The organism is Desulfosporosinus hippei DSM 8344, assembly GCF_900100785.1.
Lineage (GTDB): Bacteria > Bacillota > Desulfitobacteriia > Desulfitobacteriales > Desulfitobacteriaceae > Desulfosporosinus > Desulfosporosinus hippei.
The window spans coordinates 1-57,671 of the sequence record NZ_FNCP01000003.1; the positions used below are offsets into that span (position 1 = coordinate 1).

The window sequence follows — 57,671 nt, forward strand, 5'->3', positions numbered from 1 at the left end:
TTGATGGATAGTTGGTTTACTCATGCCCCGCTTCTACAAAAACTGATGGATAAGAAGCTTCACATTATTGGGATGGTAAAGGAGCTAAAACAACGCTATTGTTTTGAAGGGAACGCATTAAGTCTAAGTGAGCTCTATGCCAAAATCCCTAAAAATCCAAAAGCAGAAATTCTGGGCTCAATTCGAGTTCAAACTCTTGCAGGTTTATCTCTTAAGATTGTCTTCGTCCAAAATCGGAACAACCGTAGAGATTGGTTGGCGATTCTAACGACAGATCTTTCATTAGATAATGCTGAAATCATAAGGATTTATGGGATGCGTTGGGGTATCGAGACCTTTTTCAAAGTGGCTAAATCACACTTAAAACTGGGCACCGAATTCCAAGGACGGTCATTCGATATGATGATCAGCCACACAACGATAGTCTTTACTCGTTATCTCATCCTTGAGCAGGAACGTAGACAAAATAACGATGAACGCTCACTGGGAGGATTGTTTTACCTTTTTGCAGATGAGGTAAGGGACTTAGACTTGAAAACAGCCTTGCGCCAATTGATGGCATTTGTACTCGATCTACTACCGAACAAACCGAAGAATTACGAATCACTTAGTCAACTACATAACTGGATCAGTGCATTGCCCAGTTATATCAAGGCTTTATTCGCACAACTGCGGTGCGAAAGTTGAGTTAATTATATCTGCTAAGTTCACACGAGATATTAATTCATCACCGCATACATTCACAATATTACTTTGTATCGACTCCCATCTTTCCATCAGAACCTTTACTGTTTGTAGCAAGTCTGCTAAGCAGATCACATTTCTGTAGAGTGGATGGAAAATTTGAGCCTTTTCCCTGTTTTTTAAACAGGAGAGATAATATTGGGTAAATTTATCGTAATAAGAGAAAACATAAGATAAACGAAGAGCTTTGAAATTTTTTTCATTACCAAAAGACATCTCTACTAAGTTTTTCATCTTCCCATAGTTGGAGATAGGATTTGTTGGTGTATTCTCGGTAAATGGAATGCCAATATCATCACCATATACTGCATCGCTGGAAAAGAATATAACCTTACATTTTCTTTTTAATGCTTCATGAATCAAAAAGCTTGTACCCTGAACATTGATTTTATAACAGAGTTCAAACTGATTCTCACACTTATCAGGTGAAGATATGGCTGCTGCAACAATAACGTAATCCATTTCGTTGAGACAATCAAGATTTATACTTTCACTTTTGGCTAAATCAATAAACTGATCTGTATACTCACTTTTGCTTTTAGAAAGCCCAGTTACTTCATATCCATTGAACTTTAAAAATGGTGTGAGCTGCATACCTATAAAACTATTACAACCTACTATTGCGACTTTGTTCATCATTGGTTAATCCCTTGCTTTTCGAAGATAATCTCAAATAATTCTATTGCACTTTGTTTAGAGAAACGCTGATGTACAAAATTTATATTACTTTTAGCTTGCTGAATGATCTGATCCTCGTCCTGATATAATTTAATTACTTCCTCAGCAAATTCTTCCGCAGAATCTTTAGAACGAATACAATTTTCTATTCCATCTAACCCTTCTAACCCTATCAAAGTTGAGACAATTGCAACTTGGTGATACATAGCTTCTATTGTCTTCCCCTTTACGCCAGCACCGAATCTTAGGGGTATAACACAAACTCTGGATTCTTTATATAACCTCTCTAGTTCTCTATCCGAGACAAAACCATGTAATACAATCCCATCATGAGCCATGTTTTTAATTTCATTCGGGATGTTAGAACCAACTATATGAAATTTTATTTCAGGAATCTTTAATTGTATCACTGGAAAAATATCTTTTAAAAACCACTTGACACCATCCACATTTGGTGCATGTCGAAATCCACCTACAAAAATTAAATCTCTTTTTTCTTTCGGTTTTATTAAAACTTCTTCAAAAGAATCATAAATAAAAATAGGGCAAATTATTGCTTTAGTTTGATTAAAATGTTTGTTAATAATATCTCTTTCTTGATTACTTAAAGTAAAAACCACATCTGCTTTTTTCATAATTTCGTATTCTACTTTTTGCCATTTTTTAGAGGATTCTAGAAAACGTATATCGTTAGTAATTTCATACTGACGTCTTTCTCTTAAAAAGTGTAAATCACAAACATTGTAAATAACTTTTGAATTTGTATTTTCTTTAATATAATCTATGTATTTTTTAGAAATATGCGGTCGATTCATAAAAACAGTTTCAAACCAAGGCCCATTTTCTTTTACCCAATCCTTCCAATGATTTGCATAGTGAGGGCCATATAGAACTTCTATACCCATCTGCTCCAGTTCAGTTGCATAGGGCTCAGACTTATAAAAATTATCTCCAATAAATTTTACGTTATATCCCATATCAACAACAAGTTTTAAATATTGAAAAATTGTTCTGCTTCCTGCATCCTTGTCATAGGTAGGTACGTAATGGTCGATGAATAATAAACTTTTTTTTGCCCGATTTCTATCTCTAGCCAAAAAAACATTTTTTCCATTTGAGAAGTGTTCTCTTTCTAGTATATCTTTCCACTTTTCGTAGAATTTCTTTTGATTAATTAATTGATATGCCTTTTGTCCGTTAGAGGTATCTGTTCCATTAGAAATTCCCTCAAAATGTACCACAACAGATTTAGGCTGATATAGTACCTTATATCCACGTTTTCTTACCTCAAAGGCAAGGTCACTATCCTCATAATAGGCGGGTGCAAAAGTTTCGTCAAAGCCACCGATTTCTTTCCATAGTTGTGTCCGAATCATAATACTTGCTCCAGAAATATAATCTACTTCTTTAACATAGTTGTATTCTGGCCTTTCCGGATCATCTAAGTGACCATAATTCCATCCGCTAGCATCCTTCCAAATTATTCCTCCGGCTTCTTGTAGCTTACCATCCGCATAGACAAGCTTTGAACCAACCATACCAATTTTATCGTCAGTTTGAATTAACTCGACTAATGGCTTTAACCAATTATTTTGTACGTTAGTATCATTATTTAAAAATAGGATATATTGACCTTTGGCATATTGTGAAGCATGATTACAGTTCAATAGAAATCCTAAATTTTGTTCATTCCTAATGTGCAAAAAATTTTCAACGTAGGAGGATATTTCTTTCGTATTATCGCTAGATAAATCATCTGCGATAATGATTTCATATTTAATTTGACTTGTATTTTCTAAGATTGCTTTGAGGCAAGAATATGTATATTGCCATTGATTAAACACAGGTATTATAATCGAGACCAGAGGATCTGTAACCTCTTCAAATACTAATGTCTCAAAAGTCTCTAACTCAAAAATTTCCAATTCCCTTTTAGCATTCTTTTCAAACCTTCCAATATAATGATCAACTCGATCTCCTAATAAAGTGGCATCATCAGTCTTAAGGTACTTAATCAACTTCGTGATGTTTTCAAGACTCAAATGCCTTATAAATGATTTGGGATCCTTAGCAAACTTAAAAATCATTTTAGTTAGCAGTAATCTTTTCGAATTTTTCGGAATCAAACCGTCTCTAAGTTTATAATATCTGATTAACCATTTCCAACCATCCGACTGGTAGATGTTATTTAAGATTCGTTCCTGCTTTTGAAGACTCTCAATTTGAACGTTTAAGCTTTCAACTTGCATATCTTTTTCAGTAAATTCTTCATCTTTACTCACTGCTAATTGTTCCAACGCTGAGATTTGATTTGTGAGTACCTCCACTTTCTCCCTAAGATCCACGACCTGTTGATTAAGCTCTTTAATTGTACAATACATGCGTTTGATTTCTTCATCCTGAGACAAACCCCATAGAGACAACTCTTCAATCCGATTATTCTGTTCTTTAATAATTTGATTTCTGTTGTCTATAAATTCGTCCAAGTTTTTTATATGTTTATTTCTTTCTTCCACTTCATCTTGTAATTGTAGAATACGCTTAATTTGATTCTCGTATTGGTTTGTAACATCTTTAATGACAGAACAAATTTCAGAATCGGCAGACTGTTTATTATCACTACAGACAGCTACAATGTACTTACAATTTGGTTCATTTTCTTTGTCGAAGGAAATAACCTCAACGTTATCTGCACCATTATCTATGAACGATGCGGTTTGAAATCGCTGGTAATAGAACTTGATATACTTAAAGTGCATAGAAAGAAAATCAAAAAACTCCTGTTTGTAGAATTCTTTGATATGAAACTTATTAGTATGATTTGACATGTCCGAATAAACTTCTTTATTAGGAGTAGAGATTATCAATACTCCCGTCTTTTTAAGGACTCTTTTTAATTCTTTAAGAAACACTCGCTGAGTCGCTTCATCAATATGTTCAATTGTTTCAAATGAAACAACCACATCAACTGAGTTGTCTTCTAAAGGAATCGATTCTATAGAAGCTTTGATAAAGTGTAGATTTTCCTGCGTGTATTTTTGTTTAGCCTGCATGACTGCTTCATCACTGATGTCAATCCCGTAGACTGTAGTAGCCCAATGTGCTAAAATGTCTGATCCATAACCTTCACCAGAAGCAGCATCAACAACAATCTTATCTTTTACAAGATTAGTTATTGAATAGTATCTTTGAAGATGTTCAAGTTCCAATTCCGAGTCGTGTACGGAATCCGGAATATATCGTTCCCCAGTAAACTCCATAACCCACTACCCCTTTTATTGAAGAATAGAGAATTCAACCTCGTCAAGAGCAATAAATCCTGGCAGGTGATATTTCTTTTGACTTACAACCTGAAAAACTAAAGCATCATGTACCCATGAGTGCTGAATGTGATCCTCCTGTGAACCTGATGCCAAAGCAGGGGATATAGTATAAGAACCAATATTCAAGTTCGGTACCGCAAATTCAAAAGCCACATTAACTATCTCCCCCACATTCCCATATATTACCGACTTGTTCAGTACATAACTATTAGTTTGAGTTACAATATTGTTAAGCTGATCCTTAATAGAAAAACCATAAATAGGATTTTCAATAGCTGAGTTAAATTTCACCCTAATATAGAGTCTCACAGCTTGACCTATAGTAACAATAGCTACTTTCTTATTATTTAATACATCATACAATCCTATCCCAATAATTTGAGCTTTATTATCCCCTAAAACGTCTAAACTGATATCATTTAGATTAATGTTATCATTAGATACCAAGACCTCTCCCTTATCTGACTCGTCATATTTTGTTAGCTTAGAGTCTAACATGAAGGCTTGATATCTTTTTGATACTTCAAACGGTTTTCCGTCCTCAACGACCACACCTTCATTAAGCCATATCGTGCGATCACAAAATTTGTTTACCGCTATTAAATCATGGGATACAAAAAGCACTGTCTTATCACGTTTAAATTCTTCAATTTTCCGGTAACATTTCTGTTGAAATTTAATATCACCTACGCTTAAAGCTTCATCAATAATAAGCACCTCTGGATCAACATTTATAGCTACGGCAAAAGCCAATCTCACAAACATTCCACTCGAATATGTTTTTACGGGTTGGTAAATAAAATCCCCGATATCAGCAAACGAAATAATATTTTCTAGCTTGGCATTCATTTCCTCTTTGCTGTAACCCATTATGGTTCCGCTCAAATAAATATTCTCAATACCTGTATATTCTGGATTAAACCCTGTCCCCAACTCAAGTAGAGCAGATACACGACCAACAACTGACAAGTTACCCGCCGTTGGCGTCAGAACACCAGTAAGAATTTTCAGGAGGGTGGATTTACCTGAACCATTCTTACCGATAATACCAACTGTTTCTCCTCTCCTGATCTCAAAACTAATCTCTTCAAGAGCACAGAAGTCCTTATGATGTTTTTTTCTGCTGCCAAAAGACACAGCTTCCTTAAGCCTATCTATCGGTTTATTATACAAACGATAAACCTTAGTAAGTTTATCAGCATTGATTACGATCTCGTCCATATCAGGACCTCCATAACTCACTTGATCTTCTATTACAACACATCTGCAAAATGCGGTCTTAACTTCTTAAATAGAAATACGCCCATCAGCAAACAAGACCCCGTTATACCCCAAAAGTTGAGCGTTAAATTATAATGTTCCCAAAACCATTCATGGTAGATAAACGTGTCTCTATACCCTTCTACGATATAGTAAAAAGGATTTAATTTTACTAAAAAGTGGTACTTTATCGGCAATATCTTAGTAGTCCAAAAAATTGGGGTTAACCAGAAACCAATTTGTAAGATCATCGATACCAACTGTCCCAAGTCCTTAAAGAAAATAACAAGAGACGAAGTGATCCATGACAATCCCAGGACTAAACTGAACATCGCAAAAAGATAGTAGAATACTTGTAAATTATATATACTAGGCTTGTATCCATAAATAAAGAACATAATGAATAGAAAAGCAATAAAGAACAAATGAATGAATAAAGCAGATAGAATTCTTATTATTGGCAAAATACTAACCCTAAAAACAACTTTTTTGACCAAATAACTGTTATCTAAAATGGAATTTGTTGCTCCCATTAGACTATCGGAGAAAAAATTCCAAGGAATAATGCCTGGCATTAACCATAAAATAAAGGGGAAATTATCAACTGGATTTGATTTAAAACCTACCTGAAATACAAACCAAAATATCAATATGTTTATTGTTGGTAAAATAAATGCCCATAGTATTCCTAAATACGATCCCAGATACCTTGTCTTTAGATCACTTTTAGCTAGTTCAACAACTAACTTTCTACTTTGCATTATATCTTTTAATAAATTAATAGTAGAAATGAAAAAGTTCATGAAATTACGGTCTCCTTTGTTAAAGACAATCAATGTGACTAACGATTGTTATACATATCAGAGTAATATGATTGATATTCACCTGATATAATCTCACGCCACCATCGTTCATTATTCAGATACCATTGAACAGTTTTTCCGATTCCATCCCAAAAGTTAGTATTTGGAACCCAATTTAAATGCCGCTTGATTTTTGACGAGTCAATCGCATATCGACGGTCATGTCCAGGGCGGTCGGTTACGAACTGGATTAAACTATCACTTTTGTTTAATATCCTAAGGACTTCCTTAACTATCTCCAAATTAGTCCTTTCGTTATTTCCTCCTACGTTATAAACCTCTCCAGCCTGACCTTGTCGAAGCACAGTGTCTATTGCCCGGCAATGGTCATCTACATAGAGCCAATCTCTTATGTTTAAACCGTCTCCGTACAAAGGTAGGGGCATATTTTCTATTGCACGCCAAATCATTAAAGGAATTAACTTCTCAGGAAACTGGTAAGGGCCATAATTATTAGAACACCGTGTAATAGAAGCATTCAATCCATACGTTTCCACTGCCGCCCGTACAAAACAATCTGCAGACGCTTTACTTGCCGAATACGGACTATTTGGCATCAGTGGCGTGTTCTCTGTGAAAAGTCCTTCTCGACCTAGTGAGCCATAAACTTCATCAGTTGAGACTTGAACATAGCGAGAAACACCATACCTACATGCATAATTAATCAAATTGATAGTCCCAAGAACATTCGTTTCCGCAAATATCAGTGGATTTTCTATACTTCTATCAACGTGTGATTCTGCAGCAAAATGAATTATTGCATCGGGTTTTTCCTTTTGAAAAATTGCCTCTAACGCCGCTGAGTCACAGATATCAACCTTGTAAAAAATATAGTTTAATCGATCTTCCAATGATATTAGATTCTTAAGGTTTCCAGCGTAAGTGAGCGAGTCAACATTAATAAAGCAATCCCCAGGATATTTATCCGCCATCATTAATAAGTAATTTGACCCGATAAATCCTGCGCCACCTGTAACTAATATTCTCAAGAGAAACCCCCCGACTATTTATTTGCTGTAGTCCAATCAAATCCGATTTTCGGATCATTCCACTCAATACGTAATTCATCGGGATTTTCTTTTTGATATGATTCTGTCGTAAAATACACGATGGTTGCTGGTGTATTACCTAAAACCCGGTAACCATGAGCTACTCCCTTGGGAATCATTAAAAGTCCTGGGTTATCCTCGCCTAGGTAATAGACATCTGTTTGTCCTACAGTCTTCGACCCCACTCTCAAATCGTATAGTACGACTTGGGCATTACCATTTGGGAAAAACCACAGATCATCTTGTCTTTCGTGATAGTGAAAAGCTTTGATTACTCCCGGGTAAGACTTAGATAGTGAAGCTTGTCCAAATCGACTGAGTAAACCATCGTCATCTCGCAAAATTTCCATAAAAAATCCGCGATCATCGCTATGGCGAATAAGTTTCTTAAGATAGACACCTTCAATCATAAGTTAGTAGCACTCCTTTTTATCTTTGATATTTAAGAATGTTTTAATCGAAAGACGTGCGTTCTAATCATGATTTCCTAAAACCTTTATAGCACGCATGTCTAAGTCACTTTCAATAGCAAGTCGATTTGCCAAAGCTAAAGACTCAAATGTCCCTGCATCAGTCCACCAAGACGAAAGGATATTATAAGTCATTTTTCCTTGGGAAATATAGTTATTATTCACGTCTGTTATTTCCAACTCGCCTCGGCCTGATGGCTTAAGTATCTTGATCATATCAAAAACATCTGCATCATAAAAATAAATCCCCGTGACGCAGTAATTGCTTTTTGGTGCTTTCGGTTTCTCTTCAACACTGATTATTTTCCCATCAGCGATTTCAGCAACTCCATAGCGCTGTGGATCAGAAACTTCACGGATTAAGATCTTTGCCCCTTTTCCCTGAGCTCGAAATTCCTCAACAAAAGGAACAATTGAATCCTCAAAAATATTGTCGCCGAGTAAAACTACGCACAAATCGCTACCGATAAACTGTTCGGCTAAACCCAAGGCTTGAGCAATCCCTCCAGCTTCATCTTGAACCTTAAATGTGAATTTCACCCCGTAATCCTTGCCACTACCTAGTAAGTTTACGACCGCTCCCATATGATCTTTCCCTGTAACTACTAATATATCATTAATATTCGCTTCTTTCAGCTTGGCAACCAAGTGGAAAATCATAGGATTCTGACCAACTGGCAAGAGATGTTTGTTAGTAACCTTTGTCAGAGGATAGAGTCGCGATCCAGTTCCACCTGCTAAAATTACACCTTTCATTTTTAACCTCATTCTTTAAAATTGTTTAAACCTTACGTTAACCGCCAAAAACCTTTGTTTTGGCTTAATTTACGCCTTAGTGCACTGTTCAGTAATGCATTTTTCCTTCCTAACGAATAACCAATAACCTTGCCCACCACACTCAATACTAGACTGACAAATTCCGAAGGTTTATTTCTTATAATATATCTAACCTCATTTATCACTAATTTCGTACCTTTGCCGCTAACATTATTGAATGGAATTTCACTGTTCCATTCAGTGTGCATAACTCCAGTGTCAAAATAACGTTTTACAGTATCCGTAAATGACAACTTGTGTGAATGCCTAATAGTCGCCTCCGCACAATATCCAGTCTTATACCCAGCGAGTAACAACTTATTTGCTATTACAATATCCTCAGCTGTGATAATCTTTTTCGGAAACCCTCCAACACAATTAAGGGCATCTATCCGAAATAACGAACATACATCACTTAATAAAACGTCATCTATGACACGAGGTACACCTGAATTGATTCTCGAAACTGACGGATAAGTTAGGCTACGCTCGATTACTTCAAGCTCTGTTGCTCCTTCCCTGGGTAACTGCCTTGCGGAGACTCCAGAAAGACTATTTGCATTTAAAAAGCAAACCAACTTTTCAACACAATCATTGGACATTATCCCATCCTGTGTCAGGAAGAGAACAGCATCTTCATCAGTCAATTTAGAAACTCCTAGGTTCCTTGTCTTCCCGTGGTCGAATTCTTCAGGGGATATACGCATGTACAACTTATTGAGACAGCCACAATTATCCTCGACTATTTTCTGGTAGTTTCGATCATCTATGTTTGGGCTAGAGTCTATCACGATGACCTTCGAGACTAGATATGTTTGGCTTCCGAGCGCCTTTAATACAGAAACGAATTCTTTAGATGGGTTATATATAGGAATCACTGCTCCAAGCTTTTGTACAGGCCCTTCCATTTAACATGATACCTCCAAATTCTACATCAATCTGTTAAAATGTCCTATATTGCCCCTCTTCCTTGAATAACAGCTGGAATGGTCTGCAGAATTATCTTGAAATCATTCGTAAGCGACCAATTATGAATGTAATAAAGATCCAGTTGGATCCGCTCCTCATAACTCACATCGTTCCGTCCATTAACTTGCCATAGTCCAGTAAGACCTGGTTTCACTCTGAGGATCATATTCCCATGGGCTCCATACCGTTTTATTTCTTCAGGAACTATCGGGCGCGGCCCCACAAAACTTAGGTCACCTTTCAAAATATTTATCAATTGAGGCAACTCATCTAAGCTCAACTTTCTTAAGTACCTACCTAAGGGAGTGATTCGCGGATCATTTTCTATCTTATAGTTATCATAATAATCTTTATTAATCTCTTCATTTTCTAGTAGCGCCATAAGTTGCCGCTCCGAGTCTACGACCATTGTCCTAAACTTATAAATGCGCACTCGTTTGCCATCTAATCCTAATCGTTCTTGGGCAAAAATAGCTGGGCCTGATGAATTAAGTTTAACTATCATCCAAATAATTCCCAACAACCAAGAGGTAAGAATTAGACCCATTATAGCCAAGATTACATCCATAACTCTTTTTAAGCGTTTTGAGACTCCATCTACAATCAAGTCTTGAGGTCCAAAAATAAGGATTCCTTGATAATTAATTGTCTTTAAGGGAATCGATAATAGCCTACTTACAGACGGAATAATATATAGCGGAATATAATTTAGCTCACAGTAGGAAATAAGTGGTTCTAGTGTCCCTACTTGCTCTTCATAAACTAACATTCCCAAATCTCTCTGCGCCTGTAAACCCAATATATTTGCTTGCTCGAGATGCCGATGAACAATATCTTCTACGTCTGTCGTTAGCGGGGTATAAGCGACAATCCTAAGTTTCATCTCCTGTACTAATTTATCATGGAGACTATCGTTTCCCGTCTTAAAACCAATAGCCACTAGAGGGAGTTTAGCCTCATCTCCGAGCTTTGATGCATAAGACCTCACTATTATAAACCTTACTAGAATAGCCAATACAAAATTAACACTGAAGAATACAGTGAAATAAATACGCGAATAACTTACACTTCGCAAATAAAAGGATAGAACGTAAAAAAAGGCAGCACTATAAATTAGAGATCGAAAATAAATTTGCGGTCTAACCTGTAATAGCTCAGATGTTTCATAATTCCCTGATAGATATAACAAGCCCAAAAAAACAATTCCAATCATACATAACATTATCAAATAAGCGCTTATACTGATGACTGACAAATCGCTCAGGAACTTTATACACCCTACTGAAAAGCTACTTATTACATAAACCATAAAATCAAATAAAAAAAACTTTACTCCTAGCTGGGATACTCTTCCTGAGTATAGCAAACTTATTTACCCCCAATGTTAATGTCCATAAATTTACACCAATAATAATACCATTCGACAAACTTCTCCCATCTCCTCCTTTGGTATTATTTTTGTTCAGCGCAGCATAATTGCGACTTCAATCAATGTATCCATTGATTTTATAGGCCGCAATTATTCTCAATTCATTTATTTATCATCAATATTATTTAACTTACTCTCAATGAAGATATATTCTACTATAAGTTAATAGATTTTAAATATGTAATTTCAATAATATTCACCGAATTATGCCGTAAGTTTATACATTATTATACTAAGTATCGTATAATCTCTCGGAAATTACAAAATGAATTCAAACTTACGCACAGAATTTTATTTCTATCGCATAATCATCTAGTATACCTTACATAGAATAGCCCCAAACCTTTTACCGATTTGAGGCTTTGGGCCTAGTGCTTAGGTATATCTTGACATCCACCTTGGGATTCGACCTAAGAACATTTTCCAATTTTAGCAGTTCTTTAATTAATTAATTAATATATACGTTGATATTTTCAGGATGCATCAAAACACACTTGACAATCTGCAGGAATATCTTTAACGTAAATATTATTTGAAAGAAAGCGGGCAACACAGGCTTTTGCCGACCCACCAACTATTTCGCCAATAGTTGCCCCGTCAAACGTTTGTCTGGCCAAAACCCGACGGTCTGAATCTATTAATACTAAAGACGCATTAATACACTTAATATTCTTTTTAAGCCCGTTGCTTATAAAAAATCCAACTAACAAGTCTCCATTTGCAGGTGATGCGCCGGTAAACTGAATTGTTACTTTTCCTTCGTCTACGCGCAGTTCATCCAAATGTTCTTCTGTATCATTCTGCTCCAATAGATTTTCCGCAACGATATCCTGCTCCCAGTTCTCAGATTCTTGTTTTCTATTCTTTAAAATTTTGGGGAAATTAAACATAATTAATCCTCCTGTATGCTAACTACGTTCTATTGTCTCATACCTTTGGTAGTTTTGCTACTGGAAATAAACTTCAACTAACATCACTCTAGAACTAATTATAGCACTCATATACTTGGAGTTTGCGTGCTTTATTTCTCCACCTTATAGAATTTCAAAAGAGTCTTTCGCCTGATTAAAGACGAAAGACTCTTTTCTTAAGTGCTAGAACAGATTAAGCCGAAGTGAGGTTCAACTATAGATCATCTGATCTGATAACTAGTTCTTAGTCAGTAATAACGAAGAACTTAGCAAAGGATCCAGTTGTAGCATCTAGAACTACAGTAACTCTTTCGCCAGCTTCAAGATCATCAAGGTCAGATACTGATTCCTTAGAGATGTCACTGGTATCTGTAGCATCAAGTACTAAACCTTTACCAGCAAGTGTATAGGTTCTACCATTTGATAATTCGACTGTTTTGTTACCAACATCAACACCAGTCACAGTCAATCCAGCCGTTACACGATCAGACCATTGATCAGCGTATTCAGCTTCACTGCCATCGTTGTTTTCAGTCAGAATGTCTATTACCAAGGCATCATCATCTTCGTCAAATACGAGTATTACTACATCACCTTTGACAAGATCGTCGCTGTCGTCACTAGAATCAGTATTTTCTAATCCTGCAACATCATCTACTTCAAAAGTCTTAAGCTCGCCACCTACGTATGCAGTGATACTATTTACTTCGTCATCTGTATTTCGAAGAACTTTAGTAACAACAGCCTCTTGATAAACAGGGTCGGAACCTGAAGTATCCTCGAACCAAATAGCTTCTACTTCTTGATCTTCATTGTAGACAAACTGTGCACCAGCTTTAATATCTGCACCAGTGTAGTCGCCAAACTTCGTTACTACATAATCAGATGCATCGGTACCATCAGTTGCATCAAACAGAAGTGTATTATCGGTTAACTGATAACCCTTAGTATACGTATCACCAGCTTCAATGTCGCTACCAGTGGTTTCTAGACCCACTGTGTGTGTAGTGCCAGTAAAGAATTCTAGTTCTTCAAGATCGCCATCATCAGTCAGGTGTAACTTGACTAGGCTTCCTTGATCAGCATCGGTAGCGAAAGAGATCAACTCTTTTTGATCGTCGTTGTCGGCGCCGTCACTATTGACTAATATTTCGATACCAGTATAGTTACCAGAAGTTCCGACTAATTTCGCCTCGAAATCCGAATCTGCATCGGAGTCGTTATCAATGTCGTACTCTTCACCATCTACGGTAATTGTATCAAGACTTTCTAAACTAATATCAAAGGAAAGTTCTTCCTCTTCTTCAGTTACTGCTTCAATCTCTACTTTATCTCGAGCTGATGAATAACCTAACATATCTTCAGTCAAAGCTGCAAATTTTGCATTACTGGTAACTTCGCCGAGATCTCCGCTGATATAGATTAGGTTTCCAGCATAGTCGGTGTAAAGTGCTACGTCACCAGCAGCTTGAAGTGATTCTGCCGCATCCGAGTCTACTGAGTCAATCTCACCGTCATCATTGATGTAAAGTGATGAGCCTTGCTCATAATCGAAGTCAGTTACTACATCATCCTCAAAAATAAAGTTGTAATTTTCTCCATCAACTTCGATTGAGTCAGAATATACGTCTTCAATTTCGCCGGTTGCTGCAGTCTTATTTAAGACTTCAGCATAACCGTCTTCATCGTCAGCATCTGCGCTAAAGAATAATAAGTCACCTTCTTTTAAGTCGGAAGTAGCAATGACTTTTCCATCTTTTACGATAGTAGCGTCTGAAGCATCAAACTCACCACTTGAATCTCCATCAACTCCGATGACTATGTCGTCTTCGTCAACAGACTCAACCACCAAAACGTCTTTTAAGCTATAAGCGCTAATGAATTCGACGTCTCCAGAAGTGTTAAAGCCGACTTTTGCAAAGTTAATCTTATCATCAACATCGACCTCGTCACCAATGTCTACTTTTTCACCATCTAGGTAGAAAGTAAATTTCTTTGATGTGCTGTAATCAGTTGCATATTTTTCATCGGAGATATCATATGCTTCATCTTCACCGAGAAGTGTGATTTCGTCAGTATCGGAGATTTCAATAGAGTCAACTTTAGCAGTTGTAGTTAAGACTTTGTAATTAACTAATTCATTATCTCCGTTGTACCAAAGTTGTACGAGCTCACCTAGTGCAGCCTGATAATCGAACTTAAGGCTATCAGGCACATCAAGAGTTACTGACGCGCCAGCTTTAGTACCTTTATCGATAACTACTTCTATTTCTTTATCGCCTGCATTGATATCCTGTACACGGGCTTTAATGGAATACGGACGGTTGAAAGTAGTTGTTAAAAGTGTACCATTAGCATTTATAGTGACAATATAATCTTGAAGGAATTCAAGCACTAAATCATCATCATCTTGCGAGTACAATTCTATAGTTGCAGTCATGTTGTTAGCAGACATTACTACTGCTTTAATTCCATAACGAGCCATTGTATCAGCGTTTTTAACTGTAATATCTGAAGTTTGAAGTCCAGTTACAGGTTTGTTGAAAACAATTTCCAGATACTTGTTGGTATCGTCAAGTGCAGTTACCGATACAATTGCCATCTGTGCATCACCAGGTACCTGTGTAACTTGACCGGTAGCAACTCCAGCACGTACAGCTTCAGGAACAACAAACTCACCACCGAGAGCAGTGACAACAGTGCTAGCAGAAGACTTGCTGTATGTGAAAGCGGCGGCTGCAGGAACAGTTTTGCCGTCTGTGAGGACGATAGGAGATTTGGTTTGAGCTGCAAGAGGAGCACCTGCAAGAGCGTCAATACCAGTTACGCCGTTAGCAACATAGACATTGTCAAATGCTAATGCAGCAGCAAAGTCTTGAATAACTTGGTTATTGGTATCATAGGCACTCATACCAGCATGACGAGTAGCACTTGGAAGTTTAGCTGCTACTGAATCACTGATAACGCCAGTTCCACCGATAACATCACTAGCTGTAACGCCAGCACTTGCTAAGTAAGCAGCTACGCTTGCAGGAAGAGCATCTCTGTCAGTTAAGAGGATTGGCTCATTAGCAGCAGAAGCTACTGCAGCAATGGAAAGTGCATCTACAACAGTGTTAGCAACTGCAACTTTAGTAACACCGGTCATTTTCTTAGCGATATTGACGGATGTTTCAGCGCGGTCATATCCACCGAGAGCTTCAACTTCAATGCCCATACCTTTTAACTCATCGATAACACCTTGTTTAATAACAGCGGTTCCGCTTGTTACATAAACTTTTTTAACAGCGAGTTTTGTAAGTTCAGCTTTAGTAGCTGCATCAAGGCTGCTTCCAGCACCGGTTAATAAGATAGGAGCTTTTAAGGAAGCTGCGAGTGGGCCAGCAGTCAATGCATCAACCATACCATAGGATGTTGAGGATGCGAGGATTGCTGCACCTGTGAAGCCAGTTTGATCAGCAATTTGGGCTGCAGTTTGTTCAGCAGTAACACCCGCAATACGAGTTGTAGTTGTTGCTGCGAAAACATTAAAAGGAATTAAACTTAATGACATACCTGCGATAGCTAAGGAAGCTAAGGCTTTTTTAGTTTTCTTCATGTAGTGAATTTCTCCTCTCGTAATTGGATCTCTTTCTTTTGGAAAATGAACCATCTCTCTGTAACTAGGACGTCTTTTGGTCGCCCCTCACCCCCTTAAAATGTGTAGCACAATCTTTAGACATTGCGCAATATCTAAAAGCATCCACAGAATAAGCGGGAGCGTCCCCCCAAGGATGACGGTGTTCATCCCTCCTGTGGCGTACCATTTAGAACCCATAGGAAATGAAGAAACCACAAAAAGGTCTATATTAGCTATATATATTCTTCACTATAGCCAATATTCCTGCTTGCTGTCCGATTTTTTTTATAGGAACCTGCACTGGCATTTCCCCTCGGACAAGTTTCCAATGTTACTTGTCTTAGTTTACACTAAAACGCAATAGTTTTCCACCTTTAGTCAAAAAATATACATAACTTTAATGGAATAAAAAGAGTATAGCATAAAATTCGACTCAAGTTGTGAGCATTTTGTGGAGTTTCTACAAATAATTCATTTGACCTTGCTCAGTACGTTACAAATTTAACATGCTTTTTCTAAAGAATCAATGCTTAATTTTGAGGCATACTAATTAGTTGCTTTAGAAACCTTTAAAGCTGAGAATTCCTTGATATATACCTTGGGCGGCAGTTCTTTGAAACTCTGATGAACCAAGAAGTATTTCTTCGCTTGGGTTAGATAGGAAGCCAAGTTCAACCAGAACCGCCGGCATCTCTGTATTCTTGATGACATAGAAGGCTGCATCTTTAACCCCTCGACTGGGCAGGCCGATTGTTTTGACCAGATCTGCCTGAATGCTTTCTGCTAAGGCTTTAGATTGCGAAGACAAAGGGTTGACCGAGCTATAATAGGTTGTTGTTCCGGAAACAGCAGGGTTGCTAAAGGAATCGTTATGGATGCTGATAAACAAATCCGCCTTAGAGTCGTTGGCTATTTTAGTTCTGGCCTGAAGATCAGCTTTTTCCGAATACGCCCCCTCTGCCGGGGTGATGTCAGTGCTGCGGGTTAAGATGACGTGGGCCCCTGCTGAGCGCAGCAAAGCGGCCAGATTTAGCCCCACAGGCAAAGTGTTATTTTTCTCAAAGCTTCCTGATGAACCGGCAGCACCCGGATCAGGTCCGCCATGCCCGGGGTCAATGACGATGGTTAGATCCGCCAAGAGATAAGGTGGCTGCTCAGAACCTTCCAGCATTAATTTCACTTTGTCTGTGATGACTGCCACTCCGCCGATGATTACAACTTGAAGAGGGCTTTCTGACGGTCTGGACAAGACAGAATAGGTGGGCCCCGGGAGATTTGCCCTTTGGGTCATGACAATACCTGCGCGGCGTTTTGCCGCTAGGCTGCCCGCTGCCAAAGCGTCAGGAAAGTTCTCGCCGGTTACTAAATATGCTGTTTGAGAAGATAAGGCATCCCTGGCAAACTGGTAGATTTCTGCAGAGGTTTCATAGCGGTCGTTGCCAAAAATCCGTTGGACACTTCTTAAGCTGCCTAAGGTTGCAGAAGACACCACGGCTTCTCCGCCGACGACAATTGTCTGCAGATCCCCTTCCTCCTGCAGATCCTCAAGTGCCCGCTGAGTATATCCAGGCATCTCTTTGGATTTTGTCAGAAGAATCGGGGTCTCTGTCACACCTGCGTAGGCAGATATGGAGAGTGCATCGGGAAACTGTTCTCCGCTTGCCAAGATGACTTCTCCCTTAGCCCCTACCCGCTCGGCGACCTTTTGGGCTGTTTCGTATTGATCATACCCATAGATTCGTTCAGGCCGGTCTAATCCTGCTTTCAGAATATCTTGCTCCACCTTCTGGCTTAGAGCAGCGACTCCCCCCAACAGAATAACTTTCCGGGCACCTAACCGTTTAATTTCTTCCATAACTTTGGCATCTACCCCACCGGTTGGGGTGAGTAGAATAGGCGCGTCCAACTTATGGGAAAGGGGTGCGGCAACTAGTGCATCGGGGAAATTATCGCAATTGGCGAGTAAGACCGTCTCTGCATGATTCCACCCTTCTATAGAGACGTTGATAGCTGTGTCAATCTGACGGGTGCCAAAAATTCTTGATGTCTCTAAATTTAATGGAGTGGCACTTGCCACATTCTCAACCCCTATTAGAAATCCTAAGCTTAAAACCATTGTTCCTAAGAGTCTCCATTTTAACTTCGCCACTTCATCACTCCTCATTAATCGATTCCCCTAGACAAAGACGGAATTACTGAACCCAATCTTGCACCCTTTGAACTATTTTTTCCGGCAAAGCGTAAATTCCCCCTAAGGATTCAATCTGATAGCCCTGCCAGGATTTCAGGAGGGACGCCAAACTGGTAGGAATCTCAGACTGAGTTGGAACTAAGACAACTCTTGATCCGTAAAATGCTGCCCTTACTGCCCCCGTTAATGCATCCGGGAAGTTTTCTCCGGTAGCTAATTCCAGCTTCACTGATGCCGGAGGATAGGTTTGCAGTACTGCTGCTGCAGTGTCATAGGCTGTCATCCCACTGATTCTCTTAGGAATGGGCAGTTGCTCTATAACGTTAGAACTCACTACCGCCGTCCCTCCAATCACCAGAGACTCAGTAACCTTAAGCTCCTGTAAAGCAGTCCGGGTATCTACGGATAAAGCTTGAGCCTGGGTCAGCAAGATGGGAATCCCTTGCCTGGCTGCCCAGGCTGAGATGACTAAAGCGTCTTGAAAGTAATTAACATTTGCTATGACCGCTTTACCCTTAGTTCCAAGTTCTAAGGATATTGCTCGGGCAGTTCCTTCAGCTGTATAGCCGTAGAGACGTTTTACTTCGTAAGTTTGACGGAGTTCGCTTTCAATCTGGGCAGAAAGAGCTACTGTACCCCCCAGGAGATAGACAGTTTTCGGAGCCAAGCGCTGTATTTCAGCTCGAACATCTTCCGTAAGCTCTGAACTGGAGGAAAGCAGAATTGGGGCCTGAAGTTTATAGGCCAGGGGCGCTCCGGCCAAGGCATCCGGGAATTGATTGACTTGGGCAATGATGACTGTATCTGCGCCGGTTGTAAATGTTTCCTGAGAAATCTGGACTGCTGTCCCTTCGGCAGTCACTCCTGCAAAGCGCCGGCTGTCCTGAGCACTGTTCTGGGCTGTCCCAAAGGCGTAAACCCCTGGCATATAGAGGCCAAATCCGGCTTCTCCGGGGCTTATTTCCCCGCCTAAAGAAATCCAGCGTGAGCCGTTCCAGCGATAGAGAGCCCCCTCAACCTCCTCGTTAAACACAGGGTCTTTCCATTTCAGCGAGAGCATTTTCTGGGGAGTGATATCTCCCCAGTTAACTTGAAAGACCGGGGTTAAGAAGGCAGCCCCATTGGGTAATTCCCTGGGAGCTGGTAGGGCCTTTAAGGATACATTCATTGCTTGGTCAAAGGCCTGAGGGGGGACGGTTAAAGCAACTTGGCTTGTCCCTTCAGTCCCTTCGACTATTCCGCCAAGAGAATTAATGACCGCCGGGGAGGTTTTTGTCTCCAGCATTTGCTTGCTGAGAGTTAAGGCTAACTGCACATCCACCAGTCCGTATCCGTATTGATCGTCTTGGCCCGCCGAGCCTAAATCTTCGGTACCTTGCTCAAGGGCCTGAATTACTTGATCTCTTGACCATTCAGGGTGCTGGCTCCAGATTAGTGCTGCTTCCCCGGAGACAAAGGGAGCGGCCAGTGAAGTTCCGCTGGCGTAAGTGTATCCGGATCCTCCCCTTCGACTCCAGCCGTCGGTCGGGATATAGTCTCCCGGTGCCGCTAAGTCCACTTCCGAGCCTGTGGCCGAGTAACTGGTCACTTTACCGGTTTTATCCGTTGCCGTGATGGCCAATACCCGGGAATCCGCAGCAGGGTAGCTCACTCCCGGGTTTGCTTGAGACTCCGGGTCATAATTTCCGCTGGCGGCAATTAATAAGCAGCCTTTATCATAGGCATAGGTCACAGCCTGCTTTAAAATTTCCGAGGAGGTGGCCCCATTTTCTGAGCCTAAGCTTAAATTAATAATCTTTGCTCCGTGATCCGCAGCCCAGATAATTCCGTCCGCTATGGCATCATCATACCCCACTCCCGTGGAACCTAAGGCCTTGATGGGCATAATCTTTGCTTGATAAGCTACTCCCACAATCCCTGTACTGTTGCGTTCGGCAGCGGCAATTCCGGCAACTTCCGTACCGTGACCATTATTATCCTGATTCCCTCCCGCTGTTTCACTACCTGTAATTGAGTTGTAGCCGGGAACTATATTAGCCGATAAATCCGGGTGATTCAAGTCAATACCCGTATCAATTATAGCTATAGTTACACCTTCTCCCGTAGCCCCCATTTCCCATGCTCCGGGTACATTTCTACTGATAAGTGACCATTGCTTCATATAAAGAGGATCCTCGGGAGGGGACGATTCGGAAAGGCTTTGGACGATCCGCGCATGATTTTCTTCCACGCTAATAATCCCAGGTGTACTTTTCAACTTTCCAATGGCTTCTTGAATATCTCTCTCCGATAATTCTAAGGTGACAAAGTTTAGAGGTCCCTGTCTCACAACTTTGGCACCAAAATCTTCAGCAATCTGATCAATGTTTGTCCCCGGCGTAAAGGATAGGACAATTTGATCTAGATTTGAGTTGCTTAATTCCTCCTGAGTGACACCGCGAACCTCTGCTATTGCAGGAATCGGAGCTATTCCTAAATTTAGGAGCATCATCCCTACAATCCCCAGAGATAGGAGCGTAGATTTGGTTCGATAAAACCTGATCTTGAACATCTCTTCCACGCCTTTCTATGCATGTTAGTGGATCAGTTATTTGAAGGTAGACCTTTAATTAGGTTGTAATACATTAATTCGACAAATTATCTAACTTTCCTTTGCCTTCCCTTGTTTTCCCTTGCTGTTATAATTTGGAGCTTCCTGAAGGAAGGATTTTAGCCTGTTTTAAAGAATATTTAACTATGTGAATTGAATCCATCCTTATTTGTAATTCCCCGTGTAAAGAAGCGACAGATTAACCAAGTTTTAAATGTTTAAGAGAAAGAGGTTTGCCTATTAATGAAATTTATCACAAAGAAAACTTTATGCCTTTTATCCAGTCTGCTTATTCTATTAAGCCTCACACCTCTACTCCCTTTTAAGGCCCAAGCCGCCTCTAGTGAATCCATCACAGACCGAATTTATGGGAATACATTGTATGATACGGCAGTGGAGATTTCTAAGCATGGCTGGGATTATGCTCCTATCGTTGTGCTGGCAACGGGGAAGAATTTTTCCGATGCGCTGACGGGAACCGTCTTGGCTAATAAAGTCAATGGTCCCTTGCTCTTGACTGAGTCAGATCGTTTAACTCCTGCCGTTGCCGAGGAACTCAAACGCCTCAATACAAGAGAGGTTTATCTCCTCGGGGGAACCGTCGCCTTAAGTACCGGGATCGAAGAAGCTCTCAAAAGCCAAGGGATTTTGCCCAGACGTCTGGCCGGCTGGGATCAGTACGGCACTGCTGCAGAGATTGCCCGGGCAGCCACCTCAAGTTCCAGTCAAGCCTTTCTGGTCAACGGCGAACTTTTTCCGGATGCCTTAAGTATTTCTTCTTATGCAGCTGCTCAGGGAATTCCGATTCTACTTACCCGCGCGGATTCACTGCCTCCGGAAACAGCTAAGGTAATTAATGACCTGGGGATTTCCGAGGTCACAATAATCGGCGGTACCGCTGTCATAAAAGCTAGTGTCGAGGAACAATTGAGCAAACTCCCTCAGCCGGTAAAAGTCACCGCCCGTTATGCCGGGTACGATCAGTATGAAACGAATACCGTAGTTTTAACTCAGTTATCCTTTGACACTTCTAAGGTCTATGTAGCAACAGGACAGAATTTTCCCGATGCTTTAGCCGGAGCTGCCCTGGCTGGGAAAACTAAGGCACCAATTCTTCTGATTCCCAGTACTCAGTTAGGCAGCACGACAACCGGTTATCTCACTCAGAAGCGAGCCTCCGGCTCAGCCTTTACTATTTTTGGGGGGTGGGGTGTTATCAGTTACGCCATGGAGAGTATCATTCGTACCGGCAATGTTCAAGCGCAAGTTTCCCTGCAGTATACCCAAGGCGGCTTAGGCGGCATTAATGGTATGCTCAATCAGGTCAAGTCAATTCCTTCTCCGGCTACGGATTATGCAGATATCATAGCACCCAGTTGGTATTATCTGGATGATACAGCTGATGGAAATGTGGTGGGCGGGTGGGATGCCACGCCTAAAGACTACCAGGAATTCACTTCCTATGTTCAATCCCGTAATTTGAAGGTCCTCCCGGTTTTTCAATCCTCTTGGAGCACACCAAAGACAGTGGACACCGTCATGGCTTCTGAGACAGCCCGAGGAAAGCTGATTGATCAAATTATGAATTTGGTCAGCAGTGTGAATGCTGACGGGGTTGTCATCGATTTTGAATTTATGAGCAATGAGACCGGCCCCTATCTTACCCAGTTCATGAAAGAGCTTTACGCCCAGCTTCATCCTTTGAATAAATTAGTTATTCAAGCGGTGATGCCCCGTACAGGATCAGAAGCATGGTTGGCGGAATTCGACTACCCTGCTCTCGCTCAATATGTGGATTACCTGCATGTTATGACTTATGACTATAGCCACGGAACTCCCGGTCCCATTGCTCCCTTGGACTGGACCGGCAAGGTTATGAAATACACCCGGGATCAAGGGGTTGATATGCGCAAGGTTCTGCTCGGGATTCCTTACTATGGGGTAGATTGGACAGCTACGGGCACATCTTATGCCCGTCGCCCTCGTGGACTGAACACACTCTATGGGCCAACTACGGATAAAGACTTGAGCGGCATGTTGGAACTGATAGCAAAGTATAATAGCTCTGTCCAGCGAGATGCTTCCCAGGTACCCTATTTCACTTATACAGATGCTGACGGTATCCATACTGTCTACTATGACGATGCTCAAAGCTGGAACGCTAAAATGGAGTTGCTTAGTCAATATGGTCTGGGAGGAATCGGTGCATGGTCCTTATATTGGACAGTTAATTCTCAAAGCTCAAGTGTGATCTTTTCGGTCTTAAAACAACATCTGAGATAATTTAAGAAGATCAATCCAGTTTAACTACCTCTTAAATGTGATAATAATAATTATGCCGTTCACTAAATTTACAAAGTGAACGGCTTTTTAGTATTCATTTATTGGTTTTCTCCCCATGCTTTTGTTAATAAATCTTTAAGATCAGTTCACAAAATGTTCACGAATTCGCACAGTATTTTTCCTTAATCTTATTCTTTTAAATTTTTATTACTAATATACAAGTGCATTTTTAATGTCGTTTCACTTTATTGTACTTTAACTTGCAAAATAGTAATTGTAAGCAATAACTGGAAACATATCCAAAATGTTTGGAATGTATTTTTCTGTATAATATGTTAATCTTCATATTGCAACGAGGAAATAACAAACAGCGAATCTAACCTTTAAACTTTTAAGTTCTTTTGTTGCTCTAAAAAGTATCTGCTGGGCTGAAATGCAATTTCAGGGAGGGACGCTTCCGGAAATCCAGTAGCATAATTTTAGATAATGCGCAATGTCTAAACATTTAACTACTAATCATTAGGGGGTGAGGGACGGATAACCGGGTTTCGTCTCCAGAAAGAACTGGTGGATAGTATTGTTAATAACAAAAGTTTTCAAAATTGAGAGGAGAATTTACTAAATGAAAAAGACCAAAAAAGCCTTAGCATCTTTAGCCATTGCGGGCATGACACTAACAATGATCCCTTTTAATGTTTTCGCAGCTTCCCCAATTCCAACTCGTTTATCAGGTTTAACTGCGGAACAAACTGCTGTAGCAATTGCCGATCAAACAGGTTATACAGGCACTGCAATTCTCGCTTCTTCAACATCCTATGGTATGGTTGATGCATTAACCGCCGGCCCACTCGCAACTTCCTTGAAAGCTCCTATCCTCTTAACCGGAGCAGGAAACACTCTCGACGCTGCTACTAAAGCTGAACTTACCAAACTTGCAGTAAAAACTGTTTATGTAACCAGCGGAACCGCTGTTATTAAACAAGGTGTTATTGATGAGTTAAAGGGTATGGATATTGAAGTTGTTGCTCTTGGCGGATTTGACCGTGCTGAAACATCTGTCAACATCGCTAAGAAAATGACTGGCGTAACCAAAGTTGCTGTTGCTAACACTGTTGTTGATGCACTTTCCATAGCTGCAGTTGCTTCTGCCGCTAATGAACCAATCCTCTTAACTGACAAAGATGCTCTTCCTGCTAGCGTTGCTGCTTACCTAGCAAGTGCTGGTGTCACATCAAGTGATGTTATCGGTGGAACAGGCGTTATCAGTGATGCAGTGGTAGCTGGACTTCCAAGCGCAACTCGTCACGCTGGTATGACTGCCTATGATACCAATAACCAAGTTATCCAAGACTTCGCCGCCGGCCTTGCATTTGACAATATCTATGTTGCAAACGGTGTAACCGGTATTGATGCTCTTGCAGGTGCTCCACTTGCAGCTCAAACCAAATCCCCTATCGTACTCACAGATGGAAGCACCGTTCCTGCCGCAGCTGCTTTCACATACAGCAAAAACTCTAGCGCAGTCGTAACTGCTCTTGGCGGTACAGCTGTTGTTCCTGAAAGTGTACGTGTTGGAGTTTCTACAGGTAACGTTACAAATGTACCTGGCGATTTGGCAATTGTCTCAATTAGTGCACTTGACGACAGCAACCGTTTCATCGAAGTTACTTTCAATAAACCTGTATCTGGACTTCAAGCTTCTGATGTTGTGATTGAAAACGCTGACACCTTAGCTCGTTATGGAGTTAAAAGTGTACAAATGTCTTCCAACAGTTTAACCGCAACCATTGAATTGTATGCATCTGATGATTCTGAAGAAGTACTTCAATATCTTCAAGATTATAATGTGACAATAAATGCCGGTGGAACAATTCTGAAATCTACCTTCAACCGTGCCTATTCCAGCAAAGTTCGTGTCCAAGATATCAATGTAGGCGATAATGAAATCGTAGTTTATAACGATAAAACTGGTGAAGAGGTAACTCTGGATATTCCTGAAGCCCTGAACTTTGACTATGAAGCTACTCTGGGTGAACTTGTACAAGTTTGGTACAATGGCGACAATGAATTGACCAACTATATGATTGTAAGCCCTAATGCTAAAAATGATTCAATTGAAGTTACCAAGGCAACCGAAATTAAACTTCTATCTGAAGGCAAAAAGTATGATATCTCAGAAGAAGCCTACACCAATTCTAATGACAAATTTGCCTTCTATCTTGACGGTGAAAGTGTAAACATTGCTGACCATGTTGGGGAGAAGTTTAACTTTGCTAAAGTTGGCTTTAACAAATCCGGAGACATTGAATTTGTCAGTGCCTATACCTTAAGAGATGTCTTAATTGTTGATTCTATTGAGGGTGACGAAGTTATCGGGGTTGAAGGTTCTGCTTCAGCTGGCTCTTTTGACGCAAAAGATGCAACCATTATCAAAGACGGTAAAGTAATCGATGTTGCTAATCTCACAGCAGGAGATTTGTTATTCTTTAACAATGACGCTGATGACGACGATGGTTATGCTGAAGTTCTGAATAACAAAGTTGCAACCGGTGAAATCGACAATGTCTACTCAGACTCCATCGAAGTCGGCGGAGAAACTTACAACTTTGACTACGATGCTGATGTAGCAGCAGACTTTGCTTACTCACAACAAGCAGTCTATATCGATGAAAACGGCGAAGTAACAGATGTAGACTCTGATGCCGCTGAAGAACTCCAAGCCGGTGGCGAAGTAGCGCTTTATACTGACTATGCCGGAAACTTAATTTTTATTAGTGGAGATACGACCAATGTTGATTCTAATAGTGAGGTAGCCGTATTGACCGAGGACATCTTAGGTTATGCATCCTCCAGAGAGAAAGTTGAAATCGAAGCTGTTACAGAAAGCGGCGAAGACCTTTACTTCGACATGGAGTTAGAGGATCTCGAGAAAATTACCGTGAATGGTACTGAGTACGAGATAGATAACGGTGGAAGCAGTGATTGGACGGCGTCCTTAATTGGAACTCCGGGAGCTTATACCGGTATCAACCTCGATGAAAACGGTGCTGCCGGCAGCATAGATATCGACATTGATCCTGTTGCTGATGCCGGAAGCTTAGTAAAACTGCACTTAGATGACGAAGGAAATCTCGAAGAGATTGAATTCTTCAGCAGCAATGCCGGCGAAATTGGTTACGATGTAATCGATGCAGCTAACAGCCTTGAATCAGGCGACCTGTATCTTGACGGTTTCAAGTTGACATCAGAGACACTAATGTTTGATGCTACTGAGGATTCCGAAACTACCGATGCAGACGATTATGTACTGACAACTTTCGGAGAATACAAAGGTGCTGAAATCACTAATGGAAACTATATCTATAACGATGATCAAGAAGTAGTAGCTATTTGGTTCGACCAAACAACCAGTGATGATCTAAGTTATGAAGAAGCTGTTGTTACTAAGGTTCTTCGTAACACAGATGGTGAAGTAGTTAGTGTTACCGTATACGCAGCCGGTGAAGAGAAAACTTATACCGTTGATGAATTTGTTAGTGATGTCGCTAAAGGCGATGTAGTAATTCTTGAGCTTGACAAAGACAGCAATATGCTCGTAAAAGGAATTGCTACAGCGGGTTCTGATATCATTAATGATACCACCGGAGAGTATGCTACTCGCGTAACACCTAGCTTGGAAGTCCAAACTATTGATGTTGGTAACAAGAAAGTAACCTTTACCAACGGAGACACTTACAGTCTGGCTGAGGGTGGTTTAGTACTCGACGGCAAAGACAACAGTGACATCAAAGTAAAATCACTATCCGATCTCCGCGGCAAGACTAATGTCACTGTAGTTAAAGATGCAAAAACTGGTTCATTCGCTAAGTTCTTTGTTATCGAAAACTAATTGTTTCCGCTAGGATCTAACCTTCATCAATAGGGAACGTTCCGAAAACTAAACAAGAGAGTCTCTCGCCTTTCATTTAAGACGAGAGGCTCTCTTCACTATTGAGGGACATTCATCCCTCTGTGTTAATGCCATAGCAGCATTTAGAAGTCTAGGAATTATATGCGGGAGAGAGGAATAATAAGCGTCTCTAAGAAAGAACTGAGCTAGTACATCAAATATAGTCTTTTAAATTGTGAGGAGAAATTCAACTGTGAGAAAGATAACAAAAATCATAGCATCTTTAGTTATCGTTGGAATGGCACTCACATTGACCCCTTTTAACTCATTCGCTAATGGGCTAATTCCAACTCGATTAGCGGGTGTAAGTGCCGAACAAACTGCTGTAGCAATTGCCGATCAAACAGGTTACACAGGTACGGCAATTTTGGCATCCTCAACATCCTATGGTATGGTTGATGCGTTAACCGCCGGACCACTCGCTGCTTCTCTACAAGCCCCCATCCTCTTAACTGGAGCAGGAGACATACTGGATGCTGCTACTAAAGCTGAGCTTACCAAACTCGAAGTTAAAACTGTTTATGTAACCAGCGGAACTGCTGTTATTAAACAAGGTGTTATTGATGAGTTAAAAGGTATGGGCATTGAAGTTGTTGCTCTTGGGGGATTTGACCGTTCTGAAACATCTGTCAACATCGCTAAGAAAATGACTGGCGTAACCAAAGTTGCTGTTGCTAACACTGTTGTTGATGCACTTTCCATAGCTGCAGTTGCTTCTGCTGCTAATGAACTAATTCTATTAACTGGCAAGGATGCTCTTCCTGCTGGCATAGCTGCTTACTTAGCTGCTAACGCCAGCATCACTGCCAGTGACGTTATCGGTGGAATAGGAGTCATCAGTGATGAGGTAAAGGCTGGTCTTCCTGCTGCTACTCGTCACGCTGGTATGACTGCCTACGACACCAACAACCAAATTGTCCAGGACTTTGTCGCTGCCCTGACATTTGACAATATCTATGTTGCAAACGGTGTAACTGGTATTGATGCTCTTGCGGGTGCTCCACTTGCAGCTCAAACTAAATCCCCTATCGTACTCACAGATGGAAGCACTGTACCTGCCGTAGCTGCTTTCACATACAGCAAAAACTCTAGCGCGGTCGTCACTGCTCTTGGCGGTACGGCCGTTGTTCCTGAAAGTGTACGTGTTGGAGTTTCTACAGGTAATGTTTCAAAACCTGCAGAGTTAGCAATCGTATCAGTAACTGCTCTTGACGATAGTAACCGTTTCATAGAAATTAGTTTCAGTAAACTTATAACCAGACTTCAAGCTTCAGACATCGTTATACAAGACGCTGACACCTTAGATCGTTATGGGGTCAAAAGCGTACAAATGTCCGCAAATTGTCTGACTGTAACCATTGAATTGTATTCAGAGAGTAATATTGAGGCTGTACTTAAATATGCCCAAGACTATAACTTCACTGTAAAGGCAAACGGGATCATTCTAAAAGCTATTTTCAACCGAGCATATTCCAATAAGGTTCGTGTACAGGATTTCAACGTTAGGGATAAAGAAATTACAGCTTATGACGATAAAACTGGCAAAAAGTTTACTTTAAAAATACCTGATAACCTGAATTTCAATTATCAAGCTACACTGGGTGAACTTGTCCAAGTTTGGTACAATGGAGATAATGAATTAACTAACTATAAAATTACAAGTTTTACTTCAAAGACTGATGCGATAAAGGTTGCCAAAGCAAATCAAATTGAACTTCTTTCTGAAAAAAAGAATTATTATGTTTCTAAAGAAACCTATACCGATACTGATAATCGAAAATTTGATTTTTACTTAAATGGTCAAAAAGCAGACATTGCTAACCAACTTAATAAAAAGTTTAATTTTGCTAAAATAATCTTTGACAAATATGGAAACATTGTGTTTGTTAGTGCCTATTCTTTAAAAGACGTCTTAATAGTCGATTCTATCGACGAAAATGAAGTTATAGGAGTTGACGGCTCTGCTTCAGTTGGTTCATTTGACGCATCCGATGCGTCTATTATTAAAGATGGAAAAGTTATTTCTTTAGCTGATCTCAAAAAAGGAGATTTGTTATTCTTTAACGAAGACGCTGATAATGGTGACGGTTATGCTGAAGTTTTGAATAACAAAGCGGTGAGTGGCGAGATCAACACAGTATATGCCAACTCCATTGAAGTGAATGGAGAAGTTTTCGATTTCGATTATGACGATGATGTGGCAGCTGACTTCGATTATACGCAACAAGCGGTATACCTCGATGAAGACGGCGATGTTACTGACGTAGACTCTGATGCAGCAAAAGAGCTTCAGGCTGCCGGAGAGGTAGAACTTTATACCGACTATGCCGGAAACCTTATCTTCATTAGCGGAGAAGTTGTCAATCTTGGCAGTTATGAGAAAATTGCAGCTCTAACTGAGGATATCCTAGGTTATACAACAGCTAGAGATAGAGTAGAGATTAAAGCTTTGACACAAGATGGGGAAAAACTCTCCTTTGATATCGATCTGGAAAGTCTTGATAAAATTACAGTAGATGGCATTAAGTACGATATCAATGACCTTGGTTCTAAAGATTGGACAGCATCTTTAATTTCCGGCAACACTGGAATTAAACTAAAAGATAATACCAATGTAAAGGCTAACGTAAATATCTTGTTTAATAACGAGGCCGCCGCGGGAAGTCTAGTCAATTTACACCTAGATGATGAGGACAATCTTCTAGAAATTGATTTCTTTAGTGGTAATGCTCATGAGATTGGCTGCGACACAATTACGGGAGCCGACAGCCTTAGAGCCGGCGACAAGTATCTAAGAGGTTACAAGTTGACACCCAGCACACTTATGTTTGATGCAACTGAAGATCATGAAGATACCGATGCAGATGATTACATCATATCAACTTTCGGTGACTACAAAGGTTCTAAAATAATTAGCGGAAACTTCATTTACGATGCTAATCTAGAAATAATGGCTGTTTGGTACGATGCTGTCGATAGTTCAGATGTCATTTATGAGGAAGCTGTGGTTACTGACGTTCTTCGTAATACAAAGCAAGAAATTGTTAGTGTTACAGCATATGCAGATGGCAAACTACAAACATTTACAGCAGATAAGATTACAGGATTTGAAACCAGTAGCGGTCTTGCCAAAGGAGATGTAGTAATACTTGGACTTGATAAAAATAACAATATGCTAATAAGAGGACTTGCTACAGCCAGTGCGGATATTATCAATGATGGCACTAAAGAGTACGCTGCACGTGTCATAACTGGTTTGACTGTTGCTAGCGTTGATTTTGGCAACAAAACAGTCAAATTTTCAAATGGTGAAACCTACATGCTTGCCGACAAGAGCTTAGTGCTTGATGGTGTAGATAATAACGATATCACCATTAAATCCTTATCGGATCTTCGCGGCAAAACTAATGTAACGATTGTTATGGATGAAAAGTCCATTTCATTTGTTAAGTTCTTCATAATAGAGCCCTTAAATTAGAAACAGGGGGACCTTTGTATGCCCCCTGTTAGGAAGGCGAGGCAGGCACCCTCTTTTGCTCCATCCTTGTTTGCTCATCTCGCCCTGCCATTTCACCTTATTCTGCAAGGCAGGAATCTCTCAGATGCCGCTATGGCTTACTTCAGCAACTAATACTAAGCCGTTCACTGGATTGTTAGCAGGGAACGGCTTAGTATTATGGAAATCTCATGTCCAGTTCTAAAACTCAAAAACTGTGTTTAACGTAATAATCAGGTCGGGAAAAATCGATACCTTGACATCATTTAGTTCGGCATATAATTCCGGTCTTCCATATCGCTTATTATCCTGCAATATGAATACACTTACCAGCCTCACATCCGGCTCAACAATCCAATACTCTTTAACTCTAAATTCTTCATACTATTAAATTTCAAAAGCCTGTCCTTCTTGGCAGTTGAGGGGGAGATTATCTCTATGACTAAATCCGGCACTCCAAAATAGCCCGTCCCCTTTAATAGAACTTTATCACAAATTACAACCAAATCAGGCTGATAAACGTCAGTAATGTCTTTATCTTCTTTTCCGGCCTCCGATAATCCTAAATCAAAGGGTGCTGCAAATACCTCACAAGGTTTAGCTAGCATATAATTGGCAAACTGTCTAAGTAACTCCCTCGAAATGCTCTGATGCTGCCAAGAGGGTGCTGATTGCATATAGGGTATTCCATCAATTATTTCCCATCGCTCATCGTCACGAAATAATAAGTAGTCAGCATAGGTATACTTCCTTACATCGTTTGATAAAGGCATACATCTTCCTCCTCACAATTATTATACCAATTTTTCCTAATCAACTGGGATTAATTGAACTTGGGAGGGACATCATAATGCTCTGTCCTCAAAATATTTTCAGTATTCGTCCATGAGCAAAAACTCCGCAAGATTTTTATGCTTAACCCCCTCGATATTATCTTGCCAAAAGTCCTCCATTGTTACCACATACTTGGGGTAGTGATCCCTTACGCTAAGCAAGGCTCCGAATTCTCTCTCTACAGTTGATTCTTCTGCTAATTTATAGGCTACCTGAACGTAGACCTTTTGTTCTCTTTTTACTGCCACAAAGTCTATTTCTTTATCGTCAAACTTACCCACATATACTTGATATCCTTTGCGTTTAAGCTCTAAGAAAACTATGTTTTCCAGAATGCCTGATATATCTCTGTCTCGATAACCCATCACAGCATACTTCAAACCTTGATCCCCTATAAAGTATTTCTCATTGGTCTGCAAAACCTCTTTGCCTCTTAAATCATACCTTGGTACACGATAAATGATAAAGGCTCCTTCCAGAGCATTTAGATAGTTGTAGACTGTCTCTATATCAACCTTCCTCATTTGATTTTTGAAATAATCAGCTACCTTCTTGGCTGAAAATATGCTGCCAAGGTTTTCGAAGACGTATTTCACAATCTTCTCCAAAAGTTCAATATTTCTTATACGGTTGCGCTGTACTATATCGCGAAGAATTGCTGAAGCATAAATATCAGTGATGATTTTATAGGCATCATCACGGGTATAACCGGCTGTGTGGATAATGGGAAATCCACCCATCCTTATGAATCGAACCAACTCTTTTTGAATATCTAGTGGTTCTATCCCTGTAAGAGTTCTCTTAAATTCTAGAACCTCCTTAAACGACAGAGGACTTACATTAATTTCGATATATCTTCCTGCAATATATGTAGCCAACTCTGAGGACAATAATCTGGAATTAGAACCTGTGATATAGATGTCTACATTAAGATCCACTAAAAAAGAATTAATTGCTTTTTCCCAGTCTTTTACTTCTTGAATTTCGTCTAACAGCAAGTAACATTTATGCTTAGATGAGACATTTGATTTTATATATGAATATAGACTTTTGGAATTATCAATTTCAGAATACTCCATTGACTCAAAGTTAATAAAGATAATGTTTTCATCGCTGACTCCACGATTTTTTAACTCTTCTTTTATCATTATTAAAATTGAGGATTTACCGCTTCTCCTTATGCCTGTTAATACCTTAATCAAAGGCTTATCGATAAATGAGCGTAATTGCTCTAAATATAGTTCCCGATTTATCAAGATTACCCACCTCCTTATGGTATTATATACCATAATACAAATGAGATATACCTTTATTTCGGTTTATAACCATAAATAATTATCTTTATTTTCTAATTCTATAACTTATAACCACAAGAAACGGAATTTTGCACTAGCCTTTGCGAAACCTACCCAAAACAGTAATCCTCCATAGGGTGAGCATCTCTGAAGGTGAAGAACACATAAGGCCTCCCGTAGAATAAGTTGGGCAATTAACTTGCTTAAAACCTCTCAAATTGTATAATGTTTTAGAAGCTATTCTAGATTAGAGAAGTATGAGGTGGACATTTTGCTAGTTCTCCTAACCATCATTAATTCGGTGCTCATGGTATCAGGGCAAACCCTTTGGAAATTAGGGGCATCCGGGAAAGAGATACATAGCCTCGGTCAACTCCTGCGCCTTTTCTTAAGTCCTTATGTGATTTCCGGTCTTATGGTGTATGCAGTTGCTTCCGTTCTTTGGATTTATATTTTGAATAAAGGTGAGCTAAGCTACGTCTATCCTATACAAAGTACGGCCTTTATTTTTGCCCTTCTTATAGGAACAACAATTTTCAAGGAACAGCTCACCGCCTCGAAGATCATCGGGGTAATCGTAATCTGCCTGGGCGTAATTATTATCACTCGAAAGTAGGCATTAATATGTGGAAATCCCTTAAGTATCAGCCTGAGAATCTCCCTGAAACCATTGAAATGACCCGTGAATACTACGGGGATTCCTGGATTTCCGATTTACAGTTTTTAAAATGGCAATATGAAGACAACCCCGCCGGATCAGCCATGATCCGCTTAGCCCGGGATGTGGAAAGCGGGCAGCTGGCCGGGCAATATGTTGTCATCCCCATGGCTTTTAAAGCCTTTAATGAGCTCATTCACGGAACTCTCTCTTTAAATACTCTGACCCGGCAAATCTATGGCGGACAAGGGATTTTCACCGGTTTGGCCAAGGCGGTCTATCAGGACTGCGCGGAGGAAGGATCTCGCTTCTGCTATGGGTTCCCCAATCCTAATTCCTATCCGGGATTCTTGAAAAAGTTAGGCTTTACAGACTTAGGCCGGGTTCCTCTCTTGCTCCGTCCTTTAAACACTAAGGCCTTGGTCAAAAAGAAGCTGGGGCCTGTGCTTGCTCAACTCTCTTGGCCATTTCACCAATTCTATAAGGTTAGGAACCACTCCGATGCTCGCTATGTTGTTTATCCCCTTTCCGACTCAGATTTATCGGGTATTGATGCTTTCTGGGCTAAGGTACAAAACAAATACCCCATTATAGGAGTTCGTGATACCAACTATCTCCGCTGGCGGTATTTTGATATTCCCCTTCGTGATTATCAGGTCTATGGTGTTCGCAGGCAGAATTCTTCAGAGCTGCTGGGCTATATTGTTGGACGCTGTACTGAAGTCGCCGATATGTCTTCCGGGATGATTGTGGATTTCTTAGTGGACTCAGAGCACCCCGCAGCCGGAAGATGTTTGGTCAATTCACTGCTTCGCTTCTTTGTTGAGAATAATATGGATCTGGCCGGATCACTGATGCTGGCCCACACTGAAGAATCCCGTATCCTCAAGAACAATGGATTCCTCACTTGCCCCAAATCCTTAGAACCTCAGCCCTTCCCCGTGATTTACAGAAAGCTTGGAGTAACAAAGGATAATAATCGTGTAGGAGAAAATGCCTCGGATCCCTTTCTTCAGTTAAATCAGTGGTTCTTAACCATGGGAGATTACGACGTAATTTAGGAGATTTCGTCAAGATTTATTAAAACATACAATCGTTGGCTAGATTTCCTGTGGTCTCTTCCTGGTCTTAATCCTTTAAATGCGTAAAGATTAAGTAGGGCTTGCTAATTTATCAGTAAAGCTAACGTCAGACACGGCTGGGCAGCCTCTTATCAGAATTGCCCAAAGTCTGAGTTGGATATTTGGCGGAAAAATCGTAAGATTCTGGTTGCCTAAGGGAAAAAACGGGGTTGGTTATTATCTTCAAGTAGGAATTAAGATATTTTATGGGAAAATCTCTAACATTTTTTTATTTCAGTCCTATATAATTGTAGATGTTAGCTAAAATGTTTTTGGCGCTAAGCATTTATGAAAGTTGAGTAGAGTTAAGCAATGAAGAATATTCTAACCATCGATCTGGAAGAGTGGTTTCATGCCAACTACCATGAAAACATCTTTGATAACCAAAACTCATATGAAGTGCGTATAGTCCAAAATACAAAACGTCTCTTATCTCTCTTTGAAGAATACAATGCTAAGGCTACCTTTTTCGTCTTGGGTTTCGTCGCCGAAAAGCACCCTCAGCTGATTCGAGATATTGCGGCCTTAGGCCACGAAATTGCTTCTCATGGGTATGCTCACCAACTTATTTATGAGCAAACACCTGATGAGTTTAAAGCAGATGTCAGTAAAGCCAAAATACTAGTGGAAGACATTATCGGCTCGAGTGTTAAGGGCTACCGAGCTCCTTCATGGTCAATCACCCCTAAATCTCTCTGGGCCTGGGAGATCCTGCAAGAATTAGGCTTTATTTATGATGCCAGTGTCTTTCCCATTGAAACTTATCTCTATGGACTCCCCTCTGCTCCCCGCTTTCCCCACCACCCGAAGCATGAGGGCAGATTACTTAGCTTGCTCGAGGTTCCTTCCTCCACAGTGCGTATTTTCAACCGGAACATTCCCTTCGCCGGAGGATTTTACTTCCGCGTGCTTCCCTACCCCATAATCTCCCAGTGCATCAAAGCCGTTAATAAAGAAGGACAGCCCGTGCTTGTCTATCTTCACCCTCGTGAGGTCGACCCTGGACAGCCTCGTCTTAAACTCAGCCTCAAAGAAAACCTCATCCATTACTATGGGATTAGGAGTTGTGAACGGAAATTGATTCGCACTTTGAAGGAGTATGAGTTTACTTCGATAGCACAGTATTATGAACTCTAATGAAATAGCGAAACGAGATGGTAGGATTAAACCTGCCATCTCGTTTTTTATTGAAGTTCTATTTTTATAAGCCAAATAATTGCTTAAAGTCGATTGTAAGGTCAGTGAAAACACTACTTTTCAATTGACTGCCCTCTATAAAGATATGTGGTTTTCCATATTGATCGTCTTCTCCTAATGTGAAAACCATCACTGTATTATCGAGGGGATGAATAATCCAATACTCATTTACCTTATATTTTTCATACAAAGCTAACTTCGTAACGTAATCTAGCCCTATAGATGCCGGCGAAATTATTTCAATGATAAGATCCGGAGCGCCTAAACAGCCCTTATCATCTAATTTCGATTGGTCACATATAATCGTAAGATCTGGCTGGACCACGTCCCATGTCTGTTCATCTTCTTGCTCAGGTCCGCTAAACCGTACGTCAAAAGGCGCTGAATATATTTTACAAGGCCTATCCGCAAGATAACTGCGAATTTGGTAGAATAATTCGCCGGATACCTCTTGGTGTCGTCGAGACGGTGCAGCAATGTTATAGGCAATACCATCAAGCAACTCCCAACGCTGCCCATCAGTCCACTTAAGATACTCTGCATAGGTATATTTCTTATCATCCTTTTGCACTAATAATGACACTTTGTCCACCCCCTTAGGGATCATTATACCAAGTATTTACATTTATTTCATCTAATTATTTATCTCTTAAAGAACTAGGTTGGCTTCCTCAGACAATGTCTTTGTATGTGTAAACTTAGCAGAGAAGCCTTCCTGTCTAAAGTCTGAAAAAGAGATCAAATTCCCAATATCATTTTGAGTATACTTGTACCCAATGTTACCCAAAAAACTTATACTTTCTACTATCCGTTTTTCAAATTCGCCTGCGCTGGCGAATTTGAAGAGATTCATAATTGAGCATGATCACATTTGCTTTCATCCGCTGCTTTCTGCTATCCATATAAGAACAAAACCCATGAACCCGAAAGGCTCTTACTGTTACTTTATGCACAGTATATAGCCAAGGTTCATGAGTGTGATCAAGCTCATCTAAAGTCAGCGGCGTAACGAGCAGACGGGTGGAGAAACCGCTCCTCTCCAGGGAATAGCTTAGTCCCAAAAGCTACTCATTCCAAATCCTACTCATCATTGAATTAAGAATAATCGCCAGACTCACTTTAAACATATAATACCCGCTCTTAAAGGGTGTAATTGACGAACTCCCTGACAGGCGCGGATCCATTTCCACCGATATTTCAATCACCCGCAGTCCATTCTTGAGCAGAGTAACGATTGCATCCGGTTCCGGATAGTCAGTGGAATAATGGGCTGCCACAATTCTCAAAGCTTTCTTATTATAAGCCCGAAATCCTGAAGTAGGATCCGTAAAATTCTTGCGCACCACAGACTGAATTGTTTTACTCAACAGATAAATTCCCAGTCGCCGGGGCCAGGCAGATCTGTAGGATGTCTTCTCAACAAATCTAGAGCCAATAGTGACATCCGCTTCTTTGAGAATGACGGGATCAACTAATTTTTTGATTTCTTCTCCCCTATGCTGGCCGTCTCCATCCACCTGCAAGGCTACATCATAGTTATTTTTCAAGGCATACAGAAAGCCGGTTTGAACCGCACCTCCGATGCCCAGGTTCACCGGCAAAGAAATCACTTTGGCCCCATGGGCGCGAGCTATCTCGGCTGTCTGATCTGTCGACCCATCATCAATGACCAGGACATCCAGCCAAGCAGATGTGGTCAGCAGATTTCGGACTACGGAACCAATATTATTTGCTTCATTTAAAGCGGGAACAATTGCTAAAATCCTCATGACTTATCCTACACGTCCTTACCGTAATGGCTTACCAATGTCCATATTCCGTTTTGTCTGAATGAGTTCACTCTCCGAACCGCTGCGGTTTTCTTCTAGTTTTTTCAGATCATCCTCGAGAAGGGCAATTCGTTGTACCAAGACTCGATTATTCGAACTCAACTTGGATATCTCCAGCGAAAAATGAACACATAACACAAAGATCATAACCCCAAATATTACAAAGATAGCAGAGGGCGCATAATATATGCCCATCAAATCCGCTATATACTCTATCCCATCTTTCCAGAGGGATAAGACAATCATTCCCATTCCGGCGACAATCCAGATCAGAGAATATTCTACAGCTAAACGCCGGCGCCGAACTTGCTCAATAATAAAGCCGGTTACCAATAGACTGGTTATTAGGACGACCAATTGGACACGTGACATTACCTAAACCCTCCTACCTGCTCGACTATTAAGCCTAGATAGTCGGCCTATCCCCTTAATAGCTATAACTAAAACTAATGATCCTAACAAAATCATGGCAGGCATAACCGGCAGGCGATAACGAGCACCCTCAACTACTGTGATCATGCTCACTGTAAAGCTATAGTAAACAACAAAGAGCAGGAGGAAGCTGTATCTTTTTAATCTGAACAAACTAAGTAAGACCCCTAGCAATCCCAAAAGGAGGTACCATTTATCCAGGAAGACTCCCTTCATTTTGTAGAGTTGACCTTCTACAGAAGATATGGGCTGCCAAAAGAGGTTTTTTTCTTTTTCAAAAGTGCGCTGGATAAACAAAAATGGATGTTCCAGTACGTAAGCTACTGCCAATTGCTTGTATTCCTTTTCTTGTTCCGGAATGGGCAGCTTTTCGATCCGGGCTTTAACCTCAGGGTCATAGCTGGGCTGAGCATAATAAAAGTACTTATCCGTAATGGTCAAGGGATTATTCCCCAAATATAATTCATAGGAACCGTAATTTGATACGGCAATAAACTCATGATATTTGACAAAATTGCGAATCCACCATGGGCTCATGACCACCACAGTCATCATAACAATGATGGCGAAATCCCTCAGAGCTATTTTCAAACGCCAACCGTGAGACCAGAGAATCCAGAATCCCAAGACGGGAAAAAAAAGCAACAAAAACGGGCGAACGAGATTCGACACCCCGATTGCTGCTCCCAGATACATGAGAGTCTTTAGTTTCGGCCGCTGAATCTCTTTCCCATAGCGTGCCAACAGGTACAGAAATAATGTAATCGTAAAAATGTAGGTGGTTTCAGTAAGAACGTACATCCCCCAAAAGGCAAAGATTGGGTATCCCAGGGTGAGGAAAAAGGGGATTAACCCATACTCCTTGCCAAAGAGAAGTTCCCCGGTCTTGTAGGCGAGGACAGCACTGGCAGCACTCAATGTTGAGTGCAAAACTAAGATGACCATCTTAAAGTTCAGCAAACCAAATATCCCGTAGATCACTGCCAAGAGTATGGGATAGACCGGACCTACCACATACTCTCTTGTTTGGGTAACTTCTCGTATAACGCCGTTGTCCCCTTGAACAAAGTTCGCTGTATTCACCAACCCTTGGCCCTGAAGAAAATTCCCGGCTATGTTAGAATAATGTAATCCATCCGGGGAAATGAAATATCCAACACCATAGGATCTTATATATAGCAAATCTATCGTTAGGGCGATGAGAAATAAGAGTCCCGTAACCCACCACTTTTTGCGGGACATGAAGCTCGATCCTCGAGATTCAAACCCATCTTTTCGTTTATTTACTCTCTCCAATGACGTCATCCTCTGCAGATTTAGGATCATTGAGAAGTCAAGAGACTTCCCATAGTTTTTTCATTGTTACTGGGAATTACCCCGGTTCCGCCCAGAATATAAACTCTTTTGGTCTTGCCGCTTAAACTCTTTAAGAAGGCAGAGGTATCCGAATTTAGATCTCCTTTAGGGATAAGAAGCATTGGGCTCCCTGTCAAGGCTGCAAAAGCTCCGCCGGATAGGCCATCCGGGAAATTCTCTCCCGTGGCTACAACAAGGGAACTAGTATCCTGTCCAAAATGCTTAACAATTTGTAACATCGTATCATATTTTGTATCCCCAGCCAAGCGCAGAGGGCCATAGCTTTCCAGTGGGCCGCCTTTTGCATCAAAGGCCGAAGATATGGCAAACTTTCCTCCCACGATAATTGTTTTTGTTACCCCGAAGTCTTTAAGAATTTGCTTGGTGGAAGCAGGTAATTTGCCTTGTTCCGTTAACAGGATGGGAATCCCCAAAGCTGCGGCAGGGGCAGAGGCAGAAAGAGCATCCGGGAAACTGGTACTGGAGGCTAAGATTACCTGGGTACTTGGCCCAATCTTTTTGGCAATCTCGGCGGCTGTATCTGCTGCGGAGTCTCCGAAGATTCGTTCATAGGATAGACCTTCTTGGACAAGAGCATTGGTGACTGGTTTGGTTAGGGCTCCCTCTCCCCCGATTGCATAGACTTTGGCATTGGGGGATAGTCGTTTAATTTCTTGTAATACCCCATTATCCAACTGATAAGGAGAGGTTAACAGTAGCGGGGCCTTTAGTTTCTTGGCTAAAGGGGCTGCGGCTAAAGCATCTTGAAAACGATCCACCCGGGCGAGAAGCACAACAGGGGCGGAGCCGTTTGCCCAGCCTGTCTGAGATATTTTGATGGCTGTATCTTCTGCCCGATTTCCATAAAGGCGTTCGATGCTTAATTCATCACCGGGTTGGGGAGTCGGTGTAGGTGTGGGGGTGGGGGTTGGCGTAGGAGTAGGGGTAGGATTTGGCGTAGGAGTGGATCCCTTTATTTTTTCATAACCTATTTTAGCTCGTTCAGTAAGGCTGGCATCCAGAGCTAGTCCCTGCATTACAGTTGAATAGTATTTTGCCGCACTCTCCTTAGAAGGGTCGGTGCCCTCAGCGGCTAGCTTATCCGCTTCAACTAGAAGTTTAGTATAAGCATTGAGAAGTCCTGCTCTTGCTTCTGCTTTTAGATTTGCGTCCAGGTCAGACCCTTGCAAGATTATTTCATAGTTTTGAGCAGCTGTGGCGCAGCTGGTGCTGGCACCGGCAAGAGCTAATTTATCAGCTTCAGCTAAGAGTTTAGTTAAAGCATTAAGATGCCCCGTCTGAGCACGTTTTAAAATAGCTGCATCCAGCTTAGGCCCTTGGGCAACTGTCCAATAGTATTTAGCCGCGGTGGCATAGGATGTGTCTTTTTTCTCAAGAACCAGTTTGTCAGCTTCCGTCAAGAGTTTCCCATAAGCATCAAGTATTTTATCTTCGAAAATGTCTTTATCTGCGACGGATGGGCTCTTATAGCCGGTAACATAAAACCCTAAAGCGTAGTAGGAACTCCAAGGAGCATAATTGTACCAATAATCACCACAGGCTGATTCTGCACCGGTTCCTCCCCCTGTCTTCAATAACCGGTCGGAGTCCATCTTTAAATCTCCTAAATGAATTGAATCCGGTGTGCTCCAGCGGCTGGATAAGTAAGGTGGATTTACCGGAGGTAAGAGTTCTTTCGGAAACTTTGTCGCTCCGGGAGCAAAGGTAATGGCGCTATTGTACTTTTGACCCATCAGACTAAACACGGAATCTTGATAAGCAGATTTGCCGGTTAGGACATTTGGGTTATTCCTGGTCGCCCAACTATTGTAACCCCACACAGCAAGATACCAGTTTTCTAAGACATTGCGATCCCCATCGCCAATCTTGGGATAGGCCCGCCATTTCTGGTTGAGCATTTGACAGCCAATTTCAATATTATAGTCAATGTCGTTCTTTAGTTTCTCAATCGTTACTGTATCCTTGGGATCATAGGACGAAACCTGCATAATTCCAATCCCAATTCCATCCCGGCCAATTAAAGGTTTATCCGTTATCGGAAGTCCGGTGCTATCCAATTCATATTGCTTCCAGCCGCTTTCCATCCAAGCAACGGCTTTGAGCAGCACCGGGGGGATATTATACTTGTTGGCCATATCCTCCAGCTTTTTCCCAATCTCATTATAATAAGCAGCCTTCTGATCGACTGCTGCCATGACCGGCCTGGCCGGGACAAGCTGCATAATAATCAACCCGATAATGAGTACTGCCATAAACTTTCTGCAGTACTGTGCACCTTTACTCACAATCATATTTCTACCCCTTCCTCTGTGTATAAGACAAATCTCATTTCTTATTCGACACTAAAGGAAAGGATTCCTGCCCAGAATCTATTGAACAGCGACCAGCTTTGTGAACAAATCCGAACTATAGTCCTTAATATCAGAAGTATTTAGCATTTTATACTTTGATTTAATTTCAGAAAAGTATTCTGAAATTAGATGTTTTTCAATGATACGATTAGAACTTTCATGGTTTCCAAGTCCTTTTCTAGTGATTCTCCAAGGGGTTTCAACATGAGTCATTTTCTCCAAAATTTTGCCGCTAAAGCATCCAAAATTGACAATAATGCTGTCAAGAATCTCTTTCTCCGTTTCCGCAAGCTCAAAATCGTCATATTCAGAAATATTATCCTCGATCGGGTTATACCCACGATTTTTATATTTTTCGTATACATTTCTGTAGACAGGTCCGTGTACCCAAGCTTCGCAGTCATTATCAAATAAATACTCGTAATTAAAAGCCTTATAAAACCCCTGAGCAAAATACAGCAGTTTTTGCAACGCTAAGGGGGTTATTTCAACACAGTTGATAATAAAGTACTTTACAACGCTGTCGATTTTACCATCACCACTTAACATCTTCGTTTCAATCTTTTCTATAGCTTCCTTACAAAGTTTGTAGGCACGCTCAGTGAGCTTATCTTTGTTTTTTTCTAAGATATTGAACATATATCCATAGTCTTCAAGGAGAAGTCTCAGTGTCTCTGAATATTGTTTTGTCGGTACATCGCCATCCAAATATCTAGTTAACGTGCCTTCCCCCCAGTTTAATAGCATTGAGAGTGGCCTTTTGCCAATATTGTATTTCTCTAAAATACTTTCAATTTCTGATACCTGAATAAGTTCTTCGTGTTCCCGATAAGCAATATCAAGCATTTTTAAGTTTTGATCTCTAATTTCACCCACAAATATCTCCTGACCACACTCTTTACAAAACGCAACTTTTGCTTTGTAGGATATTTCTTTTCCCTTAATAACTTTAGTTATTACTTCTTCCCTTATCGAGAAATCCACAATATCGCGACAATTTTCACAGAATTTCATCATAATGACCTCCTCTGTTATAAATGTATTATTATTTAAATCGGTATTTTATTGGTTTATTTCTTTTGTGAAAAGATATCACAATCAGAAAATCGTCTCCTCGTCTTGTCTGAAGAATATTGGTTTTTATATAGATTTCGATATATTCCTTAGTTCCCCAATTATCTAGCTCATATTCCTTGCAGAATATGTAAAGACGTTCATTTGAATAGGCTTCTTTTTGATTATCAACTGCATAGCAAAAGTCCTCATATTGAAGACTGAGAAATATTTCTCTTTCCTTTTTAGTATCAATTTTATATGTCTCAATGAAATCAGTATTCTCTCTCCGATTCTTATTTATCGAAATCGAATAATGACCCTTTAATATAAGTTTTCTAAATTCATCAAGATATTTCTTTATATGTTCAACGGAAAAATCCGTATATTTTTTAGTCTCAGTTTTCCCTTTCAAAAGCTTTATCACTCCTCTCTATACTAAGTAAATTGTACTCTAATTATACAGACAAAACAATATTATATGTACTAATTAATACATTTTTACGCAAATGTAACAGATCTCCTTTGGTGGGCCTCTTTATTCTTTAAACTAAAAAGCCCCCCCAGATCACTAATCAAGCGACCTAGCGGAGCCCCACGGCTTCAATATCCAGTTGTTTCATTAGTCTTTGTTACCCGGGTTAAACCAGTCGTCCCGAAAAAATCAAAAATCCAAACATCACAAAATTAAAAGTTACTACAACAGCCAGCAGATCCCAGATCGGCCCCGCTCCCCAAAATTTCCTGGTTTTGTTCTTGCGGTCGAGAAGATCAAAGCCAATCATCAGCCCTGCGTGATAAAGGCCGTAGAGGACATATTGGGGCTGAGTTCCGTGCCATACTCCCATGATTCCGAAAAGCAGGAAATAGCCGACATAAGACGCAGTATAGCGATTACTAAAGCGCTTTTTCTTAGCTGAATCCAGCACAAAGCGCATATAGATGTAATCCCTGAACCAAAATGAAAGGGACATATGCCAGCGGTTCCAAAAATCTTTAATATTTTTGGAGATAAAGGGCTTATCGAAGTTAATAGGAGTTTTAATACCTAAGAGATAACTGACTCCCACAGCAAAAGCACTGTACCCGGCAAAATCAAAGAAGAGGTATAAGCCATAGGCATACATGTAGTTTAAGGTTGGCAGGAAGCCAAAGGAATGGTTCAGCGGGTCAAGCCAGTATTTATTAATTAGATAGGCAATAATAAACTTATACAAAAAACCTTTAAAGATCAGGTCCATTCCTGTGATGGCAAGCTCACCATATTCTTGCCGAGTTAGAGGTTTATTGAGATCCCCGACAAACCGACGGTAGCGATCAATTGGCCCGGAGGCCAAGGTAGGAAAAAAGAGCAGAAAACTGATGAAATCTACTATTTTCACCTCTTTGATCAGACCATCCCGGATTTCAATAATGATTCCAACCACTCGGAAGGTTAAATAGGAAATTCCCAGAAAACCGATGATTGTTTGCCAAAAGCCCAGCTCAATAAAGCTGGGATTTAATTTAACTGCCACCAGAGGAAGAATGGAAAGGAAAATTCCCAGATAAAAGACCTCGGCTCTATTCTTTTCGAGGGATCTCAAGCGATAGGACAAATACAGTCGGACAATCAGCCACTGAAAAATAAGATAAGCCACAATTTGAAAGAGCACATTCAGCGGACGACCGATCAAAAGGAGCATCCCTAAGGTGGAAAGGAAAACCCAGGCGGCTCGAACTTTGGCTGAGGCTCCGATCCCTCCCAGCAAAATCGCCGGCACTAAAGGAATGAGTAAATAGAAAAAAAAGGAGAAGTTTTCAAAAGGAGTCATTTACAATCCCCCTAGCAGAGCACGTCGATCCGCCTTACCGTTGGGGGTTATGGGCATCGCAGCCAGGAATTTAAAGCGCCGGGGGATCATATACTCGGGCAAACGTCCGCGCAAATCTTCCTTTAAAGCAAGAGTCTCTTTGAACTCATCCTCTACAGGCTTACTCACCGTCACAAAGGCCTGTAAATACTCAACCTTCCCTCGTCGTTCAATGGGTAAAACCACCGCATTATCCACTAAGGGGTTACGCCTTAGATTTTCTTCGATTTCTCCTAACTCAATCCGATAACCGTGGAGTTTAATCTGAAAATCTAAGCGGCCTTGGTAAAAGAGGAAACCAGCTTTAAATAACCCGGAATCCCCTGTCCGGTAAGCATTCCAGGTTTGGCCCTTCTCTTGCCAGCTAAAAAAGGCTTTGGCTGTTTGCACCGGGTTGTTCAGGTAACCCACGCTGACATTGGGGCCGGCGATCACCAATTCCCCCGCCTCCCCCTCCGTCAATACTTCGGGCCTGTGGTGCAAGACACCAGCCTCGGCAGTAATTGCTGCGCTAAGCTGATCAGAATTACAGATTAAGACTTGGGCATCCGGTTTAACCCTTCCTACAGGAAGAGGATTAAAAGTGTTAAGGATCTCAGGGCTGATAGTCAAATTCGTTACTGCCACTGTTGCTTCCGTGGGTCCGTAAAGATTTTCCACTTGAGCTTGGGGAAAGCGCTGATTAAGTTTTGTCGCACAATCATGGGTAAGTATCTCACCACAGAAGAGAAACCTCTTGATCATTGGCAGCAGGGTAGCATTGAAACTGGGATCCATTAAACATACCTCGGCAAAGGAAGGAGTTGATACCCAGTAACTAGTCTTTGAAGCAGCCAGGGAGGCAAAGAGTTCCTTGGGATGGGCAATTTGATCCTTATCCACACTCCAAAGAGTTCCCCCGGTACTTAAGGACATATATAAATCCATGACTGAAAGATCAAAGGAAAATGGAGCCTGATTAAGAAAAACCTCTTGCATTTCTTCCGGCTGGAACCCTGTGTTAACCCAGTTCAGAAAACTCTCCAGAGCCCCCAGGGTAATCTGTACCCCTTTCGGTACTCCGGTACTGCCCGAGGTGAAAATTATGTAGTAAACTTCATCAAGTTCTACTTGCCAAGCAGAGTGAGGTACCTCTCTTTGATAACCCTTCAGAATGCTGTCTTGACCCTGCAGGGAAATCATTTCTTCAATTAAGACTTTAGGTGCGTCATTCCCTCTGGGAACAATTTGAGGGGAAAGGACGACCCGGGCCCCGGATGCCTCAATAATTTGCCATAAGCGTTCTTGGGGCACTGAGGAATCCACAGGAATATAAGGATGGCCGGCTCTGACACAAGCCATAAATAAGACCAGCATTTCATTTTCTTTATGCCCATAGACAACCACGGGAGTCTGACGAGGTATCCCTTGCTTAAGACTTAGCTCATGAAGCCATACAGCCCCTGAATTAGCGCTGCTTTCTAAAGCAGCATAAGTTAAAACATTATCCCCTTGACAATGGGCTGCCCGTTCCGGACATCTGATAGACCACTCTTGGATTTTTTCGCTAAGCATAAAAACACATTCCCCATTCGCCTAAAAGTTATTATAAATAAACGGAGCAGCGGTATGTTGCTTTTGTACTAAATAGAGGATAAACAAAACTAACAGGATGATGTAGTAATAAGCAACTCGTCCAAACCAAATTAAAGCAGGGTGTCTATCCCTGGAACCCTTCATGATAAAATCGATCCAGCGTTTCATTGATACTTACCCATCCTTTCCAGCCTAAGTGCATGGTGTCCTGCAAAAAGTAGGTGTCATATTCATGATCTCCAAAATCAGCAACCTGAAATCCTTGATCTTTAATCATCTTCTCAGCTCGCAGATAGTAACCCCTTCGTTCTTGAAGAGGAAATCCCGTATAATCATACCAAGCTCCATTTACGGGCACAATAATAAACAAAGGTCGGGCTCCTGTCTCTTGAAGAATATCTAAGAGGAGTTCTAAATCCTCGTATTCCGGGGAGGGATAAAAGCCGGACTGAGTAGCGGAATTCCTGTTTTCCTCAAGCCTGGGTTGGATATTGGCACTATAGTACTCAGCCAAGATACCAAACCGATTATTTTGGGTCATTGTTTTCCCCTGCTTAGTTGCCTGCTCCTTTAATTCTAACCAAGGAGCCAGGGGCGGGGCCGTAATTGAGGCATTGATCGAAGCGCTTTTGGGACTGATCAGTCTGCTATAGGCTATTGTTTTCAGGGCGTCTTGAGCCTCGTAGGCTGCCATTTCTACTCTACCCTTTGTCCTTAATAATAAACTTCGAATACTTGGTTTCCGGCTTTCTTGTAAACTCTGGGTCAGAAGTGCCTGCAAAGTAGGAGTCTCCGCAAAGGCTCCCGGAAATTCTAAGAGCCGTTTTGCTAATTGATTTTTCCTCTCTGCAGACAAAGAGGAGTTGAAAAGCATCCGATAAGCTTGGAGGGGAGAAAAATTCTGTTGAAAATAGGCGGGGCTAATTCCTTCCGGATTAAACCATTGGGCGGAAAGGATAACAGCAATTTTCTTATCCTTTAAGGAATCACCTAACGCTCCCAGATTTAAGGCATGAATAATGTCCTGAGTCCCTCCTCTGCCCACAAGAAAAGGGGCAAACCCGGTGGGTTTTCCCTCAAAAACAATTGACGGATGAAATTCGGAGACAGCGGAAAACTCGGAAGACCCGTAAACCGGTAGAACATCCGGCAATTCCAAGGCTTTTTTCTGCAATATCATACCCTGAAAACTTACGGGAGTTTGTGATCCACCAATGGTTTGGGTAACACCCGGCCTAAGCCAAAAAAGCCCCACAACCTTTTGGGTCAGGGGGCCCATCAAAACTATGGTTAACCCAAAAATAATTAGGGCAGCAACCATTGATCCCAGTCGATTTCGAATCATTAACCCCTACGCTCCTCCAGGTACGCGATAATTTTATTGGCGGTCTCCCATTCCTCACGTTCCATTTCAGTCGGAGCCACCTCAATGGCCAGTTGTTCCTGAATAGCCACAAATAATTCTATGATCCCAAAGGAATCCATTAATCCACTCTTAAACAATTCTTGGTCTGGGTTTCGCTTTATCTCATCGGTTCCACAGATATCCGTCAGTATATCAAGGATTTTTTCTCTGATCATGATCTCCTTACTTCCTTTCCTGAATGGTATACGAGTTAAGACAGTTCGTAGTTTGCCTTACTAACATACCTAGATAAACCTTTTTTCTATCTAACTAGTTAAATAGGACTTTGCCAATTTCATTAGAGAAGCATTCCCACCCTTGGGGGATTACCCAAAGTCTGAGTTGGATATTTTGAGCGAAAAAAATCGTAGGATTCTGGTTGGGGCTTAGTCCTACCGTCTATTACCTATTCGACAGGACGGAAAGCAGTTCCTCCAGATATATCCTATATTTTGTTAATTACTCTTCGAACTATCATAACCATAAATTGGCTATTTATAACAACCCTTACCCCGCTAACCCTGGCCCCGGAGTGTTCTCAGAATTCAAATCCTGCCTGCGAGAGAAGATCGGCGATTGTTTCATTCCCTTTTTAAGCAATAAGCTTGCTCCAACTAAGGCCAGAAGATAAAGTCCCAGGGATAGTACCTTGTTAGGCAAAACGTAGGGGAGAGCGAACTTGTACATAAAAACTGCTTCTAATAAATACACCTCGTAGGAGATTGAACCAATAAATCCAAGCAGCCGTGAATAATACCCCTGTTGGCCTAAAATGATTATGACTGAGAAAGCAACAAGTGCAAAGCCTAAATTGGAGAGCATATAAGGCCCTAAGCCCAGGTCATTGTCCCGGTAGTTCAGGAGATAAGTTACCAGGCCCATTGTTCCCATCAACCCAAAACCCAGCCTCAGGGTCTGCTTACTAAAGCTCTTCAGGGGAACCAGGGCCAAGAGTGACCCTAAGGGGAACATGATCGCGTGAAGGCCCCACTGCCAATAAACTACTTCTGTCAAATTGAACCTGGAGTGATAGCGTAAAAGGTAAGCAAACCCAAACAACAATCCCACCTTCAGGATAGTTGGCAACTTAAGACTGAATAACAGGTAGAATACGCAGTACCACATTAAAATGAAGAATATGTACCACATGGTTCCATCCATAGTCAGCTTGAAATCCAGCCCAAATAGTGATAGCAGGATTGTCCTCAAGGGGTAGGCAGTACCTTTAATATAGTCATAGACAAACCAGACCAGAGTTACCAAGGAATAAGGAAGCAGTACTGTTCGCAGCCGCCGCTCCAGAAAACTCTTATCCAGTCCCTTAGTTAAATAGGATGAAGTAATCCCATAACCGGAGAGAATTAAAAAAATCGCCACACCCTGGGCTCCCAAATAATTAAAAGCCGGGTTTGCAGTGTTAATGAACTTTGTCACAAATAAGTGTCCGACAACAACTAAAAGGATGGCGATTCCCTTTAATTGCTCTGATGATTGTTTGTTCATTTAGTAAGCACCTTTACCAGAGAAAACCACAAAGAAGGTCTTCCAAAGGATGGATAAATCCAGCCATATATTCCAGCGCCGCACATATTCTACATCATAGGCCAGGGTCTCTCCCAAGGTTAATTCACTCCGCCCATTGACCTGGGCCAAGCCTGTGACTCCCGGCAGCACATTAAGCCGCAGCCGTTGTTGAGGGGTGTAATGCTTGGCTATATCCGGAACTTCCGGACGGGGCCCCACCAGACTCATATTTCCCAACAAGATATTCAGCAGCTGAGGCAGTTCGTCCAAACTGGTTTTGCGCAAAAACTTGCCGCTGCGGGTAACCCGAGGATCATCCTTCTCCTGAAAAACGAAGTTATCTAAGCTTGTCACCTTTTCCAGCTTTGTTTTCATCAAGGCATCGGCATTGGTGGTCATTGTCCGGAACTTATAAATGGTATAGGGCTTACCCCAAATTCCCACACGTGTCTGGGTAAAGATTGCCGGCCCGGTAGAATCCAGCCTAATCCATAGCACAATAAAAAGCCACAAGGGAGATATAATCACAAGCAGAACAGCAGCAACTAACAGGTCAAGCATACGCTTCAAAACAAGTTGCCACCGAGAATAAATAAGCTCATTACTTTCCGCAGATGCCGCGAGCCTCTGACTCATCCGACTGTCTCCTTTCAAAACGACTAAACCTTTTCTCTCTGTTTTTGATAAGATCCTACTTCGTTATAACCTTGATTCCCCCCTGCAAAACAGGGGAAAGATAATAATTACTTGCGAAACTTCTCTACAATCCTCTTGACTGCATCAACAACGTCCTCGGCATCCTGCCTACTCATCTTTGGATAAAGGGGCAAGGATATAATGCGTTCAAAAGTCTTTTCTGCTTGAGGGAAATCTCCTTTTTGGTAACCAAAGGTATCTCTGTAGTAAGGATGCATGGGAACAGGAATAAAGTGCACACTGGTACCTATCTGTTCCTGCTTTAATTCCTCGATAAACTCTGCCCGATCTATGGTTAGTTTCTCCAGATTTAGCTTAAGGATATACAAGTGCCAAGCATGGCGGGCATATTCCTTTTCCGGGGGAATTTCTAGTTCCGGCATCCGGCTGAATTCTTCATTATAACGCTCAGCTATTTCTAAGCGGATTCCCTGCATCCGCTCCAGCTTAGCCAGTTGAGTGATGCCTAAAGCCGCTTGAATATCCGTCATATTATATTTAAACCCGGGATGGAGAATTTCATAGTACCAGGAGCCCGCTGCCGAATAGCGATTCCAGGCATTGCGGCTCATACCATGGGAACTCATAATCCTGATCTTATCAGCCAGAGCCTCATTGTTCGTAGTAACCATCCCACCCTCTCCCGTCGCCAGATTCTTGGTGGCATAGAAGGAAAAGGCCGTGGCATCTCCAATGGTTCCGATTAATCTCCCTTTATACTTAGTATACACTGCATGGGCAGCATCCTCTAGTACAAAGAAATTGTTTTCCCGAGCAAGTTCCATAATCTCATCCATTTCACAGGGATGCCCGGCCATATGCACAGGAATAATAGCCTTGGTGCGTGAGGTTATTTTTTGGCGTATTTGATCGATATCAATGTTCATGGTTACGGGGTCGATATCTGCAAAGACCGGCGTAGCTCCTGTATGGAGAATAACGTTGGCACTGGCTGCAAAGGTCATGGGGGTTGTAATCACTTCATCTCCGGCACCCAGGCCGGCTGCCACTAATGCCAAATGCAAGCCTGCTGTACAGGAATTCACGGCGATAGCGTATTTCGCTCCCACATACTCCGCAAATTGCTTTTCGAACTCATTGGTTTTAGGACCCTTGGTAATCCAATTTGATTTAAGACTATCCACAACTTCAGCAATATCGTCTTCTTCGATGAGAGGTATTCCATAAGTTAAAAATTCCTGACGCATTTGAGTAAAGTCTCCTTTCAAGTATGAGGGTGGAGCAAGCGTTGATAAACAGCTTCCATTTGAGCAACATTTTTTTGCCAATCATAATACTTTAGTACATTGACTCTTCCTTGTTGACCTAACCTCTCCCTCAGAGCGGGATCTTTAATCAGACTTTCCATAGCACTGCTTAATTCTGAGATATCTTCTGAAGAAACCAGTAATCCCGTTTCTCCTTCAACAATAACTTCAGTCAGTCCGCCAATTCTGCTGGCAATCACAGGTCGCGCACAGGCCGATCCCTCTACCGCCGTCACACCAAAGCTCTCCTGACGGGAAGGGATCACCACAATATCAATACTCTGATAGAAGCCGGCAACTTCGGCATTGGGAAGCTGGCCCAGCCATTCTATAAATTCAGAAACTCCAAGTCTTACAGCTAAGTCCTCTAACGAGGCCCGCTGGGGACCTTCTCCCGCAATACGCAGAAGGGTCTGGGGAAAACGCCGCTGAACCAGAGCGAAAGCTTCAATTAAAAGATCCAACCCGTAAACAGAATGCAGACCTTTAGCAACTCCAAACACCACGGGAGCGTCTTGCTTAACTCTTTTTAGACTAGAAACTTGCCCCTCCTCCGGAGGAGAAAATCGCTTCGTATCCACTCCAAAAGGAATTATTTCAATAACTTGCTGCAAATCGAGATAGAGCTGCATCTCTTGGGCCATAATTTTACTGCTGGAGCATAAGACATCCGCCTGAGCTAAAATCCATTTTAACAGGCGGGCATGCAAAAAAGAAGCTTTGGGGAAAGAAAAAATATCACTGCCCCAAGCAGAAATCACCAAAGGATGTCTGCCGGTCAACGCTCCCAGCAAACCAAAGCTTGTTGCATAATGAGAATGAATCAGATCCGGCTTGATTTCAGCAACTTTTTTCCTGACCCAGTTCTGACGCAGGATTACATCGATTTTATCCCCGGCCAAGCGAGGAATCAGATGAACCTTGACCCGGGGGAGCTTGGCGGGTAAAAAGCTGAGAATTTCTACCTCCCAGCCACCCTCGGCTAAAGCTAGCGCCCATTTCTCCGTGTGAGTACTGGCTGCATTGGCCAATAAGCAAAGTTTAGCCATCCCAACCCTCTCCCCATGGTTTCCATTGAATAGCTAAGCTCAAACCCCAGAAAGCCCAAATCATTGGGTCTTCGAAGAAACGACCTTCTCCCTGGGAACTGAGCCAAATCACGAAAACACTCATCAATATAGTTTGCGCAAAAACGTTCATCTGATTCAAGACACGCAAATTCATACTCACCAAAACAATCAAAAAGGCAAGCATGCCAATAATTCCTAAAATACCCATTTCCGCAGCAATTGTCATTAAACTGGTATGGGAACGAGTGACTGCATCACTCCACGGCACGAGATAATGGTAGGGCTGTTCTATGGCCCACTGAAAATTGCCTAGCCCAACCCCGGTCAAGGGGTTTTCGATAAACATGGCCCAGCCGCCTTTCAGCAAATGCTCTCGCTGGCCCAGGGCACCAACCCCGGTAAATAAGGTTTCAAAGCGAAGGCGGATACTTGGGATAAGAAAAAGAGCCAACCCTCCCAAGCCAAACAGTCCGAGTATACTCCAATGGGTTCGGCGATTTCGGAAGGAGCTGACAGCCAAAATTAGAATTCCAATCAGCAAAGTCAGCCAGCCGGTTCGGGAAAAGGTAACTCCCAGAGCCGCCAGTTGAACAAAAAGTGCCAGGGCTGTCCTGATATTTAAAGTCCATTCCCGGCGTATAAAAAGGAGCAAAGATCCCAGGATAGAGATATCCAAGTATCTGGCGAATAAATTAGGATCGATGAAGCTGGCATTCACTCTGCGCACCCCGGAGATGTTAATCCCACCGCCCCAAATCCAGTTTCCACTCAGGTATTGGATGAGGCCGAAGATGGCAGTAAGAGTTGCCATGGCAAATATCACCCTAAACACTCGATCAAAGACTGCTTTGCGGTCAGCACCTAAAGCAATGCTGACTCCGCTGGCAAATAGCAGCAGTAAGCGCAGTCCTTCTGTCAGAGTTGTCTGAGGCTGCACACTAGATAGTAACGAAACAAGTACTGCCAAAAATAATGGAATGACCGCCCAGATCAATGGAACTTGACTAAGACGCTTCACGGTCTTCCCTATGCCCTCTTGTACAAAACGGGCTGCTCCCCAGGCTAACAAGAGAATCATCCCAATGCGCAAAAAGGTCAAAGAGGTTGGGGTTTCCGGAGCACTTTGATAGGGAGGAAACAGCACCTTACTAATATCCCAAGGCACCAAGGCAAAAAACAAAGGAATAATCCAACCACCCCACCGTTTCATACAATCACTTCCTCTCGACGGCCTTAAATGGCCGTTTGTCCCTACTTTAGTTCCTTAAGCCACTGACTGACAATACTATCCCAGGAATAATTCTCTTCCACATAGCGCCGGCCGTTGTCCCCCATGGACTTCCCTCGGTCACTCAAGTTATAGAGGGTGCGAATGGCCTGAGCCATCTCCACCGGGTTCTCCGGCTCAACAGTAAGTCCCGCCCCGGCATCTCGAATCAGGTCGACAGCTTCCCCTTCTCCGCTGTAGATTATCGGAACCGCACACCCCATTGCCGGAAACATCTTCGAAGGACGGGCCCCTTCAAAAAGCTTTAGCTTCTTTAAGGGAATTATACTGCCTGCTGCTAAAGACAAATAGCGGGGCATATCCGTAACCGGTTGAAATCCCAGAAATTGCACATTGGACAGCTTCATCTCCTTGGCCATTTCCTCAAGTTTTGGCTTTTCCGTGCCATCCCCTAAAAAGAGAAAATGGTACTGGGGCTCAGAACGCAGTAAATTGGCGGCTTCTAAGACGGTTTCTAACCCTTGAGCATACCCCATGGTTCCCGTATAAGCTAAGATGAATTTATCCTGCAGGCCCAACTTATCCATGAATTCTTGATCTGGAAGCAGGGGGCGAAAGAGATCCAAGTTAACGCCGTTAGGTAAAAAAGCGACTTTTTCAGCAGGGATGCCCCGGTTAATCCATGTATCCCGAATTCCTATGGTCACTGCAGAAAGCTTCCAAGAACGATTATAGAGCCAGGTTTCTAATCCTTCTGTCATGCGGATCATGGTCTTGTTGGTAACTAATCCCAAGGCAACTGCGGATTCGGGCCAAAGATCAGAAACATTAAACACCAGCCGGGCCCGTTTAAGCCAGCTTCCGAGGACAGCGGTCATTCCCAGAAATAAGGGCGGTGACTCCACAAAAAGGACATCACAAGGCCCTGCCTTTAAAATTCCCCATAAGGAAGAAAAGGTAAAGGAAAAATAATTTAACAGGCGTTTCCAAAAACGTCCCCTTTGCACCGGATAAACCCAGGTCCGATAGACGGGTAATCCTTCTACCTCATCTTTCATCGACCAGTATCCTCGATACTTTGGCGGAATAACTCCCGAGGGATGATTGGGAAATGCCGTAACAATAACAACTTCATGCCCCTGGCGCTGCAAGCCTTTGGCCAACTCTTTAAGACGAACTTGAGCAGCCCCTGTTTCCGGCGGAAAGTATTGAGTTAAAATTAAAAATCGCATGATTTACCTTCCTTATTTAACGTAATGGCCCTTGCTGACTTTCTTAAATTCTCTACTGATTTACGAATGAAGTAGACCCTCATGCCACTGCTAAGGCGGCACCAGCAGAAGATAAACGGGTCGCTCGGGACAGGGCGGCTTCGTCCACATCCGTGCAAGACATTCTAATTCGTGCGAAGACAGTGTCTGCAAGAAGGGTAATCCGTGCGAAGACAGTGTCTTCGTGTACTCAGCATTCCGAGGCTTGCCTACTCGCTTGGGCGGGAGCTCCGCCAAACCTCTGGGTAATACCTGATGTGAACCTGTGGCTCCGCTTCCCACCCAAGCTTTGCAGGCTTTACCGCCTCTCCATGCAATGGGTTCACTCCTGTGGATCGAAGCCGCCCTGTCTTTCGGGTTATTCTTAAGTATGTTTTGGGGCTCTTTTCAGATTAGTCTTCCATGCCGCTGCTAAGGCGGCACCAGCAGAGGATGAAAAACCAAAGACTGACTTCCTAACACGCGAAAGATTATGCAGCCTTACGAGAGTCCCTCCAAGTACTGCTTATACTCCTAGCAAACTGGCTGGAAGAGCGCTTTTCTGCTAAGCGGATGCGTCAGTGAAGCCGCGCTAAGGCGAGGGCCGACGGTTCGCGTCCCCGTAGCGCGCCGCAGGTTCACATGCAGAAATACCCTGAGGTTCGGACGCGCTCGCGAACCGTCTAACGAGGCAGCGGCGGAACTCGCAGACGCGTGCGGAAACGCGCTCCCTCCAGAGCCCGACAGAACCGTCCCTTTCAGGATGGGTTTTTTAGAGTAGCTACAATATGCTCTGCCGCCTGACCATCGCCAAAAATGCCGGGCCGATCAGCCGGAGGGCTGAACATCTCTACTGCTTCGAGGATTTTCTCTTCGTCAGCGCCGGTCAAGCGGTTCCAGCCCACATCGACGGTTTCAACCCACTCTGTTTCATCTCGCATGGTGATACAAGGAACAGCTGCAAAGTAGGCTTCCTTTTGGACTCCTCCTGAATCAGTCAGCAGTTTCTGGCTTTGGGCTTCCAGGGTAATCATATCCAAATAGCCTACGGGCTCCAGAACCTTCACCTTTTCAAGTAAGGAGCTTAAACCCAATTCCTGGACAATCTTACGAGTTCGAGGATGTAAGGGCAGGACTACCGGGGTGGAAATTTTGGCTAAGGCTTTTAAAATTTGGGTTAACCGGGCCGGATCATCTGTGTTTTCCGCCCTATGTATTGTACAAAGGATATAGGATTTCGGATCTAAGTTAAGGGTCTGAAGGATAGTTGATCGTTCTTTAGCCAACTCCAAGTTATAGAGGAAGGCGTCATACATCACATCTCCGTCTTGCGAAACTCCCTCGGTAATTCCCTCTGCTTTAAGGTTTTTCACAGCTGTTTCAGTTGGGCAGGAAAGGCAGCTGGAAAGATGATCCGTCAAAACTCGGTTAATCTCTTCAGGCATTCTGCGGTTAAAGCTGCGCAGTCCCGCTTCGATATGGATGACAGGAATATGAAGTTTCGAGGCAGCCAGAGCCCCTGCCAGGGTGGAATTCGTATCCCCGTAGACCAATAGAGCATCCGGAGTCTCCCGGATTAAAACATCCTCAACCTTTTCCAGGATCGCCCCGGTCTGAGCCCCGTGTAGGCCGGATCCGATTCCCAAGTGAAAATCCGGTCGGGGAATATGCAGTTCATCAAAAAAAATGTCGGACATATTAGTATCGTAATGTTGCCCGGTATGAATTAGTATTTCTTGATGGTCATTTCTTAAAACACGAGAGACGGAGGCTGCCTTAATGAACTGAGGCCTGGCTCCTACGACAGTTGCAATTTTCATAGTTTAGTATGTTCCTTTCTTATCTGTAGGTTGGCTAGCTGGGAGATGGAGACTAACATTGCCCAAAGCAGCCAAAGTAATGGTTCTTCATATAATCTGCCTTCTCCTTGAGCGCTGATGAAAATTGCTATGATCCCCGCAACTATACTGGCACTCAAAAAGCGCAAGCGCTCATCTTGCAGTTTACGGGCAATGCCCCACCCTCTCTGGAGAGTCTTACCAAAAAGAAAATACAGAACCGTAAAACCAACAATTCCCGTTTCTGCCAGCACAGTAATTACGGCAGTATGGGAAAGAGATACGTAAAAGGTCGAGTAAGGATTGAAGTAGGGATAGATGGTGGTAAAAGCCACCCCAAAGGCCCCTACTCCCACGCCAATCACCGGATGATCCCGGATCATAGCTATGCCTGAACGCCATAAATACTCCCGAATCCCGCCTGAAGCATTTAACAATCCCGCCCGTAGACTCTCAATACGTGCCATGATGGAGGGATTTAAAAGGGCTGCAGCGATAATCGCTAAAATCATAACCCCCATAGCGGAAAGTGTTAACTTACGCCGCGGAATGAGCAGTACAAAGATAACAGAAGAAACTCCCAGGGCTAAAATTCCACCTCGCGAGCCCGTGATTCCCAAACCCGCCCCTTGAAACAAAATAGCAATAAGAGGGACAACCCGGGATGACCAAGTAGTGCGTCGTTCAAACTCAGCCACAGAGAACCAGAAGGTGACCACTAAAAAACGAGCAAAGATATTGGGATCAGCAAAAGTAGTATTAGGACGGTTACTAACCACAACGGCTGACGTGGGGAAGAAAAACCACTTTGTAAGGTACTGCATGATTGCAATTCCTCCCAGCACTGCCCCAACTGCGATCAATGTGTAGCCTAAGCGCTGCAAATCCTTTTCATCTTGAACATAGACTATGGCCAAGTAAAGGGTGATAATCAAGGAAAGCAAACGCACGGTTTCCGCAAAGGAGTGTGCCGGGGCAATGGAAAAGGCCGTTGATAACAAGTAGACACCCAGCAGGGCTATAGGCAGCCATAAGAGAGAATCTGTTTTTATCCGTTTCCAAACCTTAAACTTATCTGCTATGTAGGCCTGATTATTTTTGTGACTCAGCCACAAATCATAGAGCCAGCGCAATCCGATGGCTAGTTGTGAAAGGCGAAAAAAATCTAAGATAGAGA

General features: G+C 42.0%; 42 protein-coding genes and 1 pseudogene (1 of these 43 running past the window's edge). 7 read left to right on the forward strand and 36 right to left on the reverse strand.

What is annotated here, in order from left to right:
* Positions 1–687 (forward strand): IS4 family transposase (locus BLS16_RS03375; protein ID WP_143015493.1); only part of this gene is annotated, 687 nt, incomplete at its 5' end.
* Here the strand turns inward: BLS16_RS03375 and BLS16_RS03380 are convergent.
* The 13 genes from BLS16_RS03380 to BLS16_RS03440 form a co-directional block, all read right to left on the reverse strand.
* Complete coding sequence (locus tag BLS16_RS03380; RefSeq protein WP_092329944.1) at positions 658–1,383, reverse strand: sugar nucleotide-binding protein; 726 nt, start codon at positions 1,381–1,383, stop codon at positions 658–660. The genes BLS16_RS03375 and BLS16_RS03380 overlap by 30 nt on opposite strands.
* A complete protein-coding gene (locus BLS16_RS03385; protein WP_092329957.1) occupies positions 1,380–4,682 on the reverse strand; it encodes a glycosyltransferase in 3,303 nt (1,100 codons plus the stop codon). Before BLS16_RS03385 ends, BLS16_RS03380 begins: the two co-directional genes overlap by 4 nt.
* A 15-nt stretch (positions 4,683–4,697) precedes the next feature.
* Positions 4,698–5,966: an ABC transporter ATP-binding protein gene (locus tag BLS16_RS03390; RefSeq protein ID WP_092329960.1), complete on the reverse strand. Its 1,269-nt coding sequence runs from the start codon at positions 5,964–5,966 to the stop codon at positions 4,698–4,700.
* 32 nt (positions 5,967–5,998) lie between these two features.
* On the reverse strand, positions 5,999–6,808 hold the full coding sequence (locus BLS16_RS03395) for an ABC transporter permease (RefSeq protein WP_092329963.1): 810 nt from the start codon (positions 6,806–6,808) through the stop codon (positions 5,999–6,001).
* Between the two features lie 38 nt (positions 6,809–6,846).
* Complete coding sequence (gene rfbB, locus BLS16_RS03400; protein ID WP_092329965.1) at positions 6,847–7,857, reverse strand: dTDP-glucose 4,6-dehydratase; 1,011 nt, start codon at positions 7,855–7,857, stop codon at positions 6,847–6,849.
* Positions 7,858–7,871: 14 nt separating this feature from the next.
* Positions 7,872–8,327: a dTDP-4-dehydrorhamnose 3,5-epimerase family protein gene (locus BLS16_RS03405; RefSeq protein ID WP_092329967.1), complete on the reverse strand. Its 456-nt coding sequence runs from the start codon at positions 8,325–8,327 to the stop codon at positions 7,872–7,874.
* A gap of 63 nt (positions 8,328–8,390) precedes the next feature.
* Entirely contained in the window at positions 8,391–9,143 is a 753-nt protein-coding gene (locus BLS16_RS03410; RefSeq protein ID WP_092329969.1) for a sugar phosphate nucleotidyltransferase, read from the reverse strand.
* A gap of 32 nt (positions 9,144–9,175) precedes the next feature.
* Positions 9,176–10,111, reverse strand: coding sequence for a glycosyltransferase family 2 protein (locus BLS16_RS03415; RefSeq protein WP_092329971.1), 936 nt, complete (start codon positions 10,109–10,111; stop codon positions 9,176–9,178).
* A gap of 44 nt (positions 10,112–10,155) precedes the next feature.
* Positions 10,156–11,481 (reverse strand): sugar transferase, encoded by a 1,326-nt coding sequence (locus BLS16_RS03420; protein WP_176786055.1) that lies wholly within the window; start codon positions 11,479–11,481, stop codon positions 10,156–10,158.
* 593 nt (positions 11,482–12,074) lie between these two features.
* Positions 12,075–12,491, reverse strand: a complete 417-nt coding sequence (locus tag BLS16_RS03425; RefSeq protein WP_092329975.1) for an SLAP domain-containing protein — start codon at positions 12,489–12,491, stop codon at positions 12,075–12,077.
* 265 nt (positions 12,492–12,756) lie between these two features.
* Positions 12,757–16,110 carry a cell wall-binding repeat-containing protein gene (locus tag BLS16_RS03430; protein WP_092329977.1) on the reverse strand — a complete coding sequence of 1,118 codons (3,354 nt, stop codon included), beginning with the start codon at positions 16,108–16,110 and terminating at the stop codon, positions 12,757–12,759.
* A 580-nt stretch (positions 16,111–16,690) separates the two neighbouring features.
* Complete coding sequence (locus BLS16_RS03435) at positions 16,691–18,295, reverse strand: N-acetylmuramoyl-L-alanine amidase (protein WP_242876173.1); 1,605 nt, start codon at positions 18,293–18,295, stop codon at positions 16,691–16,693.
* Positions 18,296–18,323: 28 nt separating this feature from the next.
* Positions 18,324–20,873 (reverse strand): S8 family serine peptidase, encoded by a 2,550-nt coding sequence (locus BLS16_RS03440; RefSeq protein WP_176786056.1) that lies wholly within the window; start codon positions 20,871–20,873, stop codon positions 18,324–18,326.
* Between the two features lie 282 nt (positions 20,874–21,155).
* Between BLS16_RS03440 and BLS16_RS03445 the strand changes: the two genes are divergently transcribed.
* The 3 genes from BLS16_RS03445 (at position 21,156) to BLS16_RS03455 (ending at position 30,622) form a co-directional block, all read left to right on the forward strand.
* Entirely contained in the window at positions 21,156–23,195 is a 2,040-nt protein-coding gene (locus tag BLS16_RS03445; protein ID WP_092329987.1) for a cell wall-binding repeat-containing protein, read from the forward strand.
* Positions 23,196–23,817: 622 nt separating this feature from the next.
* A complete protein-coding gene (locus BLS16_RS03450; RefSeq protein WP_092329992.1) occupies positions 23,818–27,084 on the forward strand; it encodes a cell wall-binding repeat-containing protein in 3,267 nt (1,088 codons plus the stop codon).
* A gap of 253 nt (positions 27,085–27,337) precedes the next feature.
* The gene (locus tag BLS16_RS03455; RefSeq protein WP_092329994.1) at positions 27,338–30,622 is read left to right on the forward strand and encodes a cell wall-binding repeat-containing protein; all 3,285 of its coding nucleotides are present in this window, start codon (positions 27,338–27,340) and stop codon (positions 30,620–30,622) included.
* Positions 30,623–30,841: 219 nt separating this feature from the next.
* Here BLS16_RS03455 and BLS16_RS03460 read toward each other — a convergent pair.
* Positions 30,842–31,413, reverse strand: a pseudogene (locus BLS16_RS03460) (Uma2 family endonuclease).
* A gap of 99 nt (positions 31,414–31,512) precedes the next feature.
* Positions 31,513–32,730, reverse strand: coding sequence for an ATP-binding protein (locus tag BLS16_RS03465; RefSeq protein WP_092329996.1), 1,218 nt, complete (start codon positions 32,728–32,730; stop codon positions 31,513–31,515).
* Positions 32,731–33,031: 301 nt separating this feature from the next.
* Here BLS16_RS03465 and BLS16_RS03470 point away from each other — a divergent pair, with 301 nt between their 5' ends.
* The 3 genes from BLS16_RS03470 (at position 33,032) to BLS16_RS03480 (ending at position 35,685) form a co-directional block, all read left to right on the forward strand.
* The gene (locus BLS16_RS03470) at positions 33,032–33,385 is read left to right on the forward strand and encodes an EamA family transporter (protein WP_242876174.1); all 354 of its coding nucleotides are present in this window, start codon (positions 33,032–33,034) and stop codon (positions 33,383–33,385) included.
* Between the two features lie 8 nt (positions 33,386–33,393).
* Positions 33,394–34,488, forward strand: a complete 1,095-nt coding sequence (locus BLS16_RS03475; RefSeq protein ID WP_092330008.1) for a GNAT family N-acetyltransferase — start codon at positions 33,394–33,396, stop codon at positions 34,486–34,488.
* 372 nt (positions 34,489–34,860) lie between these two features.
* A complete protein-coding gene (locus BLS16_RS03480) occupies positions 34,861–35,685 on the forward strand; it encodes an XrtA system polysaccharide deacetylase (RefSeq protein WP_092330010.1) in 825 nt (274 codons plus the stop codon).
* Positions 35,686–35,749: 64 nt separating this feature from the next.
* Here the strand turns inward: BLS16_RS03480 and BLS16_RS03485 are convergent, their stop codons facing one another.
* The 21 genes from BLS16_RS03485 to BLS16_RS03580 form a co-directional block, all read right to left on the reverse strand.
* The gene (locus tag BLS16_RS03485) at positions 35,750–36,328 is read right to left on the reverse strand and encodes a Uma2 family endonuclease (protein WP_242876175.1); all 579 of its coding nucleotides are present in this window, start codon (positions 36,326–36,328) and stop codon (positions 35,750–35,752) included.
* A gap of 232 nt (positions 36,329–36,560) precedes the next feature.
* Positions 36,561–36,806, reverse strand: a complete 246-nt coding sequence (locus tag BLS16_RS23070; RefSeq protein WP_143015494.1) for a hypothetical protein — start codon at positions 36,804–36,806, stop codon at positions 36,561–36,563.
* Positions 36,807–36,809: 3 nt separating this feature from the next.
* A complete protein-coding gene (locus tag BLS16_RS03495; RefSeq protein WP_092330017.1) occupies positions 36,810–37,514 on the reverse strand; it encodes a glycosyltransferase family 2 protein in 705 nt (234 codons plus the stop codon).
* An 18-nt stretch (positions 37,515–37,532) separates the two neighbouring features.
* Positions 37,533–37,946, reverse strand: a complete 414-nt coding sequence (locus BLS16_RS03500) for a DUF2304 domain-containing protein (RefSeq protein WP_092330020.1) — start codon at positions 37,944–37,946, stop codon at positions 37,533–37,535.
* A gap of 3 nt (positions 37,947–37,949) precedes the next feature.
* Positions 37,950–39,311 (reverse strand): ArnT family glycosyltransferase, encoded by a 1,362-nt coding sequence (locus tag BLS16_RS03505; RefSeq protein ID WP_345788510.1) that lies wholly within the window; start codon positions 39,309–39,311, stop codon positions 37,950–37,952.
* A gap of 17 nt (positions 39,312–39,328) precedes the next feature.
* Complete coding sequence (locus tag BLS16_RS03510; protein WP_242876176.1) at positions 39,329–41,674, reverse strand: cell wall-binding repeat-containing protein; 2,346 nt, start codon at positions 41,672–41,674, stop codon at positions 39,329–39,331.
* Positions 41,675–41,752: 78 nt separating this feature from the next.
* On the reverse strand, positions 41,753–42,751 hold the full coding sequence (locus BLS16_RS03515) for a type II toxin-antitoxin system antitoxin SocA domain-containing protein (RefSeq protein ID WP_092330026.1): 999 nt from the start codon (positions 42,749–42,751) through the stop codon (positions 41,753–41,755).
* Between the two features lie 28 nt (positions 42,752–42,779).
* Complete coding sequence (locus tag BLS16_RS03520) at positions 42,780–43,202, reverse strand: hypothetical protein (RefSeq protein WP_092330029.1); 423 nt, start codon at positions 43,200–43,202, stop codon at positions 42,780–42,782.
* Positions 43,203–43,428: 226 nt separating this feature from the next.
* On the reverse strand, positions 43,429–44,601 hold the full coding sequence (gene dltB / locus BLS16_RS03525) for a D-alanyl-lipoteichoic acid biosynthesis protein DltB (RefSeq protein ID WP_092330032.1): 1,173 nt from the start codon (positions 44,599–44,601) through the stop codon (positions 43,429–43,431).
* Positions 44,602–46,194, reverse strand: a complete 1,593-nt coding sequence (dltA, locus tag BLS16_RS03530) for a D-alanine--poly(phosphoribitol) ligase subunit DltA (RefSeq protein ID WP_092330039.1) — start codon at positions 46,192–46,194, stop codon at positions 44,602–44,604.
* A gap of 21 nt (positions 46,195–46,215) precedes the next feature.
* Entirely contained in the window at positions 46,216–46,383 is a 168-nt protein-coding gene (locus BLS16_RS24820) for a teichoic acid D-Ala incorporation-associated protein DltX (RefSeq protein ID WP_143015495.1), read from the reverse strand.
* Positions 46,340–47,560 carry a D-alanyl-lipoteichoic acid biosynthesis protein DltD gene (dltD, locus tag BLS16_RS03535; protein ID WP_092330041.1) on the reverse strand — a complete coding sequence of 407 codons (1,221 nt, stop codon included), beginning with the start codon at positions 47,558–47,560 and terminating at the stop codon, positions 46,340–46,342. Before dltD ends, BLS16_RS24820 begins: the two co-directional genes overlap by 44 nt.
* Positions 47,560–47,796 (reverse strand): D-alanine--poly(phosphoribitol) ligase subunit DltC, encoded by a 237-nt coding sequence (gene dltC, locus BLS16_RS03540; RefSeq protein ID WP_034600443.1) that lies wholly within the window; start codon positions 47,794–47,796, stop codon positions 47,560–47,562. Before dltC ends, dltD begins: the two co-directional genes overlap by 1 nt.
* Positions 47,797–48,127: 331 nt before the next feature.
* The gene (locus tag BLS16_RS03545) at positions 48,128–49,123 is read right to left on the reverse strand and encodes an acyltransferase family protein (protein ID WP_092330043.1); all 996 of its coding nucleotides are present in this window, start codon (positions 49,121–49,123) and stop codon (positions 48,128–48,130) included.
* Entirely contained in the window at positions 49,124–49,780 is a 657-nt protein-coding gene (locus tag BLS16_RS03550; RefSeq protein WP_092330044.1) for a sugar transferase, read from the reverse strand.
* 107 nt (positions 49,781–49,887) lie between these two features.
* Entirely contained in the window at positions 49,888–51,048 is a 1,161-nt protein-coding gene (pseC, locus tag BLS16_RS03555) for a UDP-4-amino-4,6-dideoxy-N-acetyl-beta-L-altrosamine transaminase (RefSeq protein ID WP_092330045.1), read from the reverse strand.
* A gap of 17 nt (positions 51,049–51,065) precedes the next feature.
* Entirely contained in the window at positions 51,066–52,157 is a 1,092-nt protein-coding gene (locus BLS16_RS03560; RefSeq protein ID WP_092330046.1) for a glycosyltransferase, read from the reverse strand.
* Positions 52,150–53,388, reverse strand: a complete 1,239-nt coding sequence (locus BLS16_RS03565; RefSeq protein WP_092330050.1) for an O-antigen ligase family protein — start codon at positions 53,386–53,388, stop codon at positions 52,150–52,152. Before BLS16_RS03565 ends, BLS16_RS03560 begins: the two co-directional genes overlap by 8 nt.
* A 41-nt stretch (positions 53,389–53,429) precedes the next feature.
* On the reverse strand, positions 53,430–54,638 hold the full coding sequence (locus BLS16_RS03570; protein ID WP_092330054.1) for a glycosyltransferase family 4 protein: 1,209 nt from the start codon (positions 54,636–54,638) through the stop codon (positions 53,430–53,432).
* Between the two features lie 776 nt (positions 54,639–55,414).
* Positions 55,415–56,476, reverse strand: coding sequence for a non-hydrolyzing UDP-N-acetylglucosamine 2-epimerase (gene wecB, locus BLS16_RS03575; protein ID WP_092330057.1), 1,062 nt, complete (start codon positions 56,474–56,476; stop codon positions 55,415–55,417).
* A protein-coding gene (locus BLS16_RS03580; RefSeq protein ID WP_092330063.1) for an O-antigen ligase family protein crosses the window boundary here: on the reverse strand, positions 56,473–57,671 show its 3' portion. Its footprint extends 265 nt past the window's final position; 1,199 of the gene's 1,464 nt are visible here — the last part of the coding sequence; its start codon lies beyond the right edge, outside the window; it ends in the stop codon at positions 56,473–56,475. Before BLS16_RS03580 ends, wecB begins: the two co-directional genes overlap by 4 nt.

Excerpts from the sequence above, each read along its gene's own strand:
- BLS16_RS03380 (WP_092329944.1), bottom strand. The coding sequence starts at position 1,383 with ATGATGAACAAAGTCGCAATAGTAGGTTGTAATAGTTTTATAGGTATG.
- BLS16_RS03385 (WP_092329957.1), bottom strand. The coding sequence starts at position 4,682 with ATGGAGTTTACTGGGGAACGATATATTCCGGATTCCGTACACGACTCG.
- BLS16_RS03390 (WP_092329960.1), bottom strand. The coding sequence starts at position 5,966 with ATGGACGAGATCGTAATCAATGCTGATAAACTTACTAAGGTTTATCGT.
- BLS16_RS03395 (WP_092329963.1), bottom strand. The coding sequence starts at position 6,808 with ATGAACTTTTTCATTTCTACTATTAATTTATTAAAAGATATAATGCAA.
- BLS16_RS03405 (WP_092329967.1), bottom strand. The coding sequence starts at position 8,327 with ATGATTGAAGGTGTCTATCTTAAGAAACTTATTCGCCATAGCGATGAT.
- BLS16_RS03410 (WP_092329969.1), bottom strand. The coding sequence starts at position 9,143 with ATGAAAGGTGTAATTTTAGCAGGTGGAACTGGATCGCGACTCTATCCT.
- BLS16_RS03415 (WP_092329971.1), bottom strand. The coding sequence starts at position 10,111 with ATGGAAGGGCCTGTACAAAAGCTTGGAGCAGTGATTCCTATATATAAC.
- BLS16_RS03420 (WP_176786055.1), bottom strand. The coding sequence starts at position 11,481 with ATGGTTTATGTAATAAGTAGCTTTTCAGTAGGGTGTATAAAGTTCCTG.
- BLS16_RS03425 (WP_092329975.1), bottom strand. The coding sequence starts at position 12,491 with ATGTTTAATTTCCCCAAAATTTTAAAGAATAGAAAACAAGAATCTGAG.
- BLS16_RS03430 (WP_092329977.1), bottom strand. The coding sequence starts at position 16,110 with ATGAAGAAAACTAAAAAAGCCTTAGCTTCCTTAGCTATCGCAGGTATG.
- BLS16_RS03435 (WP_242876173.1), bottom strand. The coding sequence starts at position 18,295 with ATGAGGAGTGATGAAGTGGCGAAGTTAAAATGGAGACTCTTAGGAACA.
- BLS16_RS03440 (WP_176786056.1), bottom strand. The coding sequence starts at position 20,873 with ATGTTCAAGATCAGGTTTTATCGAACCAAATCTACGCTCCTATCTCTG.
- BLS16_RS03445 (WP_092329987.1), top strand. The coding sequence starts at position 21,156 with ATGAAATTTATCACAAAGAAAACTTTATGCCTTTTATCCAGTCTGCTT.
- BLS16_RS03450 (WP_092329992.1), top strand. The coding sequence starts at position 23,818 with ATGAAAAAGACCAAAAAAGCCTTAGCATCTTTAGCCATTGCGGGCATG.
- BLS16_RS03475 (WP_092330008.1), top strand. The coding sequence starts at position 33,394 with ATGTGGAAATCCCTTAAGTATCAGCCTGAGAATCTCCCTGAAACCATT.
- BLS16_RS03480 (WP_092330010.1), top strand. The coding sequence starts at position 34,861 with ATGAAGAATATTCTAACCATCGATCTGGAAGAGTGGTTTCATGCCAAC.
- BLS16_RS03495 (WP_092330017.1), bottom strand. The coding sequence starts at position 37,514 with ATGAGGATTTTAGCAATTGTTCCCGCTTTAAATGAAGCAAATAATATT.
- BLS16_RS03500 (WP_092330020.1), bottom strand. The coding sequence starts at position 37,946 with ATGTCACGTGTCCAATTGGTCGTCCTAATAACCAGTCTATTGGTAACC.
- BLS16_RS03505 (WP_345788510.1), bottom strand. The coding sequence starts at position 39,311 with ATGACGTCATTGGAGAGAGTAAATAAACGAAAAGATGGGTTTGAATCT.
- BLS16_RS03510 (WP_242876176.1), bottom strand. The coding sequence starts at position 41,674 with ATGATTGTGAGTAAAGGTGCACAGTACTGCAGAAAGTTTATGGCAGTA.
- BLS16_RS03515 (WP_092330026.1), bottom strand. The coding sequence starts at position 42,751 with ATGATGAAATTCTGTGAAAATTGTCGCGATATTGTGGATTTCTCGATA.
- dltB (WP_092330032.1), bottom strand. The coding sequence starts at position 44,601 with ATGACTCCTTTTGAAAACTTCTCCTTTTTTTTCTATTTACTCATTCCT.
- dltA (WP_092330039.1), bottom strand. The coding sequence starts at position 46,194 with ATGCTTAGCGAAAAAATCCAAGAGTGGTCTATCAGATGTCCGGAACGG.
- BLS16_RS24820 (WP_143015495.1), bottom strand. The coding sequence starts at position 46,383 with ATGAAACGCTGGATCGATTTTATCATGAAGGGTTCCAGGGATAGACAC.
- dltD (WP_092330041.1), bottom strand. The coding sequence starts at position 47,560 with ATGATTCGAAATCGACTGGGATCAATGGTTGCTGCCCTAATTATTTTT.
- dltC (WP_034600443.1), bottom strand. The coding sequence starts at position 47,796 with ATGATCAGAGAAAAAATCCTTGATATACTGACGGATATCTGTGGAACC.
- BLS16_RS03545 (WP_092330043.1), bottom strand. The coding sequence starts at position 49,123 with ATGAACAAACAATCATCAGAGCAATTAAAGGGAATCGCCATCCTTTTA.
- BLS16_RS03550 (WP_092330044.1), bottom strand. The coding sequence starts at position 49,780 with ATGAGTCAGAGGCTCGCGGCATCTGCGGAAAGTAATGAGCTTATTTAT.
- pseC (WP_092330045.1), bottom strand. The coding sequence starts at position 51,048 with ATGCGTCAGGAATTTTTAACTTATGGAATACCTCTCATCGAAGAAGAC.
- BLS16_RS03560 (WP_092330046.1), bottom strand. The coding sequence starts at position 52,157 with ATGGCTAAACTTTGCTTATTGGCCAATGCAGCCAGTACTCACACGGAG.
- BLS16_RS03565 (WP_092330050.1), bottom strand. The coding sequence starts at position 53,388 with ATGAAACGGTGGGGTGGTTGGATTATTCCTTTGTTTTTTGCCTTGGTG.
- BLS16_RS03570 (WP_092330054.1), bottom strand. The coding sequence starts at position 54,638 with ATGCGATTTTTAATTTTAACTCAATACTTTCCGCCGGAAACAGGGGCT.
- wecB (WP_092330057.1), bottom strand. The coding sequence starts at position 56,476 with ATGAAAATTGCAACTGTCGTAGGAGCCAGGCCTCAGTTCATTAAGGCA.